Genomic DNA, 55,206 nt, shown 5'->3' on the forward strand with positions numbered 1-55,206 from the left:
GGCTCGAACCGGTAATCTTGCTCCTGAAGACAGCAAAGCCCTCGGCAGTCTCCCGCCGAGGGCTTTGAGGAGCTCTCGGCAGTTACCTGCCAAGAGCTCCCGTCTTTGTTGTCTAGAGCGAGCTTACCAGTTGCGCTGAGCGCGGAGGAGCAGGGTGATGGTGTCCTGATCCTTCAGCTCGTACGCAGCGGCCGGCTTGGCCGTTGTGCCCGAACCGGCGTAAGCGAAGACGCCCGCATACTTCTGGTCGAGATGGGTCCAGTTGAGGTCGGCCGAGAACGTCAAGTTCTTGACCGGGGTCCAGCGGGTGATGACACCGACCTGGCCGATGGCGAAGTCAGGATTGCACGAGGTCACGCCAGCGATCGCGAACGTACCACCGACACCGCAAAGGCTGGTCTTAGCCAAGGAGCCGAACTGCGCCTGAGCGTAGGCACCGTACAGCGCGGTGTTCCAGTAGGGATCCCAGTTGTGGGTGTAGGCACCACGGAAGCCCCAAGTCTTCACGCTCTCTTGGGACGAGCCACCGCCCGCCGAGGTGAACACGGTGTCCGGAGCATAGGCAAAGCCGACGCTCTGGTAGGCAACGTCGGAGCTGCCGAACATCGAGTAGCTGCCGCCCGCGAGGTTCTGGAAGTTGTAGCGGGACGCGCCGTCGGTGTAGACGCCCTGGATGTTGATCACGTCACCCGCACCAGTCGGGATGTTCTTGATCGACAGAGCGAGCTGAGCAGCCCAACCCCACTTGTCTTCGGGATGGCCAGTCACCTCGGTGGCGCCGTAGTAGGCAACGTGGTTGTCATGCGCAGCGACCGACGCCTGGAACAGACCCCAAGCCTGGTCGACGCGGACCATAGCGACGAGGTTCGGCGAACGCGAACCGCCGATGTTGTTCGTGCCGTACGCACCACCAACGATACCGGTAGCAGATGCGCCAGCCAAGTTGATGTTGCCGGCCTGGTAATAGGCCGTCGCATCTTCAGCCGAGAACGACGCCGTCACGCCCTGACCGAAGTCAGCGGTGTAGGTGAACTGGTTGACACCAGTGACCGTGCCGGAACCGCCGACGAGGCTGTCGAAGTTGTTGCCGGGATAGTTGGTCCAGGGCGCGTCGAACTGCGACACGGCCTTACCCATGGTGAAGCCAGCGAACTGGATGAAGGCGTAGTACACGCCGAGCGAACCGCCCGAGGTGGCACCGTCGGTGCCGTTGATCGAGGAACCAACGAGCGCCGGGGATACGCCCGAAGTATTGAGGGCGAGCGTGCTGCTGTAGGCGGTACCGCCGAAGGCGCTACCGGTTCCGGAGTAGTTGCCGGTGGTCCAGGAGAACACGCCGTCGAAGAAGGTACGGACAACGCCGTACTCGGTCGCGGTGCGCGTGTCGATGTTGAGATCTTCACGAGCGCGCATGGTGTAGTAGTTCGTCAGACGGTTGCGCGCGCCGTTGTTACCGGTGAGCTGACCGCTGAAAACCGAGTTGCTGTTCAGCGCGACTTCAGCGCGCAGATAACCACCCAGCTTGATGCAGGTGTCGGTGCCGGGGATGTAGTAGAAACCCGCACCGTACAGGGAGCAGATCTTCACGTATTCGACCGCTTTGGCCTTCACGGGGAGATCGGCTGCCTGCGCTCCGCCAACAGCGAGCAGACCCGCCGCGGAACCGAGCAAAAGGCTCTTAACCAACTTCATGTTAAACCTCCAAGTTTGCCATAGGGAAGGTTCCGGATCCGCTGGGTGAAGACACCCTAAGGTTGGTTCCCTTGTCCCTTAAATTCACCGCTTAGTCGCTTCGCGCCTTCGGACACACCCGCTGAACGCGAGGGACTTAAGCGAACCACCTAAGACGGGACGACCTCGGGATGCCCCCCTCCGTCGTGCAGTCACCATGATCGATGGTCCGTGCACACACAACAAGAGAACGCTCCGAAATGGGCCGTGAAAGCTCGTTTTCAGACAGGTGTTGCACAAAAATCACGCAACTTGCCGAAGGTGATTCCGGCCTAAGTAATTGCGATTTCTCGACTTTCGATCTCTCACAGCTGCGTGAGTACTTCGTGTGAGAAGGGGTCCACCCGCGGGAACAGGCACGTCCACTGCGCTTGAAGATGGGAATCGATTTGCACTTAAGGACGAATCGAGTGTCCGCTTCGCTCGCGCGGCCACCCACTCGGGACCCAGGATTCTATGTCTAAGGTGAGCAAAAAGATCTCAGCGGCGCCAAGTTGGCTCGGCCTCACTGACGACCGGTTGTCTTTCGTGTTTCTGCCGGACCGAGCCGAAACCGTGCGAAAAATTTTCGAACTCGCGATCGGCGGGATGGGCAGTTACGCCATTGCGAATTATCTCGACGAACTAAAGGTGCCGACATTCACCCGAGCGATCAACTGGGACAACACCACCATAGACTCGATGCTCAGGAACCGGGCGACCTATGGTGAGCACCAGCCGAAGTCCTTCGCGGCAGGTCATAAGAAGGGTATCCCAAGCGGCCCTCCCATTTCCGGCTATTACCCTGCCGTCATAGACAAGGGCACTTTCGATGCTGCCCAGGCAGCACGCCAACAGAATCTGGCGCATCGTGGACGAAAAGGAAATGATCTCGCTAACATCTTCGGTGACCTATGCTCGTGTGCCTATTGCGGCAGCAAAGTCATCTTCCATCGGATTTCGAATGTGCAGGTCCTCGTATGCGAGCAGGTCTTGAATGATGGCGCCTGCAGCCGCTCCGCCTGGACATACAAAGACTTTGAAATCACCGTCCTTGCTTTTCTGGCGCACCCAGCATTGCTCGACCAAGCAAGCTACGACCTAAAAGCAGGGCTGCTCGATCTTGTCGAAGAAATCAAAGGCCTCTCTTCCGATGAGGGGCTACGCTATGCGAGAAGAGTGAACATCACAGTTCTACTCAAGCGGATTGTCGCTGGCCTCCTAATTCACAGTGCAGGAAATCTCAGCCAGCCTAGACATTCCTCGGCACAGATCCGGAAGCACATCGCAGGGAGGTTTCTCGCGATTCACCTGCAAGAGGGGCCGTCGTACACTTGCATTTCAATAGGGTAATCAACTCGCGGGCAAGTGGCGCCACCTGGTGTCGATGAACGATGGGTATTCACCAACGAGGTGTGGGTCGTTCGCTGCAGGCGTGCAAGTGCCCGCAGCCTTTGGTTTCTGGTAGCGAGCGCTCCGCGCTAGCGACTCATGAACGCGTGGGTGTCCGCCACCAAGCCCGACCGCTGCACAAGGAGTGCTGCGACGGCGACCAGGAGCAGCATCGAGGCGACCATGATGGCGATCCACTTTCTGTCGTCCATGGGAGCCAATGCCGTCCGCCGAGGTCTCGTTCCGCAGCGCGGCGGGCGCATGCCTTAAAACAACCCCGCCTGCGATCGCGGAAGCATGTAGCGGATCGTGAAGGAAGGTCCATCGCCGGCTGGTGGCGCATGGACTACCTGGTCGCCGACGTTTTGCAACTGCCGCATTGCCTCGCACGCCATTGAGTGCAGGTTCTCGTCTGGGCTGACGACGCGGTGCAGCTCGCCGGCATTGATCTCGACGTGAGAACGGCCCTGCCTGGCCGCCCTGGCAATCTGAGCCTCAAGTTCCTCCCGGAAGTCGTCCATTGTCGCCATCGTGGTCCCCCGCTGGTCGTCGCAGCCGTGCGGTCCGACTCGCATTCATCCCGGCTTTCCTCTGCGACGCAACCGTAGAGCTTGGACCCTGGGAAATTTCCCAGGTGCCCGGCCTGAGCGCCAGGCGCTAGAGCTTTCGCCCTGGGGCCGTTTGGTCGGGGACGTACCGATATGGAAGAATTGATTGCGCAGCTCGAGAAGTTTCGGGCGGAGGTGGAATATTGTGCTCGACTGGCAAGAACATCGCCCGACAGGCAGACGCGCGCGCTGTTCGAACGGCTCGCTGAACGGCTCGGAGAGATGGTGCAAGAGATCGAGACGACGATCGCCGCGCGGACCAAGCTGAGTGGCCGCTGGGAATAGGTGCGATAAGAAAACGTCGTCAGCCGCGCGCGGAAGTACTGACTTAGCCTCGCTGATTTCGTTGACAAAAGTGGCTTGGTTTTCTCGCCTTTTGAATACCCTTTTCGGGCGAGAAAAAATTCCCTATTCGTTCTCACATGCCCGACGACCTCACTATGCGCCGCACCGTGATCGGCGGCGAAACCACGCCCGACGACTACGAGGTGATCTGGGACGAGCTGGTGATCGGCCGCATATACCGCTCAATCGGTATCGGCAGCCAAGGCGGCTGGTCCTGGACAGCCTTCCTGCCGAACGTGCCCCAGCGCGATCAGCACCGCGGCGGCGCCGGCAGCCTCGCCGAGGCCAAGGCCAGGTTTCGAACCGCCTGGGAGGATCTGCACGGTCAGATCGGCTACGACCAGATCAGCAAGGCACGTGAGATCCAGGGCCGCCGCCGGCCGTGGCACCGGTAGCTGAGAAGCCGCTTGCCCTCACTACTCGGTCCGCTCGGGCTTTCCACGCTCCCGCGCCTTCTGCTTCTCAAGCTGCTCTTCCGCGAACAGCACGACGAGGCGTCGAGCGTCCTTGTTCTGGGCGCAGCTGGACATCAACCCGCTGTTGGTCGCCCAGCGCCTCTACGCCCAGCGCGGCAACCTGGTCGCGATGCGGGCCGTTGTGCTGGTGGCGATCGCCGAACGGGGTGCGTCATGACCGGCGTCAGCCTCATCATGGCCGGCGCCCTGCGCCGCGATCTCATGGCGCGCGGCGTGCGGCATCTCGACTTTAAGACTTGCCATGCGCTTGTCACCGGCATGCTGCGCAGCATCGGCACGATCGAGCGCGGCACCCGCGAAGATGATGCGCCGCGGCGCTGCGCCACGAACGAGGTCGACCTCGACGGCAGCTGTATGACGTGCGGGGCGGCCCAGGGCGAGATTTGCCGGAGGGAGCCGTGACCCAACGCTTCACCTTGGCCGAGGCCGCCGCCGAGTTGAAGGCTCCGTCGCCTCGTTGGCTGGCGGAATGGCTCCGTGCACACCCCCGGGATAACTCGGGCGAACCCTATTACACGCCTGTGGGGCGGGATAAGGTGTTCCGCTCAGACGACATCGCCCGCATAGAGTTTGCGTTACGGGAGGAGTTGAAGTGCCGCTCAAGCTCAGGCCGCCGCGGAAGGGCAAAACGCCCAATTTCGAAATCCGAGGAACCTATCTCGGATGCCGCGTGGAGGTTAGCAGCGGCACTCACAAACGATCCATCGCTCGCGACAAGCTCGTCGAGATCGAAGAATGCATCGAGCGGCACGGAAAATACCCGGCCCCGGAAGTTAAGCCTGATCCCGGGCGGCCGACTTTCCTGACGGCGGCGAATGCGTGGATGCAGTCGGGCGGCGACCGCCGCTATGTCCCTATGCTGCTGAAGTATTTCCGAGAGACGCCGATCGACGAGCTCGGCCAGGCAGCGATCGACGCCGCTGCCCTGACGCTGCTGCCGCACGGCGCGCCCGATTATCGCAACCGCGCCGTCTACGCTCCGACGATTGCCATCATCCGGCACCAGCTCGGCGACAAGGCACCCGTGTTTCGACGTCCGAAAGGCTCGAAAGGCCGCCAGCGCAAGGACTTCATGTGGCCGGAGGATGCCGGTCTCATCCTGACAGAGGCCGCCAAGATCGATCCGGAATTCGAGCTCTATCTGCTGGTGCTGCTTTACAACGGCATCCGCAAGAGCGAGGGCCTGCACGCGCTGGCGGCCAATACGCGGCCGGAGGATCTGGCGCTGTGGCTGCCGACCACCAAGAACGGCGACCCGCGCATGCTGAAACTGCGCGGCGACGTCGCAATGCGGCTGCAGGCCCATCTGGAGGCCCACCCCGGGCGCGTCCAGCTATTCCGCTTCAAGGAGGGCGGCCACTTCAAACACCTCCTGCTGCGCGCCACGATGGCCGCCTGCGGGCTTGAATGCCCCAAGCGCCGGCCGACCGGCTGGAAGAAGCCGCCGTTCCGGCTCGGCTTCGTCACCTTCCATGTGTTTCGCCACACCTGGGCGACATGGCTGCGGATGTACGGCGGCGCCGACACCAAGGGCCTGGTCGCGACCGGCAACTGGCGCGACGAACGCAGCGCCGCGCGCTACGCCCATGTGGTGCCGCGCGCAGAATGGGACCGCGTCGACAGTCTGCCGACGCTGGGGACAGGACGGGGAAAAGCCGTCAACGACTGAAATTCGCCTGTATATACAACAGGCGGACAAGACTCCCCCAATGGCTGGCCGCAACTTTTTTAGGGTGTACTTCGCTTAGTTCTGCGGCGCCTGCCGCGACCAGGGCACGCGCGCGACGGTGAAATCGCGCCATGTGCTTTGCAGGACGGGTTGCACCCCGATCGACGCGCGCGCCTGCCAGCCTGCGATCGCCGCCGCGGCGATGGTGCCGTCGGGCTCGGCATCAAGCCCGTCCAGCAATGATGCCGTAACCGCCATGTCGTTGACGGCGCCAAGCTGCTCCTGCAAGCCGGCGAGCCTTCGCGAGAATTTTCGCGTGGATTTGCGGTCTGCGAACAGCGGCAGCAGAAACTCGCTGAGATAGCGCAGCCGCTTGGTCGCGAGCCGCAGGCGGTGCAACTGTTCGGCGGAAAGCGACTTGAAGCGGCGGCCGCGCTTGAGCACCTTGGCGTATTGCGCCGATAGGATGCGTGCCGCGAAGTCGGCCGCGGGTTCGGCGAGCTGGCCGAGATCCTCGGTGGCGACGTCGTTGCGCCAGCCGCGCGCCTCGATCCAGTTGCCGAGGCCGAGCAGGAACATGGCGCAGCGGCGATCTTCGAGGGCGCCATGCGCCTTGCGATAGGCGTCGGACTGGCGCCCGGCCGCAGCCAGGCCCAGTGCATCGAAGCCCGCGACCGACGGACAGGCTGTTGCGATCTTCGGCAAGGTATCGAGCCGGAACACATCCCAGTCGCGCGCAGCGGAGAGCTCTTGCGCCAGCCATCTGGCTTCCAACCGCAGCGCATCGAGATTGCTGAGCGCGCCGACCGACCCCATCAGATCCAACGCCGATCGAAGCCGGCGCAGCGAGACGCGCAGCTGATGGATTCCTTCCGGCTTGCGGCCATCCTCGGCCGCCGGCAGCGACTGAAGCAAATGGAGGAAGCAGGAACGCAGGATTGTCGCGAACGCCTCGTCCAATGTCACCGACGGATCGAGACGAAGTTTTCGCGGACGCCGCGCCGAGGGTGGCTTGTCGGCGGCAAGATCGAAGCCGCGTGCCGATTTGGAGCGAATGGACGGCTTTACGTCGCCGTGCTCCGCGAGCCGCAGCGCGATCTCGTAGACCGCGCTCGCGCTGCCGCTCTTGAGCTCCAGCTCGATCTCGCTCACCGGCAGTGAACGGTCGCCGGCCGTCAACTCACCCTGGTCGAAGGCGATCTCGACCGTGCCTGACGGCAGTTCGATCGGCCGCGCATGGCGATGGACATCGGCGGTGAAGACCGATTCGAGCGGCTGCGCTTCCAGGTTGCCGCGAAGCTTCTCGGGAATGAACGGCATTGCCAAACCGAGATCGGGCGCAAGCGACGGTACCCTCATCTCCCACTCACCACGGCGGAGCGGATCGTCCACCGCATCGGTCTTCACGGTCTGCACGAAGCGCGCGCCGCTCTGACGAACGCGCAAGCTCAAGCCGTGGCGACGCAACGTCCGCTCCGGCGTGTCGTAATAGACGGACTTGAGATGTTTGCGCGCGCCCTTGTTGCGCGCGTTCATCGCGATCACAGGCGCGGCCTTGAAATGCGCCATGCGATCGGCATCGACGAAAAGCTTGAGCTCGATCTCACCGGCACCATGCGCGGCAGCGCTCGACCGCAGTGGTTCCGTTGCCGGTTCCGCGTCTTGCAATGGCGTCTGATCGATCACAGGTTCCGCGACGAGTTCGGCCGGCTCACGCTGCCTGAAGAAGCCAGCAACGACTTGCGTTCTCTTGTTTTCCCTTGCAACAGGATTTCCATCCCGCGCGCTCGGAGCCTTGCGAACCGGCGTTGCGTCTGACTTCAGCATTTACGGTAACATGACAGTTCGATGACAGAGCGCCATCCTATAGCCGGTGTGGCTCGCGAGGAATAGTCACGTGACGTCGCAGCGCCCTACCGTCCACACGAGGCTGGGAGCGCACAATCCAGCTTGACCACAGGAACTAAATTGCCGCTGGGCACAGCAAGCGATCGAGTTGACTGCGAATCCCGCCCTTCTCGAAACCGAGATGAACGCGTCAGCGAGCTTGACTCATGCCAACCTTCCCGCAATCGGTGGCGATGGCGTCGAGCGCGCTGCCCTGTCCCTCCGGCTGTTGCTTCATCGGCTAGCGGCACAGGCAATCACAAGGAGTTGGCATGACGTCGTTCCGTCCCGTCATCGCGTTGTCCAGGGGCCTCGAAGTCCTTCGGGTGATCAATCAGGAACGGCAGTCGACCGTCGGCTCGCTGCACAAGGCGACGGGGCTGAACAAGTCAACGATCGTCCGCATGCTCGAGACGCTGGAACATGAAGGTTATGTGGTACGTCGTACCGAGCCGGCCAGCTACGCGCCGACGGGACGGGCGCTGCTGCTCAGCGCAGGCTATGATGAGCCGACCTGGATTGGCGGCATCGCCGAACCCATCCTGAACAAATTCCGCAAGCAGATCCATTGGCCGTCAGACATCGCGGTGCTCGATCAGGAGTCCATGGTCATCGCCCACACGACGCGCGTCGATGGATCGCTGCTGTTCAGCCGCCCGCCGGGTTTTCGCTTTCCCGTCCTCGGCACCTCGATGGGACGCGCCTATCTCGCCTTCTGCGAACCCGCCGAGCAGGAGCGCATTGCCGCACGGCTGGCCCTTGGTCCGGAGCCCTGGAACGATCTGGCGCGCAATCCCGGCAGACTTGCCAAAGTGCTGCGCACGATCCGTAGCGCGGGGTTCGCAGTCATGGACGAGACCTACAGCCGCCGCGTCTTCGGGGGCGCAGTGTGGGCGATCGGCGTACCCGTCGTTTTGCGGAATCGCCTGTTCGGCAGCATGAACGTGATGATGCTTCGCGAGGCGGTCGGTCTGGAGGACGGTGTGCGGCGCTTCGTACCGCCGATGAAGAAGGTCGCTTCCGCACTTGCCGAGGCGCTCGGTGCCAAGCTTGCTGCGCCGGGTTCTCCTGCAGGTCGGCGATGATCATTTCACACAGTGAAACGATATTTTGATTTCTTGACCCCCCTTCCTGCCCGTGTGACACCTCGTTGCGGCGGCTGCCGGCTGCCCAATGACACAGGGAAAAGGGGAGGCCGAAGTGCGGACATCCGCGAGAATTTGGGCTGCCGCGATGGCATGCCTGACGATGGCCGCTTCTGAAACGGCTTTGGCCGAAGCCTGGCCGACCCGGGCAATCAGGATCGTCGTCTCCACGCCGGCAGGCGGCATCACCGATGCCTTCGCCCGCGCCTATGGCGACTATATCTCGCAGAAGCTTGGCCAGCCGGTCATTGTCGAAAACAAAACCGGAGCCAGCGGTGCGCTGGCGGCACAGTCGGTGAAGGATTCCCCGGCCGACGGCTACACGCTGATGTACACGATCTCGTCCACCTTGCTCGGTAACCGGCTGTTGTTGAAATCGCTGGCCTATGATCCGGACAAGGATTTCACGATCGTCGCGATGACGCCTTCGGGGCATCTGCCGCTGGTGGTCCATTCCGCCACCAATGCAAAGACGATCGAAGAGTTCTTCGCGTACGCACGTGGCAACAAGGTCACGGCCGGCTCGTACGGCATCGGCTCGTTCGCACATATTGCGATCGCCGAGCTCAACCGGCAATTCGGTCTGGACATTTCCATCGTGCATTACCGCGGCGAAGCGCCGATGTGGCAGGATCTGGCCGCGGGGGTGATCCAGGCGGCCGTCGGCAGCTATCAGGCTGCGCTACCGGTGCTCGATACCGGCATCGGCCGCCCGATTGCCGTGCCGACACCAGTGCGCATGAAGAAGCTGCCCGAAACCAAGACATTTGCCGAGCAAGGGGTCACGGGCAATGTCTTCCAGCTCATCAGTTTTACCGCGCTGGTGGCGCCCGCTGCGATGCCGGCAGACCGGATCGACATGCTCGCCAAGTTGATGGTCGAAGGCGGCAAGACGGAGCGCGTGCAGAAGCTGCTCGATGCCTTCGGCGTCGACCAGCCGGCCATGGATCGCGCATCCTCGATTGCGCTCTACGAAAAGGAAGGGCCGATCTGGCTCGAGTCGATCAAGACTCTCGGATTAGAGCCGCAATAGCCGCCGTCGCGCCCAGCCGGGTGCGGACGCGCCTCGTTGAGCTCAGACCCCGAGCACGTCCGCGAGTCGCAACTCGTCAGCGGCGGGATCCTTCAGAAACAGCTCGGCCTCGATCTCGTTCAGATGCGACAACATCTGCGCGCGCGCGGCCTCCCTGTCGCATTTGCGGATCGCGGAGACGATTCCGGCGTGATGATCGGTGCCGCAGGCCGGCGTGTCATGCCGGCGGTAGAGCAGGATGATCAGCGAGGACCGCGCGATCAGCTCCTTGAGAAAACCAAGATAGATGCTGTGGCCACTCATCTCGGCGACGAGTCGATGGAAGTCGCCGGAGAGGCGGACCGAAGCACGCGCATCGCCACGCAGCTCCGCCTCGCGCTCCTCGGCAAGATGCCGCTGGAGACGCCCGATCCAGGCCGGCGACACCGCGTCAACGGCGTGATCGACGATTGTCGGCTCGATCAGGCGGCGCGCCTCGAACACTTCGCGGGCGTCCGCAGGCGTCGGCCGCGCGACGAAGGCGCCGCGGTTCTTCTCGATGTTGACGATGCCCTCGTGCGCGAGCTGTTGCAGCGCGGTGCGAACCAGCGTTCGGCTTGCTCCGTAGATCTCGCCGATCTCGTCCTCGCCGAGTTTCGTGCCGGGCAACAGGCGATGCTCGAGGATCGCCGCAGTCACACCTTCCCGGATGCGGCTGACGCGATCGCTCGCATCTGGCGCGTCGGATTTCGGTCGGGACTTGACGGCCATGGGGGTGAGGACTCGATCGTCGACGAGGGCGTTGAATCCTAATCGACCAGCTGTATCCAATCACAGGCGAAACTTTATACAATCCGCGCCTGTTTTGTGTGCACGCAACTGCGAAGGCAGCGAACCGCCCAAGCCCGTGGGATTCGATCTAACGATCTGACTCCGCTGCACTGTTTTGGAATTCGGCCGGCCGAGAACGATTCAAGCGCGATTGGCATGGACCTTGCGGAGAGAGGCGCAGCATCGCCCTCGCCCCGGACACGCCATGGCCACTCCCGCCGCCCTCGAACTGGTCGCCGTCACCAAGCGCTACGACACGACGCTGGCGGTCGACACCGTCAATCTGAAAATCCCGGCCGGCACTTATTGTTGCCTGCTCGGCCCCTCCGGCTGCGGCAAGACCTCGACCTTGCGCATGATCGCCGGCCACGAGGCCGTCAGCGAAGGCGACATCATCCTGGGTCCGCAGAACGTCACGGATCTCGAACCCGCCAAGCGCGGCACGGCGATGATGTTCCAGTCCTACGCGCTGTTTCCGCACCTCACCGTGCTCGACAACGTGGCGTTTGCCCTGAAAATGCGCGGCATCGACCGGGCGACGCGGCACAAGCGCGCCGGCGAGTTGCTCGAGCTGGTGGCGATGACGCCCTATGCGGCCCGCCTCCCCGCACAGCTGTCCGGCGGCCAGCAGCAGCGCGTCGCGCTCGCCCGCGCGCTGATCACGGAGCCGCAGATCCTGTTGCTCGACGAGCCGCTCTCGGCGCTCGATCCGTTCCTGCGGGTGAAGATGCGGGGCGAATTGAAGCGGCTGCAGCGCGAGCTCGGCATCAGCTTCGTTCAGGTCACGCACGGCCAGGAAGAGGCGATGGCGCTGGCCGACCACATCGTGGTGATGAACCAGGGCAGGATCGAACAGCAGGGAAGCGCCCGCGACATCTTCCATCACCCCCGCACCGAATTCGTGGCGCGCTTCATCGGCGGTCACAACGTCCTCAGCGACGCAGGCAAACTCATCGCCGTGCGCGCCGATCAGCTCGGCATCGCGCCGTTCACTGACGGCGCCTTCGGCGCGCCCGCGCTACTGACCCAGACCGAGTACCAAGGCTCCTACATCGCCGTCTCGCTCACGCTCGACGACGGGACCGCCCTGTTTTCCCACCTTCCCGAGGCCGCCTTCGACGTCCACCAGTTCCGGCCGGGCGATCGCGTGCTGGCCATCTGGGATCCCGCCAAGGCGCAACGTCTGCAATAGCGCCGATCAATCACCGGAATGCGCAACAGAGGAGTGAGTGATATGACCGAAACGACCAGGAAGAAGGGCCTTAGCCGCCGCACGCTACTGAAGAGCACCGCGGGTCTCGCCGGACTTGCCGCGGGCTCCGGCGCCATCACAGGCTTTCCCTATGTAATGTCGGCCGAGCCGAAGGTGCTGCGCTATCTCGGCACCGCAGTGAACGAGGGTGACGAGATCTCCAAGCAGTGCCTGAAGGACACCGGCATCAAGATCGAATATATCACCGCGACCACCGACGACGTCACCAAGCGCGTGATGACCCAGCCGAATTCCTTCGACGTGCTGGACACCGAATATTTCGCGCTAAAGAAGATCGTGCCGTCGGGCAACATCCTTGCCCTCGACGCGAGGAAGATCAAGGAATTCGACAACATCACGCCGGTCTTCACCAAGGGCGTCACGCCCGGCGGCAAGAAGATCGGCGGCCAGGGCACCGCACCCTGGAAGGTGCTCTATCTCGAAGGCAAGGACTCCAAGAAGTTCGCGACGTCTGCCACCGAGTTCGTCACGCTGATCCCGACCGTCTACAACGCCGACACGCTCGGCATTCGCCCCGATATCATCAAGCGTCCGATCAGCTCGTGGGCCGAGCTGCTCAACCCCGAGTTCAAGGGCAAGGCCTCGATCCTCAACATCCCCTCGATCGGCATCATGGATGCCGCGATGGTCGTGGAAGCCACCGGCAAGTACAAATATGCCGACAAGGGCAACATGACCAAGGAAGAGATCGATCTCACCATGAAGGTGATGACCGAGGCCAAGAAGGCGGGCCAGTTCCGCGCCTTCTGGAAAGACTTCAACGAGAGCGTCAACCTGATGGCCTCGGGCGAGACCGTGATCCAGTCGATGTGGTCGCCGGCGGTGACGAAGGTCCGCTCGATGGGGATTGCCTGCACCTTCCAGCCGCTCAAGGAAGGCTATCGCTCCTGGGCCTCCGGCTTCTGCGTCTCCAAGGGCGTCTCGGGTGCGAAGCTCGAATGGGCCTATGAGTTCGTCAACTGGTTCCTGTCCGGCTATGCCGGCGCCTATCTCAACCGCCAGGGCTACTACTCGGCCGTGCTCTCCACCGCGAAGGCGCATATGGAGCCTTACGAGTGGGCCTATTGGATGGAAGGCAAGGCGGCCGAGAAGGACATCAAGGCGCCCGACGGCTCGCTGCTCGAGAAGGCTGGCGCCGTGCGCGACGGCGGCTCCTACGAGGACCGCATGGGCGGCGTCGCGTGCTGGAACGCCGTGATGGACGAGAACGACTACATGGTCCGCAAGTGGAACGAGTTCATCGCGGCGTAATCTGATGGACACGTCGGAGGACATTTTGCAACAGGCATCTCCGGACCTGGTCCGGGGATCGGAGACGGCGCGCCGCAGCAAAGCGGCGCGGCTGTCACCCTCCTTCATCTCCTGGCTCCAGGCCGGGCCGATGATGCTGGTGTTCCTCGCCTTCTTCCTGATCCCGCTCGTCTTCGTCGTCATCGTCTCGTTCTGGGACTACAACGAATACCAGTTGCTGCCGGCCTTCTCGGGCCGCGGCTACACCGACACGTTCGAGGGCTGCATCGCGCAGCTCCCCGATCTCTGCACCATCGCCAAGACTTATCTGAAGACGCTAAAGCTTTGTTTCCTCGTGTGGGTCATCACACTCTTCATCGGCTTCTGGGTCGCCTACTTCCTCGCCTTTCACGTCAAGTCGAAAACTTGGCAGATGGGACTGTCGCTGCTCTGCACGATCCCGTTCTGGACCTCCAACGTGATCCGCATGATCGCCTGGATTCCGCTGCTCGGGCGCAATGGCCTTGTCAACTCAGGCTTGGTGAAGACGGGGCTGATCAACCATCCCGTTGAATGGCTGCTGTTCTCCGAATTCTCCGTGGTGCTGGCGCTGGTGCACCTCTTCACCTTCTTCATGGTGGTGCCGATCTTCAACTCAATGGTTCGCATCGACAAATCGCTCATCGAGGCCGCCTATGACGCCGGGGCGACCGGTTTCCAGACGCTAGTCAACGTCATCATTCCCCTGGCAAAACCCGGCATCGTGATCGGCTCGATCTTCGTCATCACCATCGTGATGGGCGACTTCATCACCATCGGCGTGATGGGCGGGCAGCAGATCGCGGCCGCCGGCAAGATCATCGAGACGCGGGTGAATGCGCTGCAATTCCCGGCAGCAGCGGCCAATGCCGTGATCCTGCTCGTCATCACGTTCCTGATCATCACCATGATGTCGCGTATCGTCGACATCAAGAAGGAGCTCTAGAGCATGAAGGAAGGACGCCCGCGCTCTTTCTACGTGCTCGCGATCTTCTTCGCGGCCTACACGCTGTTCCTCTACGGCCCGATGATCGCGATCTATGTGCTGTCGTTCCAGGGACCGCAGGGCGGCCTCACCTTCCCGATGAACGGTGTATCGACTTTCTGGATCGCAAAATTGTTCCAGGGCACCGGCATCGTCGATCTCGGCGCCGCCTTCCGCCGTTCGCTGCTGCTTGGCATTATCGTGATGATCGTCACCGTCGTGCTGTCGGTCGCAGCGGGCATGGCGTTTCGCCGCAAGTTCAAGGCGCAAAGCATCCTGTTCTACTCCGCGATCGCGAGCCTCATCGTGCCCTCGATCATCACCTCGCTCGGCATCTCGCTTGAATTCCGCATCATCGACGATCTGATCAAGGCGCATTGGAACGAGAATTTCGAGACCTCGATGGGTCTGCTCACCTCGGGCCTCGGTGCACATCTGACCTGGACGCTGCCGTTCGGCCTTCTCATCATGTTCGCGATCTTCAATCGCTTCGATCCCAGGCTCGAGGAAGCCGCGCGCGATCTCGGTGCGACACCGTGGCAGGCGTTCCGTCATGTCGTGCTGCCGATCATCCTGCCCTCCGTGATCGGCATTGGACTGTTCGGCTTCACACTGTCCTGGGACGAACTCGCGCGTTCCAGCCAGGCGATCGGGGCGGTGAACACGCTGCCTCTCGATCTCCAGGGCCTCACCACCACCGTGACGAACCCCGACATCTATGCGCTCGGCACCGTGATCTCGGCCGTCTCGTTCACGGTGATCGCGCTTGCGCTTGGCACCATCCACATGCTCAACAAGCGACAGGCGGCCAAAGGCTCGGACGCCGGCAAAGGGCTTGTCTGAGAAGGGGCTTGTCTGATCCGATGCGGCTTCACGTCGTCAATCCCAACACCACTGCGTCCATGACGGTGAAGATCGCCGCTGCCGCGCGCGCGGTCGCCCTGCCCGACACCGTGATCGATGCGCGCCAGCCCACGATGGGCCCGGTCTCGATCGAGGGATTTTACGACGAGGCGTTCGCGGTGCCGGGCATGCTCGGCTGCATCCGCGAGGCCGACCGCGACGGCGCGGATGCGCATGTCATCGCCTGCTTCGACGACACCGGCCTCGACGCCGCGCGCGCTGCGGCAAGGGCACCAGTGATCGGCATTGGCGAGGCCGGCTTCCACATGGCGAGCCTGATTGCCGCGCGCTTCGCCGTGGTGACGACGCTCGGTGTCTCCATCGTGCCGATCGAGCATAATTTGCGGAAATACGGCCTCGCCGAACGCTGCGCGCGCGTCCGCGCCGCCGAGGTGCCGGTGCTCGCGCTCGAGGAGCGCAACACCGATGCGCTCGCTAAAGTCTCTACGGAAATCACGGCCGCGATCCGCGACGATCGCGCAGAGGCCATCGTGCTCGGTTGCGCCGGCATGGCCGATCTCGCCAATGAACTCGCCGCCACGCACAGCCTGCCCGTGATCGACGGCGTCGCCGCCGCGGTGACCTTGGCAGAATCACTGGTGCGACTGGGACTGAAGACCTCCCGGCTCGGGCCCTACGCGGCGCCGCGCTCGAAGACCTATTCCGGTCCGTTTTCGCTGTTTCAGCCCTGATCTCTGCCTCTGACGGGGGCACGGATGCCCTAAGGCATCCTGATTGTTGGTTTTTTTGCTCTTAGCCTCTTTTTGGTCCCATTCCTTGCCGACACGTAACGCTTTCGGGACGCCCCGGTAACCTCAGGTTGCCGGTCTTCGCCACTCACCAAGTTTCAATTTGGGTTTTGTCAGCGATGATCGATCTCGCAGAGGACACACGGTCCCATCCCCTCTTTCGCCTTGGCGCCCAGCCTATCGCGCTGACCGCCGCCGCGCTCCTGCTCCTGATCGCGGGGGTGACCTCGATCGCGATCTGGCGTGCCTATACCGGTGCGGCCCCTGAGGCCGACCGGGTGGTGGCGTCGCGGCAGCTGCAGGCTCGCACCGCACAGGCATCCGAGCAGCTGGTCGAGAAGACCAAGGGGCTGGAGGCAACCCAGCAGGAATCGATTGACCAGCTCCAGGTCGTGCAAGACCAGCTCCAGAGTGTGAAGCGCTTGCTCGCATTCCAGCAGGCCGACACCAAGCGTCTGTCCGAGCAGGTCACGATACTCAACGAGTCCATCGATGGCCTGCGGCAATCCTTTGCCAGCGCCCGGGCGAGCGAGGCGGAGACTCCCTCAGTTACCCGCAGGAAACCTGCACGGCATCGTGTCCATGCCAGTGCACGCAAGCGCTCGCGCGGCTGAGCAGCCGGCGCCGCCACCCTTAAATTTTTGGACTTGTGAACTGGATCACATTCGCCCGTGTGATTCCAAGCGATGCTCGCCGTTACCGGATGGCGTGAGCCGATTTCAATGTCCGGGGCTGGCAAGGTCGTTGACGGTATATTGCGTCAACGGCCTTGTTTTTTGACGGGTACCGCCGCCTATTCGCAGACATCCACGGGGCGGATGCGCCAGCCCGCTGGCGTCATGACGCGCTTCCGCACAACGTAGCAGCCGCCATAACCGCCATCATCGTATCGGGTACCATAGTAATATGGATTGCCGTAATACGGTTGGCCGTAGCCGTAATACCCGCCGTAGTAACCTGCGCCGGCGATACCGGCACCGATGGCGACGCCTGGCCAGAAGCCACCGCCATGCCAGTGGCCGCCATGACCCCAGCCGCCACCACGGCCCCAGCCACCGCCGCCATGACCCCAGCCGCCGTGACCGCCCGCTTGTGCCGCCTGCGGCATCGACGACCCAACCGCCACCACAGCCAGCGCCGTCAACATCATCTTCCGTATCATCACTCGATCCTCTGCGTGGATACCCTCCACGCTCCAAAGCAGGACCAAGCTAATCGGCTTGAGGCGTTCCTGACAGCCTCACTGTCTCACTTCCCCGCGAGCGTCAGCAGCCGCGGCAGATGCTCTTGAGCTTCTTGTCGAGCAGCCGGTTCTCGGCGTTGACGGCGGCGTCGGTGGACCCACCTGCGCCGGTCCCAGTGGTGACGCCGGGTGCATTCGCACCGGACGATTGGGCGGTCCCCAGACTGTTGGTGCCTGGCGCGGGAGCCGGAGAATTGGCGACACCTCCGGCCGATCCTGTGGAGCCGCCGGTGGCTTGCGCGAACGATGCGGCCGGCACCGGGACAAGGGCGAAGATCACGATCACGGTCTTGATTGAACGGGCTATAGGCAATCTGGCCATTGAAATTCTCCTTCGCCGATCAACCGCCGCAGCAAGGACCGGTTCCGGAACAAATGCCGTCGCATCAGCTTGAAACCGGGAAGGCGGGCACGATCACGCGCAAGCTGATCTTCTGCTCCGCAATCAGAAAGGCGCAGTCACGATGAACGATCGCGATGCTTTTGCAGAAGGCGAACGCGCGGCGCGTAAAAACATTCCGGCGGAAGCCAATCCGTACCAGGACGGTAGCGATGAGCATGCCCTATGGTCCGCGGGGCACGAGAAGGTCGCAAGCGCAATAGAAGCGCGCGAGTCCGAAGGAAGCTGAGTTCACCCGATCCGCTTGAGGCCCTTTGTGAAGCGCGGTCCATTGGCGACGTAGAACTTCGCAGCACTCCCCATCTTCTGCACCTGAGCATCGTCGAGCGTGCGGATCACCCGCGCCGGCGAGCCGATGATCAGGGACCGTTCGGGAAACTCCTTGCCCTCGGTGATGACGGAGCCGGCGCCGACGATGCTGTTGCGCCCGATCCTGGCGCCGTTCATCACGATTGAGCCCATGCCGACGAGTGCGCCCTCCTCGATGGTGCAGCCGTGCAGGATGACGTTATGCCCGACCGTACAGTTCCTGCCGATCTGAAGCGGAAAACCGAGATCGGTGTGGCAGGTCGAGCCGTCCTGCACGTTGGCGCCCTCGCCGATCTCGATCCACTCATTGTCGCCGCGCAGCACCGCGCCGAACCAGACGCTCGCGCCCGGCTTCAGGCGCACGCGGCCGATCACGGTAGCGGTCTCCGCGATGAAGTAGTTGCCGTCGGCGGGAAGGTCGGGCGCCTGCCCGTCGAGCTCGTAGATCGCCATGAGGGTCTCCTGTCGCGTCAACCCCAGCCATAGCGAAACGGCGGCCTTGACGCAAAGGGCCGCCGCGCAGGCAGCCCTACAGCGCGCGCATCAGACCAGAACGCCGGCCGCGCGGAGCGTCATCAGGAAGAAGGTGCCGCTCATCATGCTCCAGAAGCCGGCGATGACGGTCGCCATCATCACGAATTCGACGCGGCGGCTCTCCACCTGCCTGCCGCGCAGAGTATTGCGCATGATGATGAAAGGCGCCGCGAACACCAGGAACGGAACCGCCGCGAAGGTCTTCGGCGCCACGCCGTCCTGCAACAGACCGAAGCCGGCCGGCCGCTGTGCGACCGTCTGGTATCCGCTCACGAGCGCTCCCGCGAGCGCGAAACCAATGCCGATCGAGAAGAATGTGTTGAGAGCTTCAGGTGTCATCGGAACAGTCCGCCCTTACGCAACGCGAGGTACCTTCCTGTGACAAAGAGTGCCGGTTAACGCTACATTATCCTTAAGGAAAGGTTAACGCCGCCAGCCGTTCCACGCAGGCCTCTCTCCCTTCCCTGCAGCCGGCCAACGCTCCGCGAAATCGCCACCACGTGGCATATTCGCCGCTGATTCGTCGGCCATCGGCCGACTTCCGGCTCATTCGCGCGGCTCATGACGGTGTTTTCGGCAATTTCCCCTCAATCTCCCCGGGTGCGCACCCGGGCCCACGTCGTCCCGATCGTGCTCGGCGGCATTGCCGCGGTGTGCGCCGTCGCGCTCGTCGCCTATTTGTTGTGGCCGACCTGGGGGCCGAGCGGCGCGAACGCCCCAGACAAGCTGCCGGTGAGCGTCGGCGGCACGCTGTTCAACCTGCCGACCAACGCGATCCGCATGAAGATCCAGCGCCACTCCGGGCCACAGGAGCGGATCGATCTCGACTTCCTGTACCCTTCGCTGGAGCCGCCGGGCGCGCCGAAGCACGTCACCGCCGAGAGCGTGGATGCGGCGATGCAGCCGATCGACCGCATCTTCCTGTCGATCGCCGCGCATCGCGATGCGCTCTCGCCCGAGCAGCGCACCGCCACGATTTATCCACGCTATCTCGACCAGGCCGCGGCAATGCCTCAGGACGGGCTGACGATGCGGATATTCCGCGCTGACACGCCTTACGGCACCGAGGATCTCTATTCTGCCGCAAGTCCCGCGCTGACCGCGCGCTGCACGCGCGATGGTGCGACGCCCGGCATGTGCCTCGCCGAACGCCGCGTCGGCGGCGCCGACCTCACCTTCCGCTTTCCGCGCAGCTGGCTGTCGCAGTGGCGCGATACGGCGGAAGCGATGGAGAAGCTGACGGCGCAGCTGCGCGGCCCGAAGGGCTGAACGCGACCGCGCGACCTGCGCCTCCAAAACAAAAAACTGCGAAAACAACCCCATGCACAGTAGCCAAGCTCCTGTAATGCTTCGTATTTTTCGAAGTCAGCTTCGCGCGTATGGTGTCAGGATGGGGCGGCGGCGAAGCTGTTGCTCGTCCTTGCGAGCGAAGCGAAGCAATCTCGGCTACATTGCCTTTTCATCTCAATGCACGATGCCGTGCTCGTCCGACTCACGGACCGAACCGGCAGGCATCCGCGACAGAGGTTAGTCCTGATTCTCCGCAGAAGTGACGGTGTGTGGCTAAATGAACCGCAGCGATGGGCGGCAGAGGGTGATGACCTGCGGATCCTCACGGACAAGGCCACGGATTTCTGGCGCGAAACCCATTACGGCTTCAATCGCGATAGCGGACATTTCCTGGGCTTTCCGACAGGCGAAGCATTCACCGCAGATTTGCGTGTTCAGGGCGATTTCCGGGCGCTCTATGATCAGGCGGGGATCATGGTGCGCCTCGACGCGCATCATTGGGTCAAAGCCGGAATCGAATTGTCAGATGGCCGCGCTATGCTCGCGAGCGTGCTGACAAACGGGCAATCAGACTGGGCGACAGCACCCTATGAGCATAATGCCAGCGACTTCTGGGTCCGCGCGACCATCGCCAACGGTGTCCTTCGTCTGCAGGTTTCGGCCGACGGCAAATCCTGGCCCCTCATGCGGCTGGCGGCGTTTCCTAAAGCAAACTCCTACCTTGTGGGACCGATGGCCTGCACACCCGAACGGGCGGGGCTAGAAGTCGTATTCTCGACGTTTCGTCTGACACCTCCCCTCGGAAAAGACCTGCACGACCTGAGCTGAACATCACCCTTGCAGAAATATGTTCTTGCAAGAAAGCAAAGGCATGGAGCCGCGCCCGCGCGGCCCCGTTGAGCGAGACGATCGCCGAACTATTCCTGGTCGACGAGGTCGTCCTCGAGGATCGCCATCTGGAATTGGAACGAGCGATCATCGTCCTCGTCGTCGACGAAGAGCACACCGATGAATTCCTCGCCGATATAGACCTCGGCGGAATCATCCTTCTTCGGCCGCGGCACGACGCGGATCTTGGGATTGCCGAATACGCGCTTCAAATACGCGTCGAGCTTCCTAACTTCCTTGACGTCCACGGCAAGTCTCCAATCGAAATCTGGGTTGGCGCGGGTTTTAGGACGAGACGCGACCAACCGCCAGCATGAATTGCCAAAGAATTTTGGGACGAAAGGGGCGGAAAATCCGCCCATTCCGACAAGCTCGAAGGCCCGCCTCAGAGGCCCATCTCAGAGTCCCATGGCGTTGATCATCTGATCCATGGTGCGCGACGGCTCGGCGCAGCCAGCTTCGCCGACGACCTTGGCAGGCACGCCTGCGACCGTCACGTTGTGCGGCACCGGTTTGACCACGACCGAGCCCGCCGCGATGCGCGCGCAATGACCAATCTCGATGTTGCCGAGGATCTTCGCGCCGGCGCCGATCAGGACGCCGTGGCGGATTTTCGGATGGCGGTCCTCGTTCTCCTTGCCGGTGCCGCCGAGCGTAACGCCATGCAGGATCGAGACGTCGTCCTCGATCAGCGCAGTCTCACCGCAGACGAAGCCGGTGGCGTGGTCGAGGAAGATGCCGCGGCCGATGCGCGCGGCGGGATTGATGTCGGTCTGGAATACCGCAGACGCCCGGCTCTGCAGATAATACGCAAAATCCTTGCGGCCCTTCAGATAGAGCCAATGCGCGAGGCGGTGGGTCTGGATGGCGTGAAAGCCCTTGAAATAGAGCAAGGGATCGATGAAGCGCGAGGTCGCGGGGTCGCGATCGTAGACGGCGACGAGATCGGCGCGGAAGGCGTTGCCGAGATCGGGATCGTCGCGCAGCGCCTCGTCATAGGTCTGGCGCACGAGATCGCCCGACAGCGCGGAATGATCGAGCCGGTCGGCGACTCGATGGATCACCGCATCTTCCAGGCGGCTGTGATGCAGCACCGTCGAATAGATGAAGGTCGCAAGCTCCGGCTCGCGATGGACGATGTCCTCCGCTTCGCCGCGGATCCGATCCCAGATCGGATCAAGCGTTGCAAGCTTTCCTCCCGGATTGACCTGATGCACTGCCATGAGATCTGCTCTTTCGAATTGGCTCGTTTCACTGGTTCTATAACACAGTCTAGGCGACAAAGTCCTGACGGGCTTGCCTGAGAGTGAACAGTGCGTTGTCCGGCGGGGGCATGCCAACGCGTTGAATCACAACAGTTTCTTCCGACACCCCGGGCGGCAAGGTCGGCTCAAAATGGTCAGGGTTTCGCCAAATTCAAGCCGGGCGGCGTCAAACTATTGGTGAATTCCGCCTCAACGGTAATTGCGGGCATGGTCCGAGTGAGGACGGAGCGGATTTGACCATCACCACCGATCATGCGCGCGCGGGCGCCGCGGGCTCACTCTGGCTGCGGCTCGCCGCCATCGCCCTGCCGCTCCTGTTGATCGCGCCGGCATTCTGGAACGGCTATCCGCTGTTGCAATGGGATACCGGAGGCTATCTGGCGCGCTGGTACGAGGGCTATCTCGTCCCGAGCCGCTCCACCGTCTTCGGCATCTATCTGCACTATGGCGAAAGTTCAGGGTTCTGGATCAACCTCGCGGTCCAGTCGCTGGCCACGCTGTGGCTGTTGCAGCTCACCTTGCGCGTGCTCTCGATGATGCAGACGTTCCGTTTCGTCGTGATCAGCCTGCTCCTGATCCTGTCGACTGCGCTGCCCTGGCTTGCGAGCATGCTGCTCACCGACATTTTTGCAGGCCTGTCGGTGCTGTCGCTATTCCTGCTGGTCATCGGTGGGCCGCGGACCTCGGCGCTCGAAAAAATCTCGCTGTTCGTCTTCACGGCCTTTGCCGCCGCGACCCACAGCGCCACGCTCGGCGTGCTGCTCGGGCTCTGCATCGCTGGCTGGATGGCGCGGCCGTTGCTGGGGCGCCGGCTTCCGATCGCCGGATTGGCCCAAGCGAGCCTCACCATCCTCGCTGGCGGCCTGATGCTGGTGTCGGCGAACCATGCCTTGTCGGGCAAGTGGACGTGGACGCCCGGCGGCACCGGCGTCGCCTTCGGCCGCATGATGCAGGACGGCATCGTTGCGCGTTATCTCAATGACCATTGCCCACGCAAAAAACTCAAGCTCTGCCCCTATCGCGACCAATTGCCGGCGAGCGCCGACGAATTCCTGTGGGGCAAGAGCATGTTCAACACGCTCGGCCGCTTCGAAGGCATGAACGACGAGATGGGCACCATCGTCGTGGGTTCGCTCGCCGACTATCCTGTCTGGCAGGCCGGCGCGGCCTTGCAGGCGCTGGGCCAGCAATTGCTGCATGTGGCGACCGGCGAAGGCACCAATGGCTGGATCCCGCACACCCGCGGCATCATCGAACGTTATGTCCCCTCGCAGGCCGCGCCGATGCGCGCCGCACGCCAGCAGAATTGGGGACTCGATTTCGACACCATCAACTGGCTGCACGTTCCCGTCGCGCTGGCCTCGATGCTGGCGCTGGTCGCGCTGCTGGCGCATGCCCTCGCGAACCGCCGGCTCGACGACCTGACCTTGCTGGCGGCGACCATCACGCTGGCGCTGCTCGGCAATGCCTTCATCTGCGGCGTGATCTCCGGCCCGCACGACCGCTACGGCGCGCGGATGGTGTGGGTTGCGACCTTCACCGTGCTGATGGCGCTGGCGCGCCGCCTTGGGGAAGACAGCAAAGCGCGGTGAGATTGGGGTGAAGCGCCATCGTGCCTGGTTTCGTCCGAGCAGCGATCGCGTTTATCCAGTAAGACCAGCGCATTCGTTCTCAAGGGTGTTTGGAGCCCTTCATCGCCCCCGCAAATCGGCACACGCGGCGGGGCGGTGGCATGAGCACGACCAGCCGTTAGTCAGCCGACTGCGTGAAAACGGACCCAAGTGCGAGACGGTCAGTGCCGTACAACAACTGAGGCGTTCCGCGGCTAGCTCTTTGTGCCGGTGCCGCCGGCACCGGAAGAATGATTTCGGAAGCGACCCTCCAGTCCTTCCCGACGCGAAGCCAGTTGCTGATCATGAGAAACGGCCTGGCTGTTCCATCTTGCCCCGCATAAGAGACGGTGATGGTCATCGGCACATAGGACTCGGCGACGTCGCGCGTCAGGCCGACAACCCTGAGCTTCGAAAAATCTGGCTCGAGTACGACCGGACGGGGCTACCGATATCATGCAGCTATTGATCAATCGCCGCGTTACCCCAAAAGCCGGCCCAGTTTCCCTCGGACGGGATCGCGCTCTTGGCCACCAAAAGGGCCGAGGGCGATTGCCAGAACATCCGATACAGAGCCTTGAAATCATGCTTGTTTGCCAATTCCATCAGCCTGCCGAACTTCGATTTGATTGCGCTGAGCGTCGCAGCATTCAGCGGCTCTCTGCTGACGGCGGGAGCAGACGCGGCAGACACGGTGGTAAGAGCCACAGCAGTGAGGGTGACAAGAAGTGCCTTATACATGCAGGAATGTCCGTTCCAATGCGTCGCTCACATCATGACAACACTTGTTGCGTTTCCGCGATTGGAGGTGTTCACGTCCGTGAGCTGAAGTGTCGTCAGGACGTTTCAGCACTCTACGGATGCCTGGCTTAAAATGGTCGAGCGGGAGCGCGCGGGCTCCCGGCGCCACAGCGCCGGGAGCGGTACCGTCACCTCGTGAGGGCGGCTTTTTCGATCACCTCAGCGACCTGCTTCGCATGGACGACGAGCGAGGCATGGCTGCCGGTGACTTCCGTCGTCTGGGCGTGGATCCTGGCCGCGAACGACTTCTGGGCCTCGGGCGCGAGCACTTTGTCCTTCGTGCTGATGACGTAGAACGTCGGCTTGTTATGCCAGGCCGCAACGTCGACCGGGGCTTCGAATGCAACGTGGTTCAGCGGAAGCTGCGAGTTGGCCAGGTGCGCGGCGATCTCCGGAGGAAGGTCAGCCGCGACGGCTGACGGAAACACCTTTGGATCGATGTACAGATTGCCCTTCGCATCGGGGTGGATCGCCTTGCCGCCTTCGGTCGGCGGACCGGCCTTTGCCAGCGACGCCAGGGATTCACCGACCTCCGGCGCAAAGGCGGACACATAAACCAGCGCCGAAACCTTGGGATCGTTGCCGGCTTGCGTGATCACCACGCCGCCCCATGAGTGGCCGACCAGAACGGTCCTGCCGGCTTGCTTCGCGAGCGCCTGTTTGGTCGCATCGACGTCGGCGGCGAGCGAAGTGAGTGGATTTTCGACGAGCGTGACGTTGTAGCCTTTCTTGGTGAGAATATCGGCAACCGGCTGCCAGCTCGTCTGGTCTACGAAGGCGCCGTGCACGAGCACGACGTTGTGGGCTGCCCCCTTGGGCAGTTCGGCGGAATGTACGGCTCCGACCAACGTCGTTCCGGCCAGGAGGACGGTGGCGGCTGAGAGGAGAATAGTTCGCATTGTTTGTTCCTGTTGGCATATCGGACGAAAGTAGTCCGGGGGAATGGACAGGCGTTTCCAGCAAGGTCGCGGTTCTTCCATCTGCCGTTGGCGAAATGGTTGCCGCACGTCCCGTCGGCCCGCCGTGGCATGACGTATTCCGTGGACCTCTCGGACGATAGGGACCAATCGTCCGTGTCTTGTGTCCGATCGTCCGCGGTTCTAGTCTCGGGGGATGGATATACTCACCCAGGTGCTCGATCGGGTTCGTCTCGGCGGGACGCTGCTCTTTCACTTCGAGCTCGGCCATCCCTGGCATCTTGAGTTGCCGGCGCGCCCCTACGCCCTGTTTCACTATCTCAGCCAAGGTTCAGCGACCCTCGCGCTCGAACAGGGAGAGGAAATCCAGATCACCGGGGGCGATTTTGTCGTCATCACACGTGGCGAGCCCCATGTGTTTTATTCGGATCGCCGGGCCGAGCCTTTGCGCATCGTGGATATCGAACGGTCGTCGCCACGCCTCGGATTCGTTCGTCACGGCAGCCGTGCAAAGCCGCTCTCGACCATGCTCTGCGGCAATTTCACGGTGTCGCGGCCGACGTTTGGCAGCGTGCTGGAGTTGCTTCCACCCGTGCTCTTGCTGAAGCCGACGTCCGACCGTGGTTGGCTTGAAGCCATCCTGCGCCGCATGATGAGCGAGTCCGCGCTCGAGCGTCCTGGCCAAGGCGTCGCGCTTTCACGACTGACGGAAGTGCTCTTCGTCGAGGTGCTGCGAAGCTGGATCGCGTCTCTCAGTCCCGGGCAAGGCGGCTGGATCGGGGCCATTTCTGACCCCCATATCGGACCGGCGCTGAAGCTGATTCACGAAAGTCCGGAGCAGCTTTGGACGCTGAGCGACCTAGGCCGTCGCGTCGGGCTCGGCCGCTCGGCATTTTCGGCGCGCTTCACTAGGCTCGTGGGCCAGCCCATGCAACGTTATGTGATCGAACGCCGGATGGCGGAGGCGGCGTTCCTGCTGGAAACCAGCGACGAACCGATCGCACGGATTGCCAACCGGATCGGTTACGAGACTGCAGCGGCGTTTTCGAAGTTGTTTCACCGGCACATTGGTCAGTCGCCCGGCCGTTACCGGGCTGCGCGACGCGCCGACGGAGCCCGTGCGCAGTTGGACGGATCGGAATTGCAAGTATCCGATTGACCTCGATAAAGCTGTGGCTTCGAGCTGAGTCTCATATGCGCCCTTAGCGAACCCCGATCCCTAGGTACAGGAATGGACGGTTGCCGAACGGAGTGGATGGCCCACACCGCCTCATCGCCTCAGGCGCGGCGTGAGAGGAAATCGAGCACGCCAGTCTTGTAGACCTTGTCGCCGACTGCGCGCATGTGATCGCGACCGGGAATATCGAGCACTTCCGAACCCGGGATGATGGCACCGAGTGCGCTGGCCGAACCCGCGACGTCGTCGGTGCTGCCGACCGCGATCAGCACGGGCACGTCGATGCGCGCGGCTTCGTCCTTCGTCATGAGATCGCGCGTGCCGCGCAGGCAGGCGGCCAGCGCCTTGCGGTCGGAACGGGTTTGGTCTGCAAAAGCACGAAACGTGCGTCCGACGGGATCGGAGACGTCGTCGAGCGAGGGCGCTTCCAGCGCCTTCGCGACGTTCTCGCCGGGCCCGGTGCCCTCGATCAGGCCGCCGATGCCGATGCCGCCAAGGATTGCCGAACGCAGGCGCTGCGGCTCGTTGAGGGAGAGCCAGGCCGTCATCCGTCCGCCCATCGAATAGCCCATGAGATCGGCCTGCGGGATGGCGAGGTGATCCATCAGCGCGAGCACGTCGGCGGCCATGGTCGGGATGGAGTACTGCGCGGGCTCGTAGAGCTTTGCGCTTTCGCCATGGCCGCGATTGTCGAGCGCAATGACACGGCGGCCGTTCTTGCGCAGCTCCGAGACCCAGGTCGGATAGACCCAGTTCACGTTCTTGCTGGAGGCAAAGCCGTGCACCAGGATGATCGGATCGCCCTCGCCTTCGTCGAGATAGGCAATTTCAACGGCGCCGTTGTGAAAGCTCGGCATCATCAGTTCCGCAATCTTGAGGGGAAGAGGTATCTTAGGCCGTGATGGCAGGGCTTGCCAGAACGGCTTCGGCGGCGATCCGCGCCTGGCGAAGTCGCCGCGCCCGTCTGCGATCGCACCAGGCCTGGGTCAGGCGCTCCGTCGTCGCCTTGATCGAGGACAACAGGCCGAGCAGCGTCAACGCCGCACCGAACAGCCAGAGTGCAAGATTGAACGCCCCGCCGATCAGCAGCAGCGCGCCGCGGCCGAGCAGCTTCAGAATCGCGCGCGTCTTGCCGCCCTGCGCTTCCGCGAGCCGCGCCGCGCGTGCGACGTCCTTGGGACCTTCAGCGATGCGCAAGCTATCCATCGCGCCGCGCGTGCCGGTCTTCTCGACCACGCGCGTAACATCCTTGCCGAGCCGAACCAGCGCGCCGGCCTTCTCGGCGCGGAACGCGGCCTTGATCGCGCTCAAGGTCTGGCCCGGCCGCAGCACCGAGCCGGAGGCAACCGCGTTCTGGAGCATCGGCGTATCGACGACCTCGCGCGCGGACCGGCCGGCCCACGCCGCTAGTCCCTCGCCGAGCCGGCCGACCTTGCGCGCGTCCTTCACCAGCGTCAGCCCGGCGCGAACCGGCGCGGCACCGCCGACGGAGACGTAGGTCACGGCCGTGACCGCGAGACCCGCGGCCGCAAGGCCCAGCACCAGGCGATCGGTCTCCTCGCCCATGGCGAGGTGCTTGCCCTCGCGGACGACGTCCCTGATGTCGCCGATGACGAAGAGATCGCCGGCCACGGTTCCCGACAAGCTCGCAACATCATCCGCGTTGCCGGTAACGAGACCGGTGGCAAACCGTTTTGCGAAATGCGAAGTGGAGTTTTCGGCTTTGACCGCGTCACCGACACGGCTCGGGAGGTCGTCAGGCAGCGCGATGTTGCGGTCGCGCGCCAGTGCGACAAAACTGTCGGCAAGATCGGCATCGCCCGATGCGAGCGCGACCTCGATGTTGTCTTGAATCAGGCGGTCGTTGTGCCGCAGCAGCGCGTCGAGCTTGATCTCTGAGAGCGCGGCGGGATCGTCCTGGGCGGCCAGAATCGCCCCGGCCTCGCGGGCGTGCGGTGCTACCTGCGCGAGCATGAAGCCGCATGCCGCGATACCGGTCAACGCTGTGCTGATTCGCAACCACTTCATGCGGAGAGCCTGGACGGTCCTGAGATCGTTGACGCCTAACGGTTGTCTTTCGTCGCAATTACGCTCGTCCACAGACATAGTATGCCAAAATTGCGACACAACGTCCCCGACGAAAGAAGGGCTTCTCTCAGGCCGCAAGATTGTGTCGAATTTGCATGAGCAAATGAGCATGGGGCATTGCGGAGCTTTCGGTTCCGCTGGACTAGCAATCATCTCCACCCACCAGTATGGTCCGCGGCGCCTTAATAATGCCGCGGCAGTCGTGATTGTGTCTGCCGCCATTGCCACTCCAGGATGAGTACGATGTCCGACCATGTCGTCCCGCACTTCCACAACGATGCCGGTGTCCCCGTCATCGAGATCGGCTCGCAAGAGTTCATGTGCGTGGGCGCCAACCCTCCGTTCGATCATCCGCACGTCTTCCTCGACCTCGGCAACGACAACGAGATCATCTGCCCGTACTGCTCGACTCTGTACCGTTTCGCCGCCGACCTGAAGGCGGGCGAAGCCCGTCCGCCGGAATGCGTCCTGAAGGACAAGGTGGCCTGACCGCTTCCATCGGCCAGGGGTGGCGCTCTCCCGAACGATTGTCATCGCCGGTGCCGGCATCGGTGGACTGACGGCTGCGCTTGCGCTCGCGGCCCGCGGCTTCCGCATCATCGTGCTGGAAAAGGCCGAGCGGCTCGAGGAAGTCGGCGCCGGTCTGCAACTCTCCCCGAACGCCAGCCGTGTGCTGGTCGAGCTCGGCCTCACCGAGCGCCTCAAGTTGCGCGCCGTGATCCCGGAGGCAGTCTCGATCATGAGCGCGCGGGCCGGCGGTGAGCTTTTGCGCATGCCGCTGGGAGAAGCCGCCGCCGAGCGCGCCGGCGCCCCCTATTGGGTGGTGCACCGCGCCGACCTGCAATCCGCCCTCGCCGGCGCAGTTTCCGACCATCCCGATATCGACCTGAAACTCGGCGCGACCTTCGAAGACGTCGCGCCTCACGCCAAGGGGCTGACGGTGGTTCATCGCAGCGGCACGATCCGGCGCAGCGATCTCGCCAGTGCGCTGATCGGCGCCGACGGTATCTGGTCGACGGTGCGCCAGCATCTATTCCCCGAGGTGCAGCCGCGCTTCTCCGGGCTGATTGCCTGGCGCGGTACGCTCGATGCCACGCAACTGCCGAAGGACTACACAGCGCGCCGGGTCCAGCTCTGGATGGGCCCGAATGCCCATCTCGTCGCCTACCCGATCGCGGGCGGACGCCAGATCAACGTGGTCGCGGTGCTGCCGGGCACCTGGAACAGGCCGGGCTGGAGCACGCCCGGCGATCCCCGCGAAGTGCTGGACGCCTTCGCCGCGCCGCGCTGGCCGCCGCCGGCGCGCATGATGCTCGCCACAGTCGACAGCTGGCGGAAATGGGCGCTGTTCGGCGTCCCCGACGACTGCCCCTGGAGTAAAGGCCCGGTCGCGCTGCTCGGCGACGCCGTGCATGCGATGCTGCCGTTTGCGGCCCAGGGCGCCGGCATGGCGATCGAGGACGCCGCGGTGCTCGCGCAGCATTTGAGCCCTGAGATCGCCGAGACCACCGCGGGCATCACGGCAGCGCTGAGACAATACGGCCGGACGCGCCAGGCGCGCGTGCGGCGGGTGCAGCGGACCGCTCGGCAGCAGGGCCGCATCTATCATTTCAGTGGGCCGCTCGCTTACGCGCGCGATCTTGCGGTCCGCGCCCTCGGCCCGGAACGCATGCTGGCACGGCAGGACTGGATCTACGGCTGGCGGCCCTGACGCGAGGCGCTAGTTTCAGCGCACGGCTCTTGTCGATTTCGGGCCAGGCTTGATCGGGGCAGGATTGGCAGCGGGCGCCGCGGCGGCCGGCGTCGCCTCGGGGGGCGTTTCCCGGCACTTGTTGCGGCGCCAAGCGTCATCGGCCATCTGCGCCTGCCCGCGTACCGCGATGTAGTCGTTGCGATAGGCAAGCTCCGACACCACGGCGCCGCCCGCGCCGGTCTGTGCCTTGTCCATCAGCCTCTGCAAATCGCCGGTGCGGTTGGCGATCGACTTGCGCTCGCCTTCGAGCTGCTTGCAATCGTACAATTCGTACTTGGCGGGATCGGCAAAGGCCGGAGCGACCGTCTCGCTCATGCCGGCGCAGCCGGACAGCGCGAAGTCGGCCGCGAGCAGCGCGGCGACCACGCAGCACGGGCGCAGGCGATATTGGATCAAAGCTGACATGCCGGATGAATAGTCCCCGTCGATTGAGAATGCCTAAAGCAACAACAGATGTCCGGATTGAGGCTTTGCCTTGTGCCGCCGGCTCGCCTAAGGAAGAACCACCCCTCCGGCCTGCAAATGCCAATTCCAGACCGCCGGCAAGGGACTTAAGTGGCTGATCTCGTTGGATCAAGCGGGCATGGCGGAATTGGTAGACGCAAGGGACTTAAAATCCCTCGGCGCGCAAGCGCTGTGCCGGTTCGACCCCGGCTGCCCGCACCACGAAAGCTGCGCGGAGGATCCCGCCGCGCGCGGCGGCCGCGAGCGCTGATACCTCATCAATTCCTGTCTGCTCCTGCACCGCCTGCCAGCCATCCCGAAACGTTGCTTGTGCAACGCAGCATTGAAGATAGATAAGGGCCTCAAATCAGAGGTGAGCTTCTTGTCCGACGTCAATGCCGACGACTGGGTGTCCTCGGGACACCGTCCCATGGGTTTCCCCGAATTCGTCATCGTGATCGCGTCGATCATGGCGCTGAATCCGCTTGCGATGGACATGATGCTCCCGGCACTGCCCAATATCGGGTCGGCCTTCAATATCCCCGTCGCCAACCATCTTCAGCTGGTGCTGTCGACCTTCCTGATCGGCTTTGGCGCGGGGCAGTTCGTCATGGGCCCGCTGTCGGATCGCTTTGGCCGCCGCCCGGTGCTGCTCGGCGGGATGGCGGTCTATGCGGTGGCAAGCGTGCTGGCGATTGCGGCGCCGTCGTTCGAGACGCTGCTGCTGGCACGCGCACTGCAGGGTTTCGGTACCTCGGCGACTCGCGTGATCGCGACCTCGATCGTGCGCGACTGTTACGTCGGCCGCCGCATGGCGAGCGTGATGTCGCTTGCGATGATGATCTTCATCGCCGTCCCCGTGATCGCCCCTTCGTTCGGACAGGCGGTGCTGCTGGTGACGCAATGGCGCGGCATCTTCGTCGTGCTGATGCTCTACGGGCTGCTCGCGCTTGCATGGTCCGTGCTGCGGCTTCCGGAGACCCTGCCTGAGAGCGAACGCAGGTCGCTTGCGCCGGCCGACGTGCTCACGGCCTACTGGCAGACCGTGACCCATCGCCAAACCCTCGGCTATGCGCTCGCCGCCGGTAGCGTCATGGGCGCGCTGTTCGCCTACGTATTTTTGGCTCAGCAAGTTTTTGTCGGCATCTATCACCTCGGCCATTATTTTCCGCTCGCCTTCGCCGGGATCGCGGCCGGCACCGCCATTGCCGGCTTTCTCAATGCGCGATTCGTCGGGACCCTCGGCATGCGCGTGATCTCGCACGGCGCGCTGACGCTCTACACCGCGGTGGCGGGAGTGATGCTGCTGACGGAAAGCCTCGCCGCGTTGCCGCTTCCCCTGTTCATGGTGCTCTCGGCGCTGATGATGTTCTCGTTCGGCATGATGGTCGCCAACTTCACTGCACTCGCCATGGAGCCGCAGGGCCACATCGCCGGCACGGCGTCCTCGCTCTACGGCTCGATCACCACGCTGATCGGCATCGCCGTCGGCATGGCCATCGGACAAAGCTTCGACGGCACGTTGCTGCCGTTCTCGGTCGGCTTCTTCGTGTCGTCCCTCGCCGCGCTCGCGATCGTGCTGGTGGTGGAGAGAGGACGGTTGTTCAGGCCGCATCATCGCGCCATCGGCTGAGGAACTCCGTGGCGCTCTCGATGTTGTACTGCAACAATTTGAAAGGGCGCTTCAATGGAACCGAAACACCGTAAAGACCACGACGCCGCGGAACGGGCGGAGACGGAACGCACGCCGTCGAGCGCCGAAAAGACCGCCGTCACCGTGCCATTCGCGAGTGAAGGGCTCGAGCGGGTCCGCGACAGCCACTGCTGAGCAAGACGCCTATTCCGTTGCGCGCCTGCTGGCGCTGAAATCGTCCGCAATGCCTTCGGGTGCCGCGCCGCTTCCACGGGGCGGCACCATCAGCACAAACACTTCCCGCGTGAGACCGGGCCGGCCCCATAGCTGCGCCTGTATGATAAGTTCCCGCCTGATGAAATGCCCGGCGCGCCCGGCCACCGAGTCCATCCACCGGCTGCAGTCATCCTGATCGCGAAAACAGAGCGCGGCCCAGCCGCGCTCCAGCGTCGTCTTGTGCGGCAAGCCCCCGGGATATTGATCCTCGAACGGCCGCACGTGGTGCGGGTGGTCCGGGCTGTAGAAGGCTGTCGCGAAGGCCGGTGAATCGTCGCCGCTGACGGCGGCGAGCGGCTCGTCCGTCAGTTCGCGCCACTCGCGTGTCAATCGGCTCGCCGCCTGCGCGTAGAAATTGCGCCCCTCCTCGTAACCGTGATGGTTGCGATAGACCGCGTGGGTCGGCGCGGCGACGAGGACGGCCGTGAGCGCGACACCGGCCACGACCACGGTGAGGTTGACGGTGTAAAAGCGCTCGATTGAATAATTTGTGCCGCAGACCACGAGAATGGCGAACAGAAACAACCCTTGCAAAGCCCATAGCGACGGCAGATCGGTGCCCATCACGAGCGAGATCAGGACCGGCAGCGCAATCGTGCCGACGGCAACGTAAAAGAGGAGCCGCAGGCCCGGATTCATTGCCGCGAAATCGTCCGGAAACTGCTTCAGCCGCGTGCCGGCGATCAATACCCAGCTGACGGCTGACACACTCATGGCCGCCAACAGGCCCAAAAGGAAGTTCCTGACATCAGCAGCAGAACTCGCCGCAGTGCCGTTGGCATGGTTCAGCGCGTAGGTGAAGGTCGATGCCCCCGTGGTCGCGAGCCAATGAAGATGCGGGGACAGCGCCGCAAGCCCGACGACGACCGAAATCCAGGGCGAGGCGGAAGTGAAATAGGCGCGTCGCGCCGGATGCGCCAGCGCGGCAAACGTGAAGCTCGCGACAAGGAAGATCGAATAATATTTGCCGACCATGGCCAGTGCCGTCGTGCATCCCACGGCAACCGCCCACGACGCCGCTCGGGTCTCGAATGCGCGCAGGAAGCACCAGGTCGCCAGCGGCCAGACCGCCAGCAGCACCGCATTGGCGTTGAAGCGCTGGGCATGGAATTGATAGGCCGGCGTCAGCATCAGGAGCAACAGCACCAGGACGCGCTTGTGCCCCGTCACGAATTGCCGCGCGATCCGATCAACGAAGACCAGCGCAAGCCCGGCATTGGCCATCGCCATCAATTGCAGCGACCAGTCGGTGAGCGGAAAAATGGCGCTCCAGCTCGCGGCAACCCAGCCGGTCAATGGCGGATGCTTGGGATAGCCCCACGCGAAATGCCGCCCCAGCATCCAGGCCTCCAGCGTATCGGGGTGCAGACCGCTGCCGGCATAGGCGACTGCCAGATAGAGCGTCCAGATCCCGACGAAGCAGGCGACGAGAAGCGGCACGGCCCAGCCCGTCTCGACGCCATCGAGCCAACGCCGGAATGGCCGGCGCCATCGTGCCGGCGCGCGATCGGACCGTTCGGCCATCGCCTGGAATGCAAAATCGATCGGCACTGGAATCAAATGGAGGGAGGAAGATGATGCGCGAGCACGACACATCTAGTTCTGGATCGAAACAAATAGCAATGACCGCAGACTGGGAACGTTGAAAGCATCCGCTTTCTCAGCCGGCGTAAGGTCAACAAAGGACCGAGACTGGCAAAAGAGCGGCGCCGCTGATGACAGCGGCGCCGCATGATGATCCGGACGAAAGGAAGGGCCTTTGCCCTACTCCGACTTGTCGACGTTCCAGAACAGCGGGGTCGCGGGACCGTCGAGCACGCCGGTCAGCGATTTGCGCCAGCCGCTCGGCAGGAGATACTGCCCCAGCGGGATGTAGATCACCTGCTCATAGGCTTCCTTCTGGATGTCAGCGGCGATCTTCTTCTGATCGTCGAGCGAGGCGGCGCGAACGAAGTCGTCCTTGAGCTTTTCGATCTTGGCGTTCTCGGCCCAACCGAACCAGCCCTTCTTGCCCTGGCCGCCGATCGAGAGATTGGCGATCGGGTTGGAGACGTCGGCCGCGACCCAGTTGGTGAAGAACATGTTCCAGCCGCCCTCTTTCGGAGGCTTCTGACTGGCGCGGCGGCTCACCACCGTCTGCCAATCGGTCGCTTGCAGGTCGACCTTGAAGCCGGCCTCGCGCAGCAACTGAGCCGCAACGATCGGCTGCGCCTTCAGCGTCGTGACATCGCCGGGGGCCATGATCACGATCGGGGTGCCGTCATAGCCGGATTCGGCGAGCGCCTTCTTGGCTTCGGCCATGCCGTTGCCCTTCACCAGGGTCTCGGCACCGGCCTCCGTCGCGAACGGCGTATCGCACACGAAGAAGGCGCCACAGACCTTCTGATATTTGGCGTTGCCGACGAGCGCGTCGAGAACGTCCTTCTGGTTTATCGCCAGAAAGGCAGCACGGCGCACTTTGACATTATCGAACGGCGGATAAAGGAAGTTCATCCGGCCGAGCGTCTGGAAACCGAACTTGTTCGAGACCTCGATCGTGATGTCCTTGTTCGCTTCCAGTAACGGGAGCATGTCGTAAGGCAGATTTTCCACGAAGTCGATGTCGCCCGACTGCAACGCGTTCACCGCGGTCTGCGAGTCCGGCATGGTGATCCACTCGACGCGGTCGACCTTCACCACCTTGCCGCCGGAGGTCCAGCTCGACGGCTCCTTGCGCGGCACGTAATCGGTGTTCTTGACGTAGACCGCCTTCACGCCCGGCTGGAATTCCGACTGCACGAACTTGAAGGGCCCCGAACCGATCTGCTCGGGGATCTGCTTGTCCGGCGGCGTCTCGGCGAGGCGCTTCGGCATCATGAAGGCAACGCGGGAGGACGGCTTGCCGATCGAGTCGAGCACGAGGCCGTAGGGCTCCTTCAGTTTCAGCGTGATGGTCTTGGCATCGGTCGGCTCGATGCTGGCGGTGAAGTCGAGCAGTTTCTGGCCCATGCCATCGACTGCGGCCCAGCGCTTGAGCGAGGCGACGCAGTCCTCCGCCGTCACCGGCGCACCGTCATGCCACTTCAGGCCGTCGCGCAGCGTGAACGTGTAGGTGAGCTTGTCGTCGGAGATCTTCCAGTCCGCCATCTGCGGCTGGATCTTGAAGTTCGAATCGGGCGCCACGAGCGTGTCGTAGATCATGTAGCCATGGTCACGCGTGATGTAGGCCGTGGTGAAGATCGGATCGATGATGCGCAGATCCGAATGCATCACCGCCGTGATGGTCTTGCCGGCCGCAAGCACCGGCGAGGCCAGTGCGGTCGAAAGCGCGACGAGCGACAGCGCAAGTTTGGAGGCGAACGCGCGAGGCCCCCGGCGCATCAACTTAAACATAAAAAGTTCTCCTGACGTGAAACTGTTCAAAGGCAGGTTATTGATTGAGCATCCGGTTCGTTCTTTAGGCGAACTAACCTCATGCAATGCCTTTATCTTTTCGAGACTTGCAGACGGTGCCGAGCGCGTCAATCCGGTTTCGCTGCAAGCCCAAGCGGCGCGCACACGGGCTCCACAAGGATCGGTTTGGCTCTACAACACTCTCCGCCTGTCCTGCCCCGCGCCGATGCAATGCGCGTTCCATGTTCCAAAGCCCAAGAGACATTGGAGAGACATTGAGATGAATCCAGCCAATCTTCCCTTCGATTCCGAAGCGATGCTACAGGGTCTGCGCGGCTGGGTGGAATGCGAAAGCCCGACCTGGGACGCGAGCGCCGTGAACCGCATGCTCGATATCGCAGCGCGGGAGATGGCGATCATGGGTGCGACGATCGAGCGCATCGCCGGTCGCCAGGGCTTTGGCGGCGTGATCCGCGCCCGCTTTCCGCATCCGAAGCAGGGCGAACCGGGCATCCTGATCGCCGGACACATGGATACGGTCCACCCCACGGGCACCATCGAGAAGCTGAAATGGCGCCGCGAGGGCAGCAAGTGTTACGGCCCCGGCATCTACGACATGAAGGGCGGCAATTATCTTTCGCTGGAAGCCATCCGCCAACTGGCCCGCGCCTCGTTCACGACGCCACTGCCGATCACCGTGCTGTTCACGCCCGACGAGGAAGTCGGCACACCCTCCACGCGCGATATCATCGAGGCGGAAGCCGCGCGCAACAGATACGTGCTGGTGCCGGAGCCCGGCCGCGCCGACAACGGCGTCACCACCGGACGTCACGCCATCGCGCGCTTCAATCTCGAGGCGACCGGCCGGCCCAGCCACGCCGGCGCGACCTTGTCGGCGGGCCGCTCGGCGATTCGCGAGATGGCGCGGCAAATCCTCGCCATCGATGCGATGACGGGCGAAGACTGCACGTTTTCGGTCGGCGTCGTGCATGGGGGTCAATGGGTCAATTGCGTTGCCACGACCGCCACCGGCGAAGCGCTTTCGATGGCCAAGCGCCAGGCTGACCTCGATCGCGGCGTCGAGAGGATGCTGGCGCTCTCCGGTACAACCAATGATGTCACCTTCAAGGTGACGCGCGGCGTGACACGTCCGGTTTGGGAGCCCGATGCCGGCACCATGGCGCTGTATGAAAGGGCGCGCGGGATCGCCAAGTCGCTTGGCGCAGAACTGCCGCATGCGAGCGCCGGCGGCGGCTCCGACGGCAATTTCACGGGCGCAATGGGCATCCCGACTCTCGACGGCCTGGGCGTGCGTGGCGGCAACGGCCACACGCTCGAAGAGTATATCGAGGTTGAAAGTCTGGTCGAACGCGGCCGGCTGATGGCGGGGCTGCTCGCGACTCTGGAGTAACGGCGCGAGCCACATCGCCAAAACCGGGCCAGATCACCGAAACAAATTGACCGCACTGCAAAAACGGTGGCCCGGATGGCATGGGAATTGCTGAAATGTTAGGCTGGTGGCAGAACCCCAGGCTCCAGCCGCTGTCTCTGATTTGACTCTCATCTGACGGGATCCAACTTGCTCGGATATCTCCTTCGCCGAATTCTCGCCGCCGTGCCCGTGATGGGCGTGGTGGCGCTGTTCGTCTTCCTCCTGCTCCGCCTCACTCCGGGCGATCCCGCCGCGATTCTGGCCGGCGACAACGCCACGCCGGAGCGGCTCGAGCGCATCCGCACCTCGCTCGGCCTCAACGAGCCGCTGATCGTGCAGTTCATCACCTGGCTGAACAAGCTGCTGCATGGCGATCTCGGAACGTCACTCATCTCCAACCTTCCGGTGATGAAGATGATCGGCCAGCGGGTCGAGCCGTCGATCTCGATCGCGCTGTCGACCATCATCCTCGCCGTCATCGTCGCTGTTCCTCTGGGCGTGATCGCGGCCTGGAAGCACGGCACCTGGATCGACCGCTTCGTGATGGGCCTGTCCGTGCTCGGCTTCTCGGTGCCGGTGTTCGTGGTCGGCTACATCCTGATCGAGGTCTTCGCGATCGACCTGCGCTGGGTGCCGGTGCAGGGCTTCCGCAGCATCTCGAACGGGTTTGGGCCGTTCTTCGAGCGCATCATCCTGCCGACCTGTGCGCTGTCCTTCATCTATATCGCTTTGATCGCGCGCATGACGCGCGCGGCGATGCTCGACGTGCTCGGCGAGGACTACGTCCGCACCGCGCGCGCAAAAGGCATCAACGAGGTCGCCGTGATGATGCGGCACGCGCTGCGCAACGCGGCCGTGCCCGTGATCACGGTGATCGGTACCGGCTTTGCGCTTTTGATCTCCGGGGTCGTCGTCACCGAGAGCGTGTTCAACATCCCCGGCATCGGCCGCCTCACAGTGGATGCGGTGCTGGCGCGCGACTATCCGGTGATCCAGGCGATGATCTTGCTGACGTCGCTGATCTATGTCGTCGTCAATCTCCTGATCGACGTCGCCTACACGCTGCTCGATCCCCGGATCCGGTACTAGGGCTAAGGATAACAACAAAAATGTCGGTCGATACCCTTCCCCAGTCCTCCATCCCGATCACGTCGCCGCTGCGACCGCGCCTCGGATTCCTGACCTCGACGCCGATCATCGCGGCGGCGACCATCTGCCTGGTGTTGGTTGTGCTGATCTCGATCCTGGCACCGTTGATCGCGCCGTATGATCCGATCCAGCTTGCGCCCTCGCAGCGGCTGAAGCCCTCTTCGGCGCAATTCCTGCTCGGCACCGATGCCTATGGCCGCGACCTGCTATCGCGCGTGATGTATGGCGGACGGATTTCGCTTCTGATCGGCATCGGCTCGGCGATCATGTCGATCGTCATTGGGTTGGCGATCGGCCTCGTCTCCGGCTTCTTCAAGCTGGTCCATTCCGTCATGATGCGGATCATGGACGGCCTGATGGCAATGCCGAGCATCCTGCTGGCAATCGCCGTGGTGTCGCTGTCCGGCGCCAGCCTCTGGACGGTGCTGATCGCGATCACGATCCCCGAAGTTCCGCGCGTGGCACGCCTGGTGCGTTCGGTCGTGCTATCGGCGCGCGAAGAGCCCTATGTTGAAGCGGCGATCTCGGTCGGCACATCCCTGCCAAAGATCATGTGGCGGCATTTGATGCCGAACACGATCGCACCTCTGATCGTGCAGGGCAGTTACGTCTGCGCGTCAGCGATCCTTACTGAGGCCATCCTCTCCTTCCTCGGCGCCGGCATCTCGCCGGAAACGCCGACCTGGGGCAACATCATGGCCGAGGGCCGTCAGTACTTCCAGCTCAAGCCGACGCTGATCTTCTGGCCGGGCCTGCTGCTCTCGATCGCCATCCTCAGCATCAATTTGATCGGCGACGCCGCCCGCGATGCACTCGATCCGCGCATGAAGCAGCGGGAAGGCAAATGATGACCGATCAAGTGATGACCAGCCCGATCCTCGACATCAACAACCTCGTCGTGTCCGTCGGCAAGAAGCCGAATGCTGCAAACATCCTCGACGGCATCTCGATCCAGGTGCACGAGCGCGAGACGCTGTGCCTCGTCGGCGAAAGCGGCTCGGGCAAGTCGGTGACCTCGCTGACCACCATGGGTCTGCTGCCGAAGGGCACGCTGGTTCCCACCGGCGGCAGCGTCAAGCTGGTCGGTGAGGAGATTCTCACCGCGACCGACCGCCGCCTGCGGCAGCTCCGCGCGACCCGGATGGCGATGATCTTCCAGGAGCCCATGACGGCACTCAATCCGGTGATGCCGGTCGGCCGCCAGATCGACGAAGTCCTGCGCGCGCACACCAAACTCGACGCGAAGGCGCGCAAGAAGCGCATCCTCGACATGATGGAGCAGGTGCGTCTGCCCCAGGTCGAGCGCATCTTTGCTTCCTACCCTCACCGACTCTCCGGCGGTCAGCGCCAGCGCATCATGATCGCGATGGCGCTCGTGCTCGAACCGAAGCTGCTCATCGCCGACGAACCGACCACCGCGCTCGACGTCACCACGCAGAAGCAGATCTTGACCCTGATCCGCGACCTCCAGCGCGATCACGGAACCGCCGTGCTGTTCATCACCCACGACATGGGCGTGGTCGCCGAGATCGCCGACCGCGTCGCCGTGATGCGGCAGGGCCGACTGGTCGAGACCGGAACGCTGGATTCCATCCTGCGCAATCCGACCATGGAGTACACCCGCAACCTGCTCTCCGCGGTGCCGAGCCTGGTGCCGCGCGCGGCACGGCCTGAGACCAAGGAACCCGTGGTGCTGGAAGCCAACGAGCTTGGGAAGGTCTACCGCGAGCGCGCGTTCTTCGGTAAAGGCCGCGAAGTCGTCGCTGCCGACAAGGTCACGCTGACGCTGCGCAAGGGCCGCACGCTCGGCATCGTCGGCGAGAGCGGCTCAGGCAAATCGACCGTGGCGCGCTGCATCGTCCGCCTGATCGACCCGACTTCGGGCGGCGTGCGCCTCTCCGGCCGCGAGATCTCGGACATTTCGCGGCGGCTGTTGCAGCCGCATCGGAAGAAGATCCAGATCGTATTCCAGGACCCCTACCGCTCGCTCAACCCGCGCGTCACCGTCGGCGAAAGCATCGCGGAAGGCCCGATCAATTACGGCGTGTCGCATGCCGACGCAACGAAGCGTGCGCGCGAATTGCTCGAGCTGGTCGGCCTGCCCGCCGATGCGGTCGCGCGCTATCCGCACCAGTTCTCCGGCGGCCAGCGTCAGCGCATTGCGATCGCCCGCGCGCTCGCACTCGATCCCGACGTGCTGGTCGCGGACGAGGCGGTCTCCGCCCTCGACGTCTCCGTGCAGGCGCAGGTGCTGGAACTGTTCGACGAGATCCAGCAGCGGCTCGGCATCGCCATCCTGTTCATCACTCACGATCTACGCGTCGCAGCACAGATCTGCGACGAGGTCATGGTGATGCAACACGGCCGCGTCGTCGAGCAGGGTCCGGCCGCCGAAGTGCTGACGCATCCGAAGGAGGCGTACACCAGAGCCTTGCTCGAGGCAGCGCCAGGCCGCGGCTGGGATTTTGCGAACTTCCGGCCGGTGGCCGAGGGCGCGGCGGCCAGCGCCTAGTCTCTCGCCTCGTCATTGCGAGCGCAGCGAAGCAATCCAGACTGTCCCCGCGGAGGGATTCTGGATTGTTTCCCTTCGCTCGCAATGACGGTGGTTGCGACAAGCATTTCCAAAACGGCTTGACGCCATGCGCGGCGCGATTGCTTCCCGGCTTGCTCTCGCCGCAAGCACAGGGCTAACGTCGCGCACTTTCAATTGCTGGACTTGAGTTGATGACACGTATCGCCGTCGGCGGCTTCCTGCACGAGACCAACACCTTCGCTCCGACGAAGGCGACGTTCGCGGACTTCCAGCACGGCGGCGGCTGGCCGGCGATGACGCAAGGTCCCGACGTGCTGAAGGTGATGCGCCGCATCAATGTCGGCCTCGCCGGTTTCGTCGACAGCGCCGAGGCCCACGGCTGGGAACTCGTTCCGACGATTGCCTGCGGCGCGAGCCCTTCGGCGCATGTCACCAAGGACGCCTTCGAGCGCATCGTGAAGGTCATGGTCGATGGCATTGCAGCCGCCGGCCCGATCGACGCCGTCTATCTCGATCTGCACGGCGCGATGGTCACGGAACATCTCGACGACGGCGAAGGCGAGATTCTCGCGCGCGTGCGCCGCGTCATCGGCAAGGGCATTCCGCTTGTCGCGAGCCTCGACCTGCACGCCAACGTCACGCCCGAGATGATAGAGCATGCGGACGCGCTGATCGCCTACCGCACCTATCCCCATGTCGACATGGCCGAGACCGGCCGCGCCTGCGCGCAATATCTCGCAATGCTTCTGAAGACAAAGCAGCGTTTCGCAAAGGCTTTCCGGCAATTGCCGTTCCTGATTCCGATCAGCTGGCAGTGCACCAACGACCAGCCGACCAAGGGCATCTACGAAAAGCTTGCCGCGCTGGAGAGCGACGCGGTTCCGACGCTGTCCTTCGCGCCCGGCTTCCCCGCCGCCGATTTCCGCGATTGCGGGCCGAGCGTGTTCGCCTATGGCAAGACGCAAGCCGATGCCGACCGCGCGGCGGATGCGATCGTGAAGCTGATCGAAAGCCGCGAGGACGATTTCGACGGCAAGATCTGGTCACCTGATGACGGCGTACGCCACGCGATGGAACTCTCGAAGGGCGCCAGCAAGCCGATCATCATCGCCGACACCCAGGACAATCCCGGCGCCGGCGGCGATTCCGACACCACCGGCATGCTACGCGCGCTGGTCCGCAACAAGGCCAGCGCCGCGACCGGCGCGATCTATGATCCGGAGTCTGCCAAAGCCGCGCATGCAGCCGGCGCTGGCGCCATTGTGACGCTGTCGCTCGGCGGCAAGTCCGGCATTCCCGGCGACGAGCCCTATCGTGCGACCTTCGTCGTCGAAAAACTTTCGGACGGCCGCTTCATCGCGCCCGGTCCCTACTACGGCGGCCGCGAGATGGAGATGGGCCCGTCGGCCTGCCTTCGCATCGGCGATGTCCGGGTCGTCGTATCCTCGCATAAGGCGCAGCTCGCCGACCAGGCAATGTACCGCTATGTTGGCATCGAGCCGACCGAAGAGAAGATTTTGGTCAACAAGAGCTCGGTGCACTTCCGCGCCGATTTCGAGCCGATCGCAGAAAAGCTGATGATCTGCGCCGCCCCCGGCGCGATGCCCGCGGACACAGCCACGCTGCCATGGACGCGCCTGCGGCCGGGCATCCGCATCAAGCCGAACGGCCCGATTTTCACTCCCTCCTCACGCTAACTGGACAGAACACATGCCCACGATCGACCGCATCGACGGCTATGCCGACGAACTCACTGCTATCAGGCGCGACCTTCACGCCCATCCGGAAATCGGCTTCGAGGAAGTGCGCACCTCCGGAATCGTCGCGGACAAGCTGAAGAGCTGGGGCATCGAGGTGCATCGCGGTCTCGGCGGCACCGGCGTGATCGGAGTCATCAAGGGCAAGGGTTCGAGCGGCAAGCGTATCGGGCTTCGCGCCGACATGGATGCGCTGCCGATGGAGGAGAACACCAATCTGAAATGGAGCTCGAAAATCCCCGGCCGCTTCCACGGCTGTGGCCATGACGGCCACACCACCATGCTGCTCGGCACCGCGCGCTACCTCGCCGAAACCAGGAACTTCGACGGCACAGTGCACCTGATCTTCCAGCCGGCCGAGGAAGGTCTCGGCGGCGCCCGCGCGATGATCAAGGACGGGCTGTTCGAGAAATTTCCCTGCGACGAACTCTACGGCCTGCACAACGCGCCCGACCTCAACCACGGCGAGATCGCGATCCTGCCCGGCCCCGCGATGGCCAGCGCCGACTTCTTCGACCTCCGCATCACTGGCTACGGCGCGCACGGTGCGATGCCCGAACGCTCCAAGGACGCGGTGATCATCGCGACCACGCTGGCGCAGGCGATCCAGACCATCGTCAGCCGCAACGTCGAGCCGCTGCAGGCCGCCGTCGTCTCGATCACGCAGATTCACGCCGGTTCGGCGTACAACGTCATCCCCGGCGAAGCGCATCTTTGCGGCACCATCCGCACTTTCTCGAAAGAAGTCCGCATCCTGATCAGCGAACGCATTCGCACGATCTGCGCCGGCATTGCGAGCGCCTATCAGTGCGTGATCGACGTCGACATCCGCGACACCTTCGATGTGCTGGTCAACCAGGTCGAGCAGTCCAAGGTGGTCGAGGAGGTCGCGCGCACCATCGTCGACCCCGCCAACGTGATCACCCGCGCCCAGCCGAAGATGGGCAGCGAGGATTTCGCCGACATGCTTCAAACCATTCCCGGCGCCTATTTCTGGGTCGGCCACGACGGCTCGGTGCCCGTGCACAATCCCGGCTTCGTGCTCGACGACAAGATCCTGCCGATCGGTGCCAGCATGTTCGCCCGGATCATCGAGACCCGGATGCCGGTGGGTGCCCATGCATAAAAAGGGTGTCGAAGAGGAAGTCACCTCGCTGCACGATCTCTCTGCGGTCGATCTGATCGCGGGCTATCGCGCCAAGCAGTTCTCGCCGAGCGAGGTGCTGGAAGACGTGCTCGCGCACGTCGCCGCGTGGGAGCCGCACCTCAAGGCGCTTTATGCATTCGATCCCGACGGCGCGCGCGAGACCGCGAAGGCCTCGACCGCGCGCTGGTCCGGGGGCGAGCCGTCCGGAGCGCTCGACGGCGTGCCGGTGACGGTGAAGGACAACATCGCGACCAAAGGCGTGCCGGTGCCGCTGGGCGCGGCCAGCGTCAAGCTCGTGCCGGCCGAGAAGGACGCACCGCCCGCCGCGCGCCTGCGCGAAGCCGGCGCGATCATCTTTGCCAAGACCACCATGCCCGATTACGGCATGCTGTCCTCGGGGCTGTCCTCCTTCCACGCGCTCGCGCGCAATCCCTGGGACCTCTCCAAGAACCCCGGCGGCTCCAGCGCCGGCGCGGGCGCCGCGGCCGCGGCTGGCTATGGTCCGCTGCATCTCGGCACCGATATCGGCGGCTCGGTCCGCCTGCCCGCGGGCTGGTGCGGCCTCGTCGGATTGAAGCCGAGTTTTGGCCGCGTGCCGATCGATCCCACCTATGTCGGCCGCGTCGCCGGCCCCATGACCCGCACCGTTGACGATTGCGCGCTGATGATGAGCGTGATCGCAAAACCCGACCGGCGCGACGGCATGAGCCTGCCAGCGGAGCCCCTCAACTGGAAGGGGCCGGAGAAATCCCCGCGCAAACTGCGCATCGGATTGATGCTCGATCCCGGCGTTGGCCTCGCGCTGGAGAAACCGGTGCGCGAGGTCGCGGTAAAGGCGGCGAAAGCGTTCGAATCCGCAGGCGCCGTCGTCACCGAGGTCGACGGCATCCTCACGCGCGAGATGCTCGACGGGCTCGACAGCTTCTGGCGCGCACGGATGTGGGACGATCTGTCCAAGCTGACGCCCGCCGAACAGGCAAAGGTGCTGCCCTACATTTTCAAGTGGGGCGAGTCCGGCGCGAAGCTCTCGGGCGTCGACGTCATCAGGGGCTTCAACCAGACCATGGCAATCCGCGCTGCGGCATCAAAGCTGTTCTGCGAGCTCGACTATGTGATCTCGCCGACCGCGCCGAACGTGAATTATCCAGCGGAGTGGGCCTCGCCGACCAACGATCCCATGAAGCCGTTCGAACACATTGCCTATACCGTGCCATGGAATATATCGGAGAATCCGGCGATCTCCATCAACGGCGGCTTCGACGCCAAGGGTTTTCCCATCGGCGTGCAGATCGTCGGCCGCCGCTTCGACGATATCGGCGTGCTTGGCATGGCCAAGGCGTTCGAGAGCCTGCGCGGGCCGCAGAAGCCCTGGCCGAGCCCGCCGGCGAATTAGATACACTCCGTCATGGCCGGGCTTGTTGTTTAGACTGGCCATCCGCGTTCTCTTACTGGCCGCCACATGCCCAGTCCGCGCAAGACGGACGCTGGCGGCTATGCATGACGTCTCTTCGAGACAGAATTCAGGACAGGGAAGGAAACCACCATGGCGTATGAGACGATCAAATACGAGGTCGCCGAGCAGATCCTCACCATCACGCTGAACCGGCCCGACAAGCTCAACGCCTTCAACGCGCAGATGCAAGGAGAGCTGATCGACGCGTTCGACGCCGCCGACAAGGACGACGACGTCCGCGCCATCATCGTCACAGGCGCCGGTCGCGGGTTTTGCGCGGGCGCAGATCTTTCGTCGGGCGCGGACACCTTTGATCGCGACGCGCGTCGCGGACCGGTGAAGCGCTTCGCCGACGGCAAGGTCGACTACAGTGATTCTCAGGTGCGCGACGGCGGTGGCCAGGTGACACTGCGCATCTTCAAATGCCTGAAACCGGTGATTGCCGCGGTGAACGGTCCCGCGGTCGGCATCGGTGTTACCATGCAGCTCGCGATGGACATCCGCATCGCCTCCGATGCCGCGCGCTTCGGCTTCGTGTTCTCCCAGCGCGGCATCGTGCCGGAGGCGGCCTCGAGCTGGTTCCTGCCGCGCATCGTCGGCATCTCGCAGGCGCTGGAATGGTGCTATTCGGGCCGCGTCTTCCCGGCGCAGGAAGCCCTCGCAGGACGTCTCGTCAGCAAGGTCGTGGCCCCCGATGATCTGCTGCCGACCGCCCGGGCGCTCGCCAAGGAATTCGCGGCCAAGACCGCGCCGGTATCGGTGGCGCTGATCCGGCAGATGATGTGGCGCATGATGGGCGCTGACGACCCGATGGAAGCCCACAAGGTCGACAGCCGTGGCATCTACGCCCGCGGCCGCTCCGACGACGTGAAGGAAGGCGTGGTGTCGTTCCTGGAAAAGCGCCCTGCGCAGTTCAAGAACAAGGTATCGAGCGATATGCCGGATTATTTCCCGTGGTGGACTGAGCGGGAGTACAAGTGACCTTGTAGGCACTTAGTCCATCAACAACGCCACACGCCCGATCGCCTTGCGGTCGATCAGCAACCGCATCGCCTTCGCAACCTCCTCCAGCGGCAGGCGGTGCGAGACGTTAGGGCGCAGCTTGCCCTCTTCCGCCCATGTGAGCAGCGCCCTCAGGCGCACTTCGCCAAGCGCTGGATTTTTCCGCACGGCCTCGCCGGCACGCACGCCGAGCACGCTGGCGCCTTTGATCAGCAAGAGATTGGTTTTCGCCGAGCCGATGCCGCCGGTGAAGCCGATCACCAGCAGCCGTGCGCCCCAGGCGATGCAACGCATCGAGTTTTCGAACACTTCTCCGCCGACGGGATCGAACACGACGTCGGCACCGCGCCCGTCGGTAATACGTTTGACAGCATCACGAAACGGCTCGCGATCGTAGCGCACGAGATGATCGGCGCCACGCGCCTTGGCGACCGCGAGCTTTTCGTCGCTGGACGCCGTCGCGATCACGGTGGCACCCAGCATCTTGCCGATCTCCACGGCAGCAAGGCCCACGCCACCGCCGGCGCCATGCACCAGCAGCACCTCGCCCGGCGCAACCCGGCCGCGGTCGATCAGCGCGTGATAGGCGGTGCCGTGCCCGGCGAGATAGGTCGCGGCTTCCGCATAGTCGAACGTCGATGGCATCGGGGTGAGCTGCGACGGTGTCACCACGGCTTCATCCGTGAAGGCACCGTGTCGCATCTTGACGATGACCTTGTCGCCGAGGAAGACGCCACTCGCCTCTGCGCCGACCTCGGTCACGTCGCCGGCCGCCTCCATGCCCGGCGTGAACGGCAGCTCCGGCTTGAGCTGGTATTCGCCGGCCGCCATCAGCACGTCGGGAAAATTCAGGCCGGCGGCACGGATCGCGACGCGCACTTCGCCCGGCTTCAGCTCGCGCGACGGAAACTCTTCGAGCTGCAATTTTTCGGGCGCGCCGAGCGCGCGGCAAACGACAGCCCGCACCATCAGGCCGCGCTCGCCTTGCCGCGCAGCAGCGCCTCGCGGATCAACGGCAGGCGGTCATTGCCGAAATACATGTCGGTCTTGCCGAGAAAGATCGTCGGCGAGCCAAAGCCGCCGCGGGCGACGACTTCTTCGGTGTTGGCCTTGAGCTGATCCTTGATCCCCTGCCCCGAAATGCCCGCGAAGAATTTCTGCTCATCGACGCCGACCTTCCTGCAGATCTCCGCGAGCACTGAATCCTGCGAGATGTCCTTGTCCTCGCCCCAATAGGTCTCGAACACCGCCGTGGCGAAAGGCACCGATTCCTGCCCGAGCCAGATGCAGCCGCGCATCGCTTTCACGCTGTTCACCGGAAATACCGTCGGCGGCATCTTTATCGCGAGACCGGCCGAGCGCGACCAGTCGGCAAGGTCCTTTTTCATGTAGCGCGCCTTCAGCGGCACCGGCGTCTCACGCTGTGCATAGACACTTGGGTTGACCGTATTGAAGATGCCGCCCACCAGGATCGGCCGCCAGATGATCTCCGCGCCAACCTCCCTGGCCAGCGGCTGGATGTTGTGGAAGGCGAGATAGGTCCAGGGGCTGGAACAGTCGAAGAAGAATTCGATCATGGCGTTTCCGGTCGGGCGCCGCCGGTTTCAAGGCGACTTTTGTTGTTCTGTACCTCGACGTTAAGACATGGCAGGAAGGGGCGCAATCATAACCCGCCGAGAGGGCCGCCATGCTGTTTCCAACCACGATCGCCGGCTCCTTGCCGAAGCCGGAATGGCTCGCCGAACCCAACATGCTCTGGGCGCCCTGGAAGTCGCAAGGCGACGAGCTCGTCCGCGCCAAGCGCGATGCGACGATGCTTGCCGTTAAAGTCCAGGAGGACGCCGGGATCGACATCGTCACTGAGGGCGAGCAGGCCCGGCAACATTTCGTCCACGGTTTCCTGGAGAAGATCGAGGGCATCGATTTCGCCCACAAGGTCGAGATGGGTATCCGCAAGGATCGCTACAAGGCGATGGTGCCGCAGGTCGTCGCCCCGCTCCGGCTGAAGAGCCGCGTCCACGCCGACGAGGCGCGTGTCGCCCGCGCGCACACGATGAAGAAGCTGAAATTCACCCTGCCCGGCCCGATGACCATCATCGACACCATTGCCGATCGCTACTATGGCGATCGCGTCAAGATGGCCTTTGCATTCGCCGATCTCCTGAACGAGGAAGCCAAGGCGCTCCAGGCCGACGGCGTCGATCTCGTACAGTTCGACGAGCCCGCGTTCAACGTCTACATGGACGAGGTCAACGATTGGGGCATCAAGGCGCTCGAGCGCGCCGCGCAGGGCCTGACCTGCGCCACCGCCGTGCATATCTGCTACGGCTACGGCATCAAGGCCAACACCGACTGGAAGGAAACGCTCGGCGCGCAATGGCGGCAGTACGAGCAGATATTTCCCGCGATCGACGCCAGCCCAATCCAGCAGGTCGCGATCGAGTGCCGCAACTCGAAGGTGCCGCTCGACCTGCTTGCGCTGCTCAAGACCAAGATCGTGCAGGCCGGCGTGATCGACGTCGCCAGCCACACGGTGGAGACGGCCGAGGATGTCGTGCAGGTGATCGACGCGGTGTCGAAATTCGTACCCAAGAGCAACATCATCGCCACCACCAATTGCGGCATGGCGCCGATGCGGCGCGAGATCGCCGAAGCCAAGCTGATGGCGCTCGGCGCCGGTGCCGCGCTGGCACGCGAGAAGCTGGGTTAAGGATGTGATCCGTCTGGCGTTCACCATTGCAACGCTTGCCGCGTTCGCGCTGTCGGCGCGCGCAGAGGATCGTTCCGTGCTTCTCAATTGCAAGGCAATCGTGGAGCGTGCGTCGAAGGATGCGAATGCCGCGAGCGAAGCCGAGCTGACGCGCTGCCGCCAAGTGATCCGCGAATGGGCACTGCGCGATGCGCGGACCACAGTGGATGAGCACGGCAAGCCGCTGCGCTAGCGGCGCGCGGTCCGATGCAGCACAGGTTGATATCCAGCGATGATCGCGCGCAGCGTGGAAGGCGGCGTCAACAGCAACGGGTGATCGAGGGCGCTCGGATGCAGGACGTAGCCCGCGGGTGACCACAGCAGCGCCTTGCCCTGCGCGAGGAGGAAGCAGTCATCGCCCTGTTGCACCATCGCGCCGTCAGGCAATTCCGCGAGCGGCATCGACAGCACATGCAGCCGTTTCTTGCCACGATCGAGCCGCTCCCGATGCAGCACGGCATCCATCGCCTTGGCGCTGATGCCGCGGGCGTCGTTGCCCATCTCCCATGCTACGCGAAAGCGCTTCGCATCGTCGCGGCGGCAGAAGAAGCAGGGCCGATGGCCGGCGGCAAAAGCCGTGGCCTCGTCGAGGAAGAACAGCTCGGTCCAGCTCCGCCGCGCCATCACCGGCCGACGCCAGCCGCGGAATTCGCACAGGCAGGTGATCCAGGCCGGCGACGACCAGCGCTTTTTCAGCAGCGTCTTCGTCGCGGGATCATGAATGATGCCGCGGTTGCCGGTGAACATGCCGCGGTGCGGTGTCGCGATGATCTCGCCGGTCGGCGTGACGCGGTTTTGCAGGGGCATGGTCGCCTCCACCGGTCATTGCGAGCGAAGCGAAGCAATCCAGAAATGCATCCTCGGAGGTAGCCTGGATTGCTTCGTTGCTTCGCTCCTCGCAATGACGGCGATAATCACGCCGCCCCGTCGCGAAGCGGCGGGTGATAGGACAGCGCGGTGTCCCAGGGGAAGAAGATCCAGGTGTCCTGCGAGACTTCGGTGATGAAGGTATCGACCAGCGGACGTCCCTTCGGCTTGGCGTAGACGGTTGCGAAATGCGCGTCGGGGAGCATCGCGCGCACCAGCTTGCCGGTCTTGCCGGTGTCGACGAGATCGTCGACGATCAGGAGCCCCTTGCCGGTGCCGCCGCCGAGCTTCATCACGTCTTCGGAGATGCCCTTCAGCACTTTAAGGTCGCCCTGCTTGTCGTGGTCGTAGCTGGCGATGCAGACCGTATCGATCACGCGCACGCCAAGCTCGCGCGCCACGATCGCCGCCGGCACAAGCCCGCCGCGGGTGATCGCGATCACCGCATGAAACGGACCAACTTCATTGAGCCGCCAGGTCAGTGCCCGGCAATCCCGGTGGAACTGGTCCCACGACACCGGAAAGGGGCGGCCCGCCCGTTCTTCCGCACTTAGTTCCGGTGCTTCACCAGCCATCGTCGTCTCCTGCTTCGTCTGCCGGCAGCTAGGTTGCTAGCGGGTGATGTTCAATCCCGCCAGCATTTCCTTCACCGCCGCCATTGCGGCTGCGAGCTTGTCCGCATCGCGCGAGCGCACCACCAGATTGGTGTTCGGCTTCTGCTCTTCATCCATGAAGGGATAGCTGCCGATGATGGTGTCGGGATGTTGGGCGGCAATCGCCCGCAGCGGGCTGCCGATGTCGCCTTCCCGCGCATTGGCGCGGACCGATTCGGAGAGCATGCGCACGCCCGATTTCAGCTTGGGCGAGACGATGTCCATCATCGCCTGCATGATCGAGGGCACGCCCGCCATCACGATGACATTGCCGATCTTGAAGCCGGGAGCGAGGATGGTCGCGCTCTGGATCAGCTCGGCACCATCAGGAATGCGGGCCATGCGCAGGCGGGCCTCGTTGAGGTCCTGCTCGCTCCAGCGCTCGCGGAAACGGGCGACCACCTCCGGGTGATGGTCGATGCCGACGCCGAACGCCTTGGCGACGCTATCAGCGGTGATGTCGTCATGGGTCGGCCCGATGCCACCTGTGGTGAAGACATAGGTGTAGCGATGCCGCAGTGCATCCAACGCGGCAATGATGTCGGACTCGTCGTCGGAGACGACCCGGACCTCCTTCAGGTCGATGCCGATATTGGTCAGGTATTCGGCGATGAAGCCGATGTTCTTGTCCTTGGTCCGGCCGGACAGGATTTCGTCCCCAATGACCAGAATACCCGCCGTGACGATCTCGCTCATACCTCAAGTCCCTCACCTATCGGCCCGACTTTGCCGAGGTAACGCGTTGAAGTCACGCGGTTTTGCTGCCGAAATAAGCAGTCCTCAGCCATTTTTTCAGGCAAGCCGCCGGCCATCCCCGGCAAATGTCCTCTCCCCATGCTTATCGCGCTGGCCCGGCCCTTGCTACCGCATGAAAGTCATGCACTCTTGCCGCATGGCCAGGACGTTGCGGTCTTCACCAGGGCCTCGCGACCTGTCGAATGGCGCAACGCCTTGCGGAGACAAGTCGGGATCTATGGCAGTCGCGTTTGATGAAATGAACATTCCCGGTGGGGACCTTCGGCCCGCCTATCAGGAGCTGGCGCGCTGGCTCAAGGAGACGCCTCCCGAGGCGCTCGAATATCGCCGCCAGGAGGCCGAGCTCCTCTTCCGCCGCATCGGCATTACCTTCGCGGTCTATGGCGACTCCGAGTCCACGGAGCGCCTGATCCCCTTCGACGTGATCCCGCGGATCATGTCCGGCAAGGAATGGGCGCTGCTGGAGAGGGGCCTGAAGCAGCGCGTGCGCGCGCTCAACATGTTCCTGCGCGACATCTATCACGGCCGCGATATCCTCCGTGCCGAGATCGTGCCCGACGACCTCATCTTTCAGAACCCGGTCTTCCGTCCCGAGATGAACGGCCAGCAGGTGCCGCACGACGTCTACGTGCACATCGCCGGCATCGACATCGTCCGGGTCGATGCCGAGGACTTCATCGTGCTGGAGGACAATGCACGCACGCCCTCGGGCGTGTCCTACATGCTGGAAAACCGCGAGATCATGATGCGGCTGTTTCCGGACCTGTTCGCCCGCCACAGGGTGGCGCCGGTCGAACGCTATCCGGACGAGCTGCTATCCGCCCTGCGCTCGGTGGCGCCGCAAAGCGCCTCCGGCGAGCCGACCGTCGCGTTGCTCACGCCGGGCGTCTACAACTCGGCCTATTACGAGCACTCCTTCCTCGCCGACAAGCTCGGTATCGAGCTGGTCGAGGGCCGTGACCTCATCGTCAAGAACAACGAAGTGTTCATGCGGACGACCGAGGGCGTGAAACGGGTCGACGTGATCTACCGCCGCGTCGACGACGACTACCTCGATCCCCTCACCTTCCGCCCCGACTCCGCCCTCGGCGTGCCCGGGCTGATGTCGGCCTATGCGGCCGGCAACATTACGCTCGCCAACGCGGTCGGCACCGGCATCGCCGACGACAAGGCGATCTACTCCTACATGCCGGACATCGTAAAATTCTACCTCGGCGAGGAGCCGATCCTGAAGAACGTGCAGACCTGGCGCTGCCGCGAGCCGAAGGACCTCGCCTATGTGCTGGACCATCTGAGCGAGCTCGTCGTGAAGGAGGTGCATGGCTCCGGCGGCTACGGCATGCTGATCGGCCCTGCCGCGACCAAGGCGACGATCGAAGCCTTCCGCGAGAAGCTCAAGCGCGAGCCCGAGGGCTTCATTGCGCAGCCGACGCTGGCGCTCTCGACCTGCCCGACCTGCACGGCATCCGGCCTTGCGCCCCGCCACGTCGACCTGCGACCGTTCGTGCTCACCGGCAGCAAGAGCACCACGATCGTGCCCGGCGGGTTGACACGCGTTGCCCTGAAGGAAGGCTCCCTGGTGGTGAATTCGAGCCAGGGCGGCGGCACCAAAGATACCTGGATCCTGGACGAGTAGAGAGATGCTGTCGCGTACCGCCGAAAACCTCTATTGGCTCGCCCGCTACGTCGAACGGGCCGAGTATCTTGCGCGCACCATCGATGCGACGCTGCGCGTCACCGCGCTTCCCGCCGCCTATATCGGCAAGACCAACGAATGGGACTCGGCGCTTTTGACCGCCGGCGTCGCCGCAAGCTTCTATCAGCAGTACGAAGAAGCCAACGAGCGCAACGTCGTGGATTATCTCTCGTTCTCGGCGGATAATCCGTCCTCGATCAGGAATTGCATCGAGGCCGCGCGGCTGAATTCGCGCTCGGTGCGCACAGCGCTGACGAGCGAGATGTGGGATACCATCAACTCGGCCTGGATCGAGTTGCAGGAGGTCTGGAGCAGAGGGACCTCCACGCGCGAGGATCTCGCAAAGTTCCTGCGCTTCGTGCAGGAGACCTCGCTGCGCTTCGACGGCTCGGCCTACCGGACCATGTTGCGCAACGACGCCTACTGGTTCTCGCGGATGGGCCTGCATCTCGAACGCGCCGACAACACTGCGCGCATTCTCGACGTGAAATACCATGTGCTGCTGCCCGAGGAGGAGCATGTCGGCGGCCCGCTCGATTTCTACCAATGGACCTCGATCCTGCGCTCGGTCTCGGCGCTGACGGCCTATCACTGGGTCTATCGCGAGACGCTGAAACCCTGGCTGATCGCGGACCTCTTGATCCTCAACGATTCGCTGCCGCGTTCACTGGCGAGCTGCTACGGCAACCTCGTGCGCAATCTCGATCAGATCGGGGTAGCCTATGGCCGCCAGGGTCCGGCCCAGCGCCATGCCCGCGGCATCCGCAACCGGCTGGAACACAGCAATATGAACGACATTTTCCAGCATGGCGTGCATGAATTCATTCAGGAATTCATCTTGGACAATTCCAGGCTGGGCGAAATCATCACGAAGCAGTATTTGATCTGATACTGCTGTCATTCCGGGGACGCCCGCAGGGCTAGCCCGGATCGATGACGCTAGAACAACGGTCCACCATGCGCCTGCGAATCCTGCACACCACGACCTATCGCTACGAGCCGCAGGCCACGAGCGTGATCCAGATCCTGCGCATGACGCCCGGCAGCCATGACGGGCAATATGTGGCGGAGTGGCAGATCGACGTGTCGACCGACACCAAGCTCGACACGCACGAGGACGCGTTCGGCAACGTCACCCACGTGCTGTCCTGCGGACCGGTCGGCGACATCAAGATCACCGCCGAGGGCCTGATCGAGACCCACGACACCGGCGGCGTTCTGCGCGGCGCCGACGAGCGCTTTCCGGCCGGCATGTTCTTGCGGGCCACCGACCTTACCACGGTCAATCCCGCGATGAATGCGGTCGCGCGCCAGCTGCGCAGCGAGGCCGAGAGCGACACGCTGGGCTTCCTGCACACGCTGATGACGCAAATCAGCGATCACATGACCTTCGACGAGGACCCGACCAACAGCGGCACGTCGGCGGCGGAAGCGTTCACGCTCAAGCGCGGCGTCTGCCAGGACTACGCGCACATCTTCATCGCCTGCGCCCGCAGCGGCGGCGTGCCGGCGCGCTTCGTCTCCGGCCATTTCCTGCGCTCCGACGGCACGGTGCATCAGGACGCGGGCCATGCTTGGGCGGAGGCCTATGTCGACGGTCTCGGCTGGGTCGGCTTCGATCCCGCCAACAGCATCTGCGCCACCGACGCCCATGTCCGCGTCGCGATCGGGCTCGATTATCTCGGCGCCGCCCCCGTACGCGGCACCCGCTATGGCGGCGGCGCGGAGACGCTGTCGGTGGCGGTCAAGGTCCAGCAG

General features: G+C 63.6%; 58 protein-coding genes, 1 tRNA gene and 1 pseudogene (1 of these 60 cut by a window edge). 36 read left to right on the plus strand and 24 right to left on the minus strand.

Going from position 1 to position 55,206, the window contains the following annotated elements; translation table 11 throughout:
- Positions 1-123 precede the first annotated feature (123 nt).
- On the minus strand, positions 124-1,692 hold the full coding sequence (locus IVB42_RS11755) for a porin (protein ID WP_247470202.1): 1,569 nt from the start codon (positions 1,690-1,692) through the stop codon (positions 124-126).
- Positions 1,693-2,187: 495 nt separating this feature from the next.
- Between IVB42_RS11755 and IVB42_RS11760 the strand changes: the two genes are divergently transcribed.
- Positions 2,188-3,063 carry a recombinase family protein gene (locus tag IVB42_RS11760; protein WP_247470203.1) on the plus strand — a complete coding sequence of 292 codons (876 nt, stop codon included), beginning with the start codon at positions 2,188-2,190 and terminating at the stop codon, positions 3,061-3,063.
- 128 nt (positions 3,064-3,191) lie between these two features.
- Here IVB42_RS11760 and IVB42_RS42025 read toward each other — a convergent pair whose 3' ends face one another.
- Together IVB42_RS42025 and IVB42_RS11765 are read right to left on the minus strand one after the other, a co-directional pair.
- Positions 3,192-3,314: a hypothetical protein gene (locus tag IVB42_RS42025; RefSeq protein ID WP_256470503.1), complete on the minus strand. Its 123-nt coding sequence runs from the start codon at positions 3,312-3,314 to the stop codon at positions 3,192-3,194.
- 54 nt (positions 3,315-3,368) lie between these two features.
- Positions 3,369-3,632 carry a hypothetical protein gene (locus tag IVB42_RS11765; RefSeq protein ID WP_247470204.1) on the minus strand — a complete coding sequence of 88 codons (264 nt, stop codon included), beginning with the start codon at positions 3,630-3,632 and terminating at the stop codon, positions 3,369-3,371.
- A gap of 171 nt (positions 3,633-3,803) precedes the next feature.
- On the opposite strand from IVB42_RS11765, the gene IVB42_RS11770 reads away from it, so the two are divergent.
- The 5 genes from IVB42_RS11770 to IVB42_RS42255 all read left to right on the plus strand — a co-directional run bounded on the left by IVB42_RS11770 (position 3,804) and on the right by IVB42_RS42255 (position 6,200).
- Complete coding sequence (locus IVB42_RS11770) at positions 3,804-3,995, plus strand: hypothetical protein (protein WP_247470205.1); 192 nt, start codon at positions 3,804-3,806, stop codon at positions 3,993-3,995.
- 137 nt (positions 3,996-4,132) lie between these two features.
- Positions 4,133-4,450, plus strand: a complete 318-nt coding sequence (locus tag IVB42_RS11775) for a hypothetical protein (RefSeq protein WP_247470206.1) — start codon at positions 4,133-4,135, stop codon at positions 4,448-4,450.
- Positions 4,451-4,562: 112 nt separating this feature from the next.
- Complete coding sequence (locus IVB42_RS42030) at positions 4,563-4,688, plus strand: hypothetical protein (protein ID WP_256470504.1); 126 nt, start codon at positions 4,563-4,565, stop codon at positions 4,686-4,688.
- Entirely contained in the window at positions 4,685-4,933 is a 249-nt protein-coding gene (locus IVB42_RS11780) for a hypothetical protein (RefSeq protein WP_247470207.1), read from the plus strand. Before IVB42_RS42030 ends, IVB42_RS11780 begins: the two co-directional genes overlap by 4 nt.
- Positions 4,934-5,201: 268 nt before the next feature.
- Entirely contained in the window at positions 5,202-6,200 is a 999-nt protein-coding gene (locus tag IVB42_RS42255) for a tyrosine-type recombinase/integrase (protein WP_247470208.1), read from the plus strand.
- Between the two features lie 75 nt (positions 6,201-6,275).
- On the opposite strand, the gene IVB42_RS11790 is transcribed toward IVB42_RS42255, so the two are convergent.
- Positions 6,276-8,027, minus strand: a complete 1,752-nt coding sequence (locus IVB42_RS11790) for a CYTH and CHAD domain-containing protein (RefSeq protein ID WP_247470209.1) — start codon at positions 8,025-8,027, stop codon at positions 6,276-6,278.
- A 332-nt stretch (positions 8,028-8,359) separates the two neighbouring features.
- On the opposite strand from IVB42_RS11790, the gene IVB42_RS11795 reads away from it, so the two are divergent.
- Positions 8,360-9,172 carry a helix-turn-helix domain-containing protein gene (locus IVB42_RS11795; protein WP_018455343.1) on the plus strand — a complete coding sequence of 271 codons (813 nt, stop codon included), beginning with the start codon at positions 8,360-8,362 and terminating at the stop codon, positions 9,170-9,172.
- A 163-nt stretch (positions 9,173-9,335) separates the two neighbouring features.
- Positions 9,336-10,265, plus strand: coding sequence for a tripartite tricarboxylate transporter substrate binding protein (locus tag IVB42_RS11800; protein ID WP_247470210.1), 930 nt, complete (start codon positions 9,336-9,338; stop codon positions 10,263-10,265).
- A 42-nt stretch (positions 10,266-10,307) separates the two neighbouring features.
- On the opposite strand, the gene IVB42_RS11805 is transcribed toward IVB42_RS11800, so the two are convergent.
- Positions 10,308-11,015, minus strand: coding sequence for a GntR family transcriptional regulator (locus IVB42_RS11805; protein WP_085351121.1), 708 nt, complete (start codon positions 11,013-11,015; stop codon positions 10,308-10,310).
- Positions 11,016-11,280: 265 nt separating this feature from the next.
- On the opposite strand from IVB42_RS11805, the gene IVB42_RS11810 reads away from it, so the two are divergent.
- From IVB42_RS11810 to IVB42_RS11835, 6 genes are all read left to right on the plus strand, one after another.
- Positions 11,281-12,267 carry an ABC transporter ATP-binding protein gene (locus IVB42_RS11810; RefSeq protein ID WP_085396144.1) on the plus strand — a complete coding sequence of 329 codons (987 nt, stop codon included), beginning with the start codon at positions 11,281-11,283 and terminating at the stop codon, positions 12,265-12,267.
- Positions 12,268-12,309: 42 nt separating this feature from the next.
- Positions 12,310-13,599, plus strand: a complete 1,290-nt coding sequence (locus IVB42_RS11815; RefSeq protein WP_007602563.1) for a PotD/PotF family extracellular solute-binding protein — start codon at positions 12,310-12,312, stop codon at positions 13,597-13,599.
- Positions 13,600-13,603: 4 nt separating this feature from the next.
- Positions 13,604-14,563 carry an ABC transporter permease gene (locus tag IVB42_RS11820; protein WP_007602562.1) on the plus strand — a complete coding sequence of 320 codons (960 nt, stop codon included), beginning with the start codon at positions 13,604-13,606 and terminating at the stop codon, positions 14,561-14,563.
- Positions 14,564-14,566: 3 nt separating this feature from the next.
- Positions 14,567-15,445 (plus strand): ABC transporter permease, encoded by an 879-nt coding sequence (locus IVB42_RS11825; RefSeq protein WP_085396140.1) that lies wholly within the window; start codon positions 14,567-14,569, stop codon positions 15,443-15,445.
- Positions 15,446-15,465: 20 nt separating this feature from the next.
- Positions 15,466-16,197, plus strand: a complete 732-nt coding sequence (locus IVB42_RS11830) for an aspartate/glutamate racemase family protein (RefSeq protein WP_247470226.1) — start codon at positions 15,466-15,468, stop codon at positions 16,195-16,197.
- 176 nt (positions 16,198-16,373) lie between these two features.
- Positions 16,374-16,868: a hypothetical protein gene (locus IVB42_RS11835; protein ID WP_247470212.1), complete on the plus strand. Its 495-nt coding sequence runs from the start codon at positions 16,374-16,376 to the stop codon at positions 16,866-16,868.
- 179 nt (positions 16,869-17,047) lie between these two features.
- Here the strand turns inward: IVB42_RS11835 and IVB42_RS11840 are convergent, their stop codons facing one another.
- From IVB42_RS11840 to IVB42_RS11860, 5 genes are all read right to left on the minus strand, one after another.
- Entirely contained in the window at positions 17,048-17,416 is a 369-nt protein-coding gene (locus tag IVB42_RS11840) for a hypothetical protein (protein WP_247390282.1), read from the minus strand.
- A gap of 103 nt (positions 17,417-17,519) precedes the next feature.
- A complete protein-coding gene (locus tag IVB42_RS11845) occupies positions 17,520-17,819 on the minus strand; it encodes a hypothetical protein (protein ID WP_247335619.1) in 300 nt (99 codons plus the stop codon).
- A 64-nt stretch (positions 17,820-17,883) separates the two neighbouring features.
- Complete coding sequence (locus tag IVB42_RS11850) at positions 17,884-18,057, minus strand: hypothetical protein (RefSeq protein WP_247470230.1); 174 nt, start codon at positions 18,055-18,057, stop codon at positions 17,884-17,886.
- A 71-nt stretch (positions 18,058-18,128) separates the two neighbouring features.
- Positions 18,129-18,659, minus strand: a complete 531-nt coding sequence (locus tag IVB42_RS11855; protein ID WP_018455332.1) for a gamma carbonic anhydrase family protein — start codon at positions 18,657-18,659, stop codon at positions 18,129-18,131.
- Between the two features lie 90 nt (positions 18,660-18,749).
- The gene (locus IVB42_RS11860) at positions 18,750-19,079 is read right to left on the minus strand and encodes a hypothetical protein (protein WP_007602553.1); all 330 of its coding nucleotides are present in this window, start codon (positions 19,077-19,079) and stop codon (positions 18,750-18,752) included.
- A 222-nt stretch (positions 19,080-19,301) separates the two neighbouring features.
- On the opposite strand from IVB42_RS11860, the gene IVB42_RS11865 reads away from it, so the two are divergent.
- Together IVB42_RS11865 and IVB42_RS11870 are read left to right on the plus strand one after the other, a co-directional pair.
- Positions 19,302-20,009: a hypothetical protein gene (locus tag IVB42_RS11865; RefSeq protein ID WP_247470214.1), complete on the plus strand. Its 708-nt coding sequence runs from the start codon at positions 19,302-19,304 to the stop codon at positions 20,007-20,009.
- A gap of 264 nt (positions 20,010-20,273) precedes the next feature.
- Entirely contained in the window at positions 20,274-20,858 is a 585-nt protein-coding gene (locus IVB42_RS11870; protein WP_026232925.1) for a DUF1349 domain-containing protein, read from the plus strand.
- Positions 20,859-20,947: 89 nt separating this feature from the next.
- Here IVB42_RS11870 and IVB42_RS11875 read toward each other — a convergent pair whose 3' ends face one another.
- Both IVB42_RS11875 and cysE read right to left on the minus strand, forming a co-directional pair.
- A complete protein-coding gene (locus IVB42_RS11875) occupies positions 20,948-21,166 on the minus strand; it encodes a DUF3126 family protein (protein ID WP_007602550.1) in 219 nt (72 codons plus the stop codon).
- A gap of 150 nt (positions 21,167-21,316) precedes the next feature.
- Entirely contained in the window at positions 21,317-22,141 is an 825-nt protein-coding gene (cysE, locus tag IVB42_RS11880) for a serine O-acetyltransferase (protein ID WP_007602549.1), read from the minus strand.
- Between the two features lie 275 nt (positions 22,142-22,416).
- Between cysE and IVB42_RS11885 the strand changes: the two genes are divergently transcribed.
- Positions 22,417-23,775 carry a hypothetical protein gene (locus IVB42_RS11885; RefSeq protein ID WP_247470216.1) on the plus strand — a complete coding sequence of 453 codons (1,359 nt, stop codon included), beginning with the start codon at positions 22,417-22,419 and terminating at the stop codon, positions 23,773-23,775.
- Positions 23,776-23,932: 157 nt separating this feature from the next.
- Here the strand turns inward: IVB42_RS11885 and IVB42_RS11890 are convergent.
- Positions 23,933-24,534 (minus strand): annotated as a pseudogene (locus IVB42_RS11890) (hypothetical protein).
- 188 nt (positions 24,535-24,722) lie between these two features.
- Positions 24,723-25,493, minus strand: coding sequence for an alpha/beta hydrolase (locus tag IVB42_RS11895; RefSeq protein WP_247299772.1), 771 nt, complete (start codon positions 25,491-25,493; stop codon positions 24,723-24,725).
- A gap of 214 nt (positions 25,494-25,707) precedes the next feature.
- Between IVB42_RS11895 and IVB42_RS11900 the strand changes: the two genes are divergently transcribed.
- Entirely contained in the window at positions 25,708-26,670 is a 963-nt protein-coding gene (locus tag IVB42_RS11900; RefSeq protein WP_018455327.1) for an AraC family transcriptional regulator, read from the plus strand.
- A gap of 119 nt (positions 26,671-26,789) precedes the next feature.
- Here the strand turns inward: IVB42_RS11900 and IVB42_RS11905 are convergent, their stop codons facing one another.
- On the minus strand, positions 26,790-27,545 hold the full coding sequence (locus IVB42_RS11905) for an alpha/beta hydrolase (protein ID WP_026232923.1): 756 nt from the start codon (positions 27,543-27,545) through the stop codon (positions 26,790-26,792).
- 34 nt (positions 27,546-27,579) lie between these two features.
- Positions 27,580-28,716, minus strand: coding sequence for a hypothetical protein (locus tag IVB42_RS11910; protein ID WP_247299776.1), 1,137 nt, complete (start codon positions 28,714-28,716; stop codon positions 27,580-27,582).
- A gap of 303 nt (positions 28,717-29,019) precedes the next feature.
- Here IVB42_RS11910 and IVB42_RS11915 point away from each other — a divergent pair, with 303 nt between their 5' ends.
- A complete protein-coding gene (locus IVB42_RS11915) occupies positions 29,020-29,265 on the plus strand; it encodes a zinc-finger domain-containing protein (RefSeq protein WP_007602543.1) in 246 nt (81 codons plus the stop codon).
- A gap of 19 nt (positions 29,266-29,284) precedes the next feature.
- On the plus strand, positions 29,285-30,487 hold the full coding sequence (locus tag IVB42_RS11920; RefSeq protein ID WP_247403923.1) for an FAD-dependent monooxygenase: 1,203 nt from the start codon (positions 29,285-29,287) through the stop codon (positions 30,485-30,487).
- Positions 30,488-30,502: 15 nt separating this feature from the next.
- On the opposite strand, the gene IVB42_RS11925 is transcribed toward IVB42_RS11920, so the two are convergent.
- Positions 30,503-30,934 (minus strand): twin-arginine translocation pathway signal, encoded by a 432-nt coding sequence (locus tag IVB42_RS11925; protein WP_247403921.1) that lies wholly within the window; start codon positions 30,932-30,934, stop codon positions 30,503-30,505.
- 172 nt (positions 30,935-31,106) lie between these two features.
- Here IVB42_RS11925 and IVB42_RS11930 point away from each other — a divergent pair.
- The 3 genes from IVB42_RS11930 (at position 31,107) to IVB42_RS11940 (ending at position 32,801) form a co-directional block, all read left to right on the plus strand.
- Positions 31,107-31,195 (plus strand) — tRNA-Leu (locus IVB42_RS11930).
- Between the two features lie 160 nt (positions 31,196-31,355).
- The gene (locus IVB42_RS11935) at positions 31,356-32,606 is read left to right on the plus strand and encodes a multidrug effflux MFS transporter (RefSeq protein WP_026232922.1); all 1,251 of its coding nucleotides are present in this window, start codon (positions 31,356-31,358) and stop codon (positions 32,604-32,606) included.
- Positions 32,607-32,660: 54 nt separating this feature from the next.
- The gene (locus IVB42_RS11940; protein WP_018455321.1) at positions 32,661-32,801 is read left to right on the plus strand and encodes a hypothetical protein; all 141 of its coding nucleotides are present in this window, start codon (positions 32,661-32,663) and stop codon (positions 32,799-32,801) included.
- Between the two features lie 9 nt (positions 32,802-32,810).
- On the opposite strand, the gene IVB42_RS11945 is transcribed toward IVB42_RS11940, so the two are convergent.
- Together IVB42_RS11945 and IVB42_RS11950 are read right to left on the minus strand one after the other, a co-directional pair.
- Positions 32,811-34,406, minus strand: coding sequence for a glycosyltransferase family 39 protein (locus tag IVB42_RS11945; RefSeq protein WP_346658579.1), 1,596 nt, complete (start codon positions 34,404-34,406; stop codon positions 32,811-32,813).
- A 240-nt stretch (positions 34,407-34,646) separates the two neighbouring features.
- Entirely contained in the window at positions 34,647-36,254 is a 1,608-nt protein-coding gene (locus IVB42_RS11950; RefSeq protein WP_085351106.1) for an ABC transporter substrate-binding protein, read from the minus strand.
- 280 nt (positions 36,255-36,534) lie between these two features.
- On the opposite strand from IVB42_RS11950, the gene IVB42_RS11955 reads away from it, so the two are divergent.
- The 8 genes from IVB42_RS11955 to IVB42_RS11990 all read left to right on the plus strand — a co-directional run bounded on the left by IVB42_RS11955 (position 36,535) and on the right by IVB42_RS11990 (position 46,706).
- A complete protein-coding gene (locus IVB42_RS11955) occupies positions 36,535-37,665 on the plus strand; it encodes a M20/M25/M40 family metallo-hydrolase (protein ID WP_247403919.1) in 1,131 nt (376 codons plus the stop codon).
- A gap of 168 nt (positions 37,666-37,833) precedes the next feature.
- A complete protein-coding gene (locus tag IVB42_RS11960) occupies positions 37,834-38,775 on the plus strand; it encodes an ABC transporter permease (protein WP_007602533.1) in 942 nt (313 codons plus the stop codon).
- 20 nt (positions 38,776-38,795) lie between these two features.
- Positions 38,796-39,683, plus strand: a complete 888-nt coding sequence (locus IVB42_RS11965; RefSeq protein ID WP_247470219.1) for an ABC transporter permease — start codon at positions 38,796-38,798, stop codon at positions 39,681-39,683.
- A gap of 14 nt (positions 39,684-39,697) precedes the next feature.
- A complete protein-coding gene (locus tag IVB42_RS11970; RefSeq protein ID WP_247470228.1) occupies positions 39,698-41,347 on the plus strand; it encodes an ABC transporter ATP-binding protein in 1,650 nt (549 codons plus the stop codon).
- A 212-nt stretch (positions 41,348-41,559) separates the two neighbouring features.
- On the plus strand, positions 41,560-43,065 hold the full coding sequence (locus IVB42_RS11975) for a M81 family metallopeptidase (RefSeq protein WP_247470220.1): 1,506 nt from the start codon (positions 41,560-41,562) through the stop codon (positions 43,063-43,065).
- Positions 43,066-43,078: 13 nt separating this feature from the next.
- A complete protein-coding gene (locus IVB42_RS11980) occupies positions 43,079-44,251 on the plus strand; it encodes a M20 aminoacylase family protein (protein ID WP_085351102.1) in 1,173 nt (390 codons plus the stop codon).
- Entirely contained in the window at positions 44,244-45,665 is a 1,422-nt protein-coding gene (locus IVB42_RS11985; RefSeq protein WP_247470221.1) for an amidase, read from the plus strand. The genes IVB42_RS11980 and IVB42_RS11985 overlap by 8 nt, the downstream gene beginning before the upstream one ends.
- A 150-nt stretch (positions 45,666-45,815) precedes the next feature.
- On the plus strand, positions 45,816-46,706 hold the full coding sequence (locus tag IVB42_RS11990; protein ID WP_085351100.1) for a crotonase/enoyl-CoA hydratase family protein: 891 nt from the start codon (positions 45,816-45,818) through the stop codon (positions 46,704-46,706).
- A 12-nt stretch (positions 46,707-46,718) separates the two neighbouring features.
- Here IVB42_RS11990 and IVB42_RS11995 read toward each other — a convergent pair whose 3' ends face one another.
- Together IVB42_RS11995 and IVB42_RS12000 are read right to left on the minus strand one after the other, a co-directional pair.
- Positions 46,719-47,696 carry an NADPH:quinone oxidoreductase family protein gene (locus IVB42_RS11995; protein ID WP_247456181.1) on the minus strand — a complete coding sequence of 326 codons (978 nt, stop codon included), beginning with the start codon at positions 47,694-47,696 and terminating at the stop codon, positions 46,719-46,721.
- Positions 47,696-48,304, minus strand: coding sequence for a 2-hydroxychromene-2-carboxylate isomerase (locus IVB42_RS12000; protein WP_018455310.1), 609 nt, complete (start codon positions 48,302-48,304; stop codon positions 47,696-47,698). Before IVB42_RS12000 ends, IVB42_RS11995 begins: the two co-directional genes overlap by 1 nt.
- 110 nt (positions 48,305-48,414) lie before the next feature.
- On the opposite strand from IVB42_RS12000, the gene IVB42_RS12005 reads away from it, so the two are divergent.
- Positions 48,415-49,437, plus strand: a complete 1,023-nt coding sequence (locus IVB42_RS12005; protein ID WP_247403910.1) for a methionine synthase — start codon at positions 48,415-48,417, stop codon at positions 49,435-49,437.
- Positions 49,438-49,441: 4 nt separating this feature from the next.
- On the plus strand, positions 49,442-49,669 hold the full coding sequence (locus IVB42_RS12010) for a hypothetical protein (RefSeq protein WP_085351097.1): 228 nt from the start codon (positions 49,442-49,444) through the stop codon (positions 49,667-49,669).
- On the opposite strand, the gene IVB42_RS12015 is transcribed toward IVB42_RS12010, so the two are convergent.
- From IVB42_RS12015 to IVB42_RS12025, 3 genes are all read right to left on the minus strand, one after another.
- Entirely contained in the window at positions 49,666-50,283 is a 618-nt protein-coding gene (locus IVB42_RS12015) for a hypothetical protein (protein ID WP_026232920.1), read from the minus strand. The two genes, IVB42_RS12010 and IVB42_RS12015, sit on opposite strands and share 4 nt — an antisense overlap.
- 107 nt (positions 50,284-50,390) lie before the next feature.
- Entirely contained in the window at positions 50,391-50,918 is a 528-nt protein-coding gene (gpt, locus tag IVB42_RS12020) for a xanthine phosphoribosyltransferase (RefSeq protein WP_007602504.1), read from the minus strand.
- 36 nt (positions 50,919-50,954) lie between these two features.
- Positions 50,955-51,692: a molybdopterin-binding protein gene (locus IVB42_RS12025; RefSeq protein ID WP_018455305.1), complete on the minus strand. Its 738-nt coding sequence runs from the start codon at positions 51,690-51,692 to the stop codon at positions 50,955-50,957.
- Positions 51,693-51,969: 277 nt separating this feature from the next.
- On the opposite strand from IVB42_RS12025, the gene IVB42_RS12030 reads away from it, so the two are divergent.
- The 3 genes from IVB42_RS12030 to IVB42_RS12040 all read left to right on the plus strand — a co-directional run.
- Entirely contained in the window at positions 51,970-53,388 is a 1,419-nt protein-coding gene (locus IVB42_RS12030) for a circularly permuted type 2 ATP-grasp protein (RefSeq protein WP_018455304.1), read from the plus strand.
- A gap of 4 nt (positions 53,389-53,392) precedes the next feature.
- The gene (locus IVB42_RS12035) at positions 53,393-54,337 is read left to right on the plus strand and encodes an alpha-E domain-containing protein (protein WP_018455303.1); all 945 of its coding nucleotides are present in this window, start codon (positions 53,393-53,395) and stop codon (positions 54,335-54,337) included.
- A 68-nt stretch (positions 54,338-54,405) separates the two neighbouring features.
- A protein-coding gene (locus tag IVB42_RS12040; RefSeq protein ID WP_247299785.1) for a transglutaminase family protein crosses the window boundary here: on the plus strand, positions 54,406-55,206 show its 5' portion. It continues 48 nt past the right edge of the window; only the first 801 of its 849 coding nucleotides appear in the window; its start codon is at positions 54,406-54,408; its stop codon lies off the right edge, out of view.

The organism is Bradyrhizobium sp. 45 (genome assembly GCF_023073155.1).
Classification (GTDB): domain Bacteria; phylum Pseudomonadota; class Alphaproteobacteria; order Rhizobiales; family Xanthobacteraceae; genus Bradyrhizobium; species Bradyrhizobium canariense_D.

Coding starts and splice junctions, on each gene's coding strand:
- IVB42_RS11755 (WP_247470202.1), bottom strand. CDS start 1,692: ATGAAGTTGGTTAAGAGCCTTTTGCTCGGTTCCGCGGCGGGTCTGCTC.
- IVB42_RS11760 (WP_247470203.1), top strand. CDS start 2,188: ATGTCTAAGGTGAGCAAAAAGATCTCAGCGGCGCCAAGTTGGCTCGGC.
- IVB42_RS42025 (WP_256470503.1), bottom strand. CDS start 3,314: ATGGACGACAGAAAGTGGATCGCCATCATGGTCGCCTCGATGCTGCTC.
- IVB42_RS11765 (WP_247470204.1), bottom strand. CDS start 3,632: ATGGCGACAATGGACGACTTCCGGGAGGAACTTGAGGCTCAGATTGCC.
- IVB42_RS11770 (WP_247470205.1), top strand. CDS start 3,804: ATGGAAGAATTGATTGCGCAGCTCGAGAAGTTTCGGGCGGAGGTGGAA.
- IVB42_RS11775 (WP_247470206.1), top strand. CDS start 4,133: ATGCCCGACGACCTCACTATGCGCCGCACCGTGATCGGCGGCGAAACC.
- IVB42_RS11780 (WP_247470207.1), top strand. CDS start 4,685: ATGACCGGCGTCAGCCTCATCATGGCCGGCGCCCTGCGCCGCGATCTC.
- IVB42_RS11790 (WP_247470209.1), bottom strand. CDS start 8,027: ATGCTGAAGTCAGACGCAACGCCGGTTCGCAAGGCTCCGAGCGCGCGG.
- IVB42_RS11795 (WP_018455343.1), top strand. CDS start 8,360: ATGACGTCGTTCCGTCCCGTCATCGCGTTGTCCAGGGGCCTCGAAGTC.
- IVB42_RS11800 (WP_247470210.1), top strand. CDS start 9,336: ATGGCCGCTTCTGAAACGGCTTTGGCCGAAGCCTGGCCGACCCGGGCA.
- IVB42_RS11805 (WP_085351121.1), bottom strand. CDS start 11,015: ATGGCCGTCAAGTCCCGACCGAAATCCGACGCGCCAGATGCGAGCGAT.
- IVB42_RS11810 (WP_085396144.1), top strand. CDS start 11,281: ATGGCCACTCCCGCCGCCCTCGAACTGGTCGCCGTCACCAAGCGCTAC.
- IVB42_RS11815 (WP_007602563.1), top strand. CDS start 12,310: ATGACCGAAACGACCAGGAAGAAGGGCCTTAGCCGCCGCACGCTACTG.
- IVB42_RS11820 (WP_007602562.1), top strand. CDS start 13,604: ATGGACACGTCGGAGGACATTTTGCAACAGGCATCTCCGGACCTGGTC.
- IVB42_RS11825 (WP_085396140.1), top strand. CDS start 14,567: ATGAAGGAAGGACGCCCGCGCTCTTTCTACGTGCTCGCGATCTTCTTC.
- IVB42_RS11830 (WP_247470226.1), top strand. CDS start 15,466: ATGCGGCTTCACGTCGTCAATCCCAACACCACTGCGTCCATGACGGTG.
- IVB42_RS11835 (WP_247470212.1), top strand. CDS start 16,374: ATGATCGATCTCGCAGAGGACACACGGTCCCATCCCCTCTTTCGCCTT.
- IVB42_RS11840 (WP_247390282.1), bottom strand. CDS start 17,416: ATGATACGGAAGATGATGTTGACGGCGCTGGCTGTGGTGGCGGTTGGG.
- IVB42_RS11845 (WP_247335619.1), bottom strand. CDS start 17,819: ATGGCCAGATTGCCTATAGCCCGTTCAATCAAGACCGTGATCGTGATC.
- IVB42_RS11850 (WP_247470230.1), bottom strand. CDS start 18,057: ATGCTCATCGCTACCGTCCTGGTACGGATTGGCTTCCGCCGGAATGTT.
- IVB42_RS11855 (WP_018455332.1), bottom strand. CDS start 18,659: ATGGCGATCTACGAGCTCGACGGGCAGGCGCCCGACCTTCCCGCCGAC.
- IVB42_RS11860 (WP_007602553.1), bottom strand. CDS start 19,079: ATGACACCTGAAGCTCTCAACACATTCTTCTCGATCGGCATTGGTTTC.
- IVB42_RS11865 (WP_247470214.1), top strand. CDS start 19,302: ATGACGGTGTTTTCGGCAATTTCCCCTCAATCTCCCCGGGTGCGCACC.
- cysE (WP_007602549.1), bottom strand. CDS start 22,141: ATGGCAGTGCATCAGGTCAATCCGGGAGGAAAGCTTGCAACGCTTGAT.
- IVB42_RS11895 (WP_247299772.1), bottom strand. CDS start 25,493: ATGCGAACTATTCTCCTCTCAGCCGCCACCGTCCTCCTGGCCGGAACG.
- IVB42_RS11900 (WP_018455327.1), top strand. CDS start 25,708: ATGGATATACTCACCCAGGTGCTCGATCGGGTTCGTCTCGGCGGGACG.
- IVB42_RS11905 (WP_026232923.1), bottom strand. CDS start 27,545: ATGCCGAGCTTTCACAACGGCGCCGTTGAAATTGCCTATCTCGACGAA.
- IVB42_RS11910 (WP_247299776.1), bottom strand. CDS start 28,716: ATGAAGTGGTTGCGAATCAGCACAGCGTTGACCGGTATCGCGGCATGC.
- IVB42_RS11915 (WP_007602543.1), top strand. CDS start 29,020: ATGTCCGACCATGTCGTCCCGCACTTCCACAACGATGCCGGTGTCCCC.
- IVB42_RS11925 (WP_247403921.1), bottom strand. CDS start 30,934: ATGTCAGCTTTGATCCAATATCGCCTGCGCCCGTGCTGCGTGGTCGCC.
- IVB42_RS11940 (WP_018455321.1), top strand. CDS start 32,661: ATGGAACCGAAACACCGTAAAGACCACGACGCCGCGGAACGGGCGGAG.
- IVB42_RS11945 (WP_346658579.1), bottom strand. CDS start 34,406: ATGGCCGAACGGTCCGATCGCGCGCCGGCACGATGGCGCCGGCCATTC.
- IVB42_RS11950 (WP_085351106.1), bottom strand. CDS start 36,254: ATGTTTAAGTTGATGCGCCGGGGGCCTCGCGCGTTCGCCTCCAAACTT.
- IVB42_RS11955 (WP_247403919.1), top strand. CDS start 36,535: ATGAATCCAGCCAATCTTCCCTTCGATTCCGAAGCGATGCTACAGGGT.
- IVB42_RS11965 (WP_247470219.1), top strand. CDS start 38,796: ATGTCGGTCGATACCCTTCCCCAGTCCTCCATCCCGATCACGTCGCCG.
- IVB42_RS11970 (WP_247470228.1), top strand. CDS start 39,698: ATGACCAGCCCGATCCTCGACATCAACAACCTCGTCGTGTCCGTCGGC.
- IVB42_RS11975 (WP_247470220.1), top strand. CDS start 41,560: ATGACACGTATCGCCGTCGGCGGCTTCCTGCACGAGACCAACACCTTC.
- IVB42_RS11980 (WP_085351102.1), top strand. CDS start 43,079: ATGCCCACGATCGACCGCATCGACGGCTATGCCGACGAACTCACTGCT.
- IVB42_RS11985 (WP_247470221.1), top strand. CDS start 44,244: ATGCATAAAAAGGGTGTCGAAGAGGAAGTCACCTCGCTGCACGATCTC.
- IVB42_RS11990 (WP_085351100.1), top strand. CDS start 45,816: ATGGCGTATGAGACGATCAAATACGAGGTCGCCGAGCAGATCCTCACC.
- IVB42_RS11995 (WP_247456181.1), bottom strand. CDS start 47,696: ATGGTGCGGGCTGTCGTTTGCCGCGCGCTCGGCGCGCCCGAAAAATTG.
- IVB42_RS12000 (WP_018455310.1), bottom strand. CDS start 48,304: ATGATCGAATTCTTCTTCGACTGTTCCAGCCCCTGGACCTATCTCGCC.
- IVB42_RS12005 (WP_247403910.1), top strand. CDS start 48,415: ATGCTGTTTCCAACCACGATCGCCGGCTCCTTGCCGAAGCCGGAATGG.
- IVB42_RS12015 (WP_026232920.1), bottom strand. CDS start 50,283: ATGCCCCTGCAAAACCGCGTCACGCCGACCGGCGAGATCATCGCGACA.
- gpt (WP_007602504.1), bottom strand. CDS start 50,918: ATGGCTGGTGAAGCACCGGAACTAAGTGCGGAAGAACGGGCGGGCCGC.
- IVB42_RS12025 (WP_018455305.1), bottom strand. CDS start 51,692: ATGAGCGAGATCGTCACGGCGGGTATTCTGGTCATTGGGGACGAAATC.
- IVB42_RS12030 (WP_018455304.1), top strand. CDS start 51,970: ATGGCAGTCGCGTTTGATGAAATGAACATTCCCGGTGGGGACCTTCGG.
- IVB42_RS12035 (WP_018455303.1), top strand. CDS start 53,393: ATGCTGTCGCGTACCGCCGAAAACCTCTATTGGCTCGCCCGCTACGTC.